This is a genomic window from Acidobacteriota bacterium, from assembly GCA_018268895.1.
Classification (GTDB): domain Bacteria; phylum Acidobacteriota; class Terriglobia; order Terriglobales; family Acidobacteriaceae; genus Edaphobacter.
The window spans coordinates 229,912-281,266 of record JAFDVP010000013.1; the positions used below are offsets into that span (position 1 = coordinate 229,912).

Consider the following 51,355-nt stretch of genomic DNA (forward strand, 5'->3'; position numbering starts at 1 on the left):
CACCAAGCACGTCATGTTGATTCCGGGCAATGTCAGAGAGTGCTACGAGATGGCGCAGGCGGCGTTTGACCTGGCGGAGCAATTGCAAACGCCTGTCTTCGTCATGTCCGATCTCGATCTCGGCATGAACAACTGGATGTCCGACCCCTTTACTTACTCCGGCAAGCCGTTGAACCGGGGCAAAGTGCTGAGCGCGGAGGACCTGAAGAAGCTGGGAGGGTTTGCCCGCTATAAAGATGTGGACGGTGACGGCGTGGGCTATCGCACGCTGCCGGGAACCGACCATCCTCTTGCGGCCTACTTCACGCGCGGCTCGGGTCACAACGAAAAGGCGCAATACACTGAGCGTCCCGACGACTACTTCAACAATATGGAGCGGCTGGCAAAGAAGTTCGAGACGGCGCGCTCGCTCGTTCCGCGGCCCGAGGTCGTCGAGACGGGCAAGGCGAAGGTCGGGTTGATTGCGTTTGGGACCTCCGATTTTGCAACGCGTGAGAGCCGCGATCAGTTACGCAAGGAGTACGGGCTCGAAACCGACTACCTGCGACTGCGCGCCTATCCCTTCACGAGCGAAACCCACGACTTCATCGCCTCGCACGAGCGCGTGTACGTGATTGAGCAGAACCGCGACGCGCAGATGCTGAGCCTGCTGAAGCTGGATGTAAAGGCCGAGGATGTTGTCAGACTGCGCAGCATCCGCCACTTCAACGGGCTGCCGATTGACGCGCGGTCGATCACCGACGATCTTGTCACGCAGGAAGGAATCTAATGGCAACAACTCCAGCTACATCCAATGCGGAGACGTTGAAGCCGGCAGTGAAGACCAACAGGATCGGGCTTCAGGTTCTCGACTACCGGGGCGGCAAGACGACGCTTTGCGCCGGCTGCGGCCATAATGCAATCTCCGAACGTATCATCGATGCCTTCTATGAGATGGGAGTTCAACCGGAACGGCTGATGAAACTCTCGGGCATCGGCTGCTCCTCAAAGAGCCCGGCCTATTTCATGAGCCGGTCGCATTCGTTCAACAGCGTTCACGGGCGCATGCCCTCGATTGCAACCGGCGCTCTGCTGGCCAACCACACCATGAAGGCGCTGGGCGTGAGCGGCGACGGGGACACCGGCTCCATCGGCATCGGGCAGTTTGTCCACATGCTCCGGCGCAATCTCCCGATCATCTACATTATCGAGGACAACGGCGTCTACGGTCTGACGAAGGGGCAGTTCTCCGCGACCGCGGATATCGGGTCAAAGCTGAAGACCGGCGTGATCAACGATCTTCCGGCGATCGACCTATGCGCTCTTGCGATTCAACTGGGAGCTTCCTTTGTGGGGCGGTCCTTCTCGGGCGACAAGAAGCAGTTGCTCGCCATGCTGAAAGCGGCGATCGCGCACAATGGGACGGTCGTGATCGACGTCATCTCGCCATGCGTTACGTTCAACGACCACGAAGGCTCGACGAAGAGCTACAAGTACATGCAGGAGCACGAAGAGGCGATCTCCGAGGTTGGCTTCGTGCCCTACTTTCAGGAGATCGATGTGGAATACGATCCGGGCACGACGATCGACGTGACGATGCACGACGGCAGCCATCTGCGCCTGCGCAAGCTGCATGAAGACTTCGATCCGACGGACAACGTTGGAGTAGTTTCCACACTGATGGCGGCGCATGCAAAGGACGAAGTCCTGACCGGCATCTTTTATGTGAACACAGCGAAGCCCACGTTCACCGAGCTGTTGAACCTGGTCGATGAGCCTCTGGCCACCTTGCCGGATGCGCGTGTGCGGCCGGGCAAAGCTGTGCTCGACGAGGTCATGCAGCGGCTGATGTAGCTGCGTCCCAGACTGCTATCAGCCGCTGTGTTCCGCTTCGGCATCGGGCTCGGGAAAGTCCGTATCGTTCTCCTTCAGCATCTCATCCTGATCACGATGCCCAAGCTGACCGGCCATGGAGTTGTGGGAGCGACGGGTGAAGTCGGGGTGAACAGTATCGTCTTCTACTGCGCCCTTGTGCATGCTTTCGTCCGGACGAGTTAGTTCAGGATGCGCCATGGTGGTTCCTCCTGGGCCGGGAATGAACACTGAAACGTGGATTTGCGACGACTGGAAACAGTGTGACTCTTCCACGGGCACTTTGTCAGATCTCGACTAGAATGTACTGCTATGGCGTTCAAGTTTCAAGGAGTCGATTTCCTCCAATTTGATTCTCTGCTTAGCGAAGATGAACTGCTGGTTCGCGGGAACACGCGCGCCTTTGTCGAGGACAGGATCATCCCGATCATTGAACAGTGCAACCGCGACGGCCGTTTTCCCCGCGACCTGGTGCGCCCCATGGGCGAACTGGGCTTCTACGGGGCAACCCTTGAAGGGTACGGCTGCGCCGGAATGAACAATGTCGAATATGGCCTGCTGATGCAGGAACTTGAGCGCGGGGACTCCGGCCTGCGCAGCTTTGTCAGCGTACAGTCGGCGCTGGTCATGTATCCCATCCATGCCTTCGGCACAGAGCAGCAAAAGGACCACTGGCTGCCGAAGCTGGCTACCGGAGAAAAGCTCGGCTGCTTTGGGCTGACCGAGCCCGATTTCGGCTCGAACCCCGGCGGCATGAGGACGCGCGCCCGCAAAGACGGCGACCAATACGTGCTCAACGGAGAGAAGATGTGGATCACCTCCGGCAGCATCGCCGACGTTGCTGTGATCTGGGCCAAGGTTGAGGAGCCCGGCGTCGCTCCGGAGAACTGGCGCATTCGCGGCTTTCTTGTCGAAACCGGCCGTCCCGGATTTTCCGCGCACGATGTGCACGGCAAGTGGTCACTTCGCGCTTCAGTCACATCAGGTCTGGCCATGCAGGATGTCCGTGTTCCAGCGGAGAACATGCTACCGCAGTCAGATGGACTGAAATCTCCCCTGATGTGTCTCAGCCAGGCGCGCTACGGCATCAGTTGGGGCGCAATCGGCGCGGCCATGGCCTGCTACGACACGGCTTTGCAATATGCAAAGCAACGAAAGCAATTTCGCGATCAACCCATCGCCGGCCATCAGCTTGTGCAGGAAAAGCTGACGTGGATGATTACGGAGATCACCAAGGCGCAGTTGCTGTCGCTGCAACTTGGCCGCCTGAAGGACCAGGGCAAAGCAGCGTTTCAGCACATCTCGATGGCGAAGAAGAACAACGTGTGGATGGCGCTCGAGTGCGCACGTATGGCGCGGGATATCCTCGGCGCGAATGGCATTGCGGACGACTACCCGATCATGCGTCACATGATGAACCTGGAATCGGTGAAGACCTACGAAGGAACCCACGATATCCACACGCTGATCATCGGTCAAAGCGTGACTGGCATTGCCGCTTATTGATCCGGTCGTGGGCAATCACTCACGGGCAGCGGGGGCGCAGCGCTCGGAGAGGCGGCTGATCTATTCTGATGCGCACCTGTCCTGATGCGCACCTGTGGGCCGCGTCGCGCACGCTCCTGGTTGAGGGCGCTTTTTTTGTTTGGGAATGTGAGTTTTTGCATGGCGTCACGCTGCTTCAATGATGGTGTTGACGATCGCATGTCGTCTCTTTATAGTGGTGGCGCGTAATAAGCACAATATATTGCATATTGTGCAATTACAGGAAAGGCGTCAAAGGGTGACGACGGTGCCAAAGAAGTGCGCATGAGAAAGAGCCTGGTTCTGCTGATCGTAGCGCTCGCCGCGGGAATGGCATTTGCGTCGGGACCTTCCTTCGCGCCCGATGTCCGGTTTACCGGTTCCACGACAAAGGGCTGGCATACATTTGGCAATGCTGGATGGAGCGCCGATGCGGGCACGATTACCGGGAAGCCCGGCGATAGTGGCGGAGGCTGGCTGGTGCTGGACGACTCCTATCAGGATCTCAGCTTCTATACGGAGTTCAGTTGTGACGACGGGTGCGAGACCGGTGTGTTGCTGCGCGCGGAGAAGACCGCGGACGGCGGCATGAAGGGGGTCTTTGTCTCGCTCGACGATTCTGTGTTGAACACCTATGCCGTGACGATCGATTCCAGCGGAAAGATTGTGAAGAAGGACAAGTTGCCACGCGGAGGTCTGCTTGCCCGCGTGACACCTCCGCCTCCCCCCTCGCAGACGCAGAACGAGAACAGGCCGAGACCGCAGAGGCCCAGCGTCGAACTCCCGCTGAAGCCGGCGGATACCTCGCTGCGGCCGCATGCGTGGAACTCGGTAGAGATATTTTTCGACACGAACACAGTCCGGTCGTTTCTCAACAATGGTCACCAGCAGGGCGCAGTCGGTGAAGATGGCGGTTACGGGCCTGTGGCGCTGTATGCAGGCGGCAAAGGCGCGGTCCATTTTCGCGGCATCGCCTATATGGACATGTCTCTGAAGGTGCGCGACGAGGAGAAGGTCGGCGCGGGATTTCGCAAGCAGAGGCTGAGCGACTTTTACTACTCGTGGGGAACGGCTGCCGCCGATTTCAATCGCGATGGTGTGCTCGATGTCGTCTCCGGACCGTATATCTACTATGGCCCCGACTATCGGAAGTCGCGCGAGATCTACGTTGCGCTGGCCTCGAATCCGACGACCGAGTTCGCGACGGACTCGACGATGGAGTTCGCTGCCGACTTCAACGGCGATGGCTGGCCCGATGTGCTGACGGTGATGTTCGGCGGCGACTCAGGCATGCAGCTCTACATTAACCCGAAGGGTGAGAAGCGTCGCTGGCAGAAGTATGTTGTTGGCGGAGGGGTACAGAGCGAGATCGCGATCCTGCGCGACATCGACGGCGATGGCAAGCCGGAGCTGGTCTACTCCGGCAACGGGCGCGTGCGATATGCGAAGCCCGATCCCGCCAATCCAACAGGGAAGTGGATCGTGCACGATATCTCCGAAAGCGGCTATGGAGCGGGGCACGGCATCGGCGCGGGGGACATCAACGGCGATGGCCGCATCGATATTGTCGACCCGTATGGCTGGTGGGAGCAGCCGGCCGCAGGCGCGGACTCAGGTCTGTGGACCTATCATCCCGCCGCCTTCGCGCAGTTTGGACGAGGGATGATGGGCGGCAGCGTGATGGCTGTCTATGACGTGAACGGGGATGGACTGAACGACGTGGTGACCTCGCTCAACGCGCATGGATGGGGGCTTGCCTGGTACGAGCAGAAGAAGGACGCCGTGGGCAAGATCAGCTTCACCGAACACATGGTCATGGACGACCGCTCGACCAAGAACGCCGGAGGGGTTACGTTTTCGGAGCTTCACGGCACATCGTTTGCTGATGTCGATGGGGACGGGATCCCAGATTTCATCGCGGGCAAACGCTACTTCTCCCATCTGGATACCAATCTCGATCCCGACCCGAGAGGAGCGCCGGTCCTGTACTGGTACAAGACGGTCCGAAACAGTAAGGCGCCTGGCGGGGCTGAACTGCTTCCCCAGTTGATCGATACGCATAGCGGTGTTGGATCGGATGTGCTCGCTGTGGATCTGAACCATGACGGAGCGATCGACATTGTGACGTCCACGCGGTTCGGCACCTTTATTTACTGGGGGACTCCGGGACGCGCCGCAGCCGCCAGGAAGAAGTAGACGTTGCGCAACGGGTAAGGGAGATTTGCCCATCAACCTGCACAAGCAGATCCGGTCATCCGATCGGAAGAACCATCTGGGGCTGCGGGAGTTTACCGGAGGCATCGCGGGCGTGGCAGGATCTCGCGGCTACGCCTGCACACGCTTTTCCACACGCCGGTCTTCGACGGGCGCTACCTGCCTGAGACGAAGCAAGCGAACGGCATCATCGCCAGCTTCTTTTTAGAACATCGCGGTTTTCTCAAAAAAACAAACGTTTGTTTCTGGATTCGGACGAGAGGTGTAACCATGCGTTTTCTTCCTCAAAAAAAATATCGTCACATGGCGAAACAAGCCCTTGACGGCTGTCCGCGCGTGTTGCTAGGATTCGCTCGACTCATAATGCAAAGTTAATTGCATAATACGCAACATGAAGCAAAGCCAAAACAGGGTTGGTTTATGGCTTAGGAGGCATCGAAGATGAACGCTAACTGGAAAAAATATCGAGTGCTCTGGGCAGTCCTGCTGGTCTGTCTCGTCCAGACCGCTTTTGCTCAGGTCCGCTCCGGCACCATCACCGGCACCATTACGGATTCATCGGGCGCGGTCGTCCCCGGTGCCGATGTGACCGCCAGAGATGAGGCGACCAACGTCGAGTACAACGGCAAGACCACACAAGCTGGACAATTCACCATTCCGTATCTTGCGGCGGGTACCTATACCGTTACCATCTCCAAGGGCGGATTTCAGAAGTTTTCTGCCACCGGCGTACCGCTTGCAGCCTCTCAGACGGTGAGGGTTGATGGCACGTTGAGCATCGGAACGGCGACGGAACAGGTCGAGGTTCAAGCCTCGGGCGCGCAGATACAGACCGAAAGCAGCACAATTTCGTCAGCGATCAGCGCCCAGGTAATCGACGCGATTCCGAACATCACCCAGAACCCGCTTTATTTCGCCACGCTGCAAAACGGCGTTCAACCCCGCAACCAGAACGCGAGCAGTCAGAACACGAACTCTTTCGGCATCGGAGTCGCCGGCCGTGCACAGTACTCCTCCATCGGTGTCAATGGTGGCCGCGCGTTCGAGAATGACATTCAGGTCGACGGTCTTCCCAACACCGGCTTTGGCTTCAACGAGGCGGCGGTTGTCCCGAACCAGGAAGGCATCCAGGAAGTCCGCGTTATCAGCAACAACTTCACCGCCGATTACGGACGCGGCATGTCGGTGCTGGCGATCAACACCAAGTCGGGAGGAAATCAGTTCCACGGTCAGGCCTCGTACCTGATTCGAAATGAAGCTCTCAACGCGAATACGCCGGGAAACAAGATTCAGACTCCGCTGGTCCGCAGGCCTGCATTCAAGGTGAACGACATGGGCGGCGCGCTGTCCGGTCCGATCCTCCGGGACAAGCTGTTCTTTTCGTCCAGCTTTCACTACCAGCGATTCAACTCGGGACAGACCAACCTCTTGACGGTGCCGACTGCGCTTGAGCGCGTGGGCGACTTCAGCCAGACGTTCATCAACGACGCCGGCAACCCGGTTCCTGCGCAGTTATTCGATCCCTACAACGTGACCCAGCTCGCTCCCGACGTCTATCAGAGGAACATTATCCCTGGCGCGAAGATTGCGAACCCGAATCCCGCGGCGCTGTTGATGTACAGCTTCTATCCGCAGCCCAACCGGACGCCCGACGACAAGTACAACACCAACAACTACACCTCCTATGTCATCAATACGGTGCGCAAGCAGACGTTGAACACCCGCATCGATTACAAGCTGGGCAAGCACTCCATCTACTCCAGCGGCGGATACGACTTCGGTACGATCACGCAGCCGCGCCCCTTCGGCACCGCGCCGTTCAACGACGCTCCCTCTCAGACCAAGGACAGCAACTTCTACGCCCAGCTTGGCGACACGATGGTGGTGAACCCGACGCTCTATGTCGACGTCCGGTACGGTGTCACCAGGATCAACACCTTCAGCCTTGGCGGCAATCAGTCCGGTTTCACGAAATACAATGACTTCGGCATTGCACCGGCAACCCAGGCGCTCTTCGCCGCAGTGGGATCGGCCCCCGTGGTGAATCCCAACGGCTTCGGCGGCGGATCGGGCGGCGGAAGCAACTGGGCCGGCCTCTCTTCGGGGCAGTTCGCCAACAAGCGCGAGAGCCAGATCGCCCACGCGATCAACGGCAGCGTCACCAAGGTGTCAGGTAACTGGACGTACAAGGCCGGCGCGGAGTATCGCGTGATGCTGGCCAACTTCACCGACTTCGAAGAAGGCTCGGCGAACCTCGGGGGCTGCTGCGCGGGCGATCCCGGCGGCAACTACTCCTTCCAGTTCGTCAACGCATCAGGCGGTTCCATAGCATCCAGAAACGCCACCGCCTCGCAGCGAGGCATCAATGCCGCGGCGATGCTGCTGGGCCAGGGTGTCTGGTTTGTTCGTCCGGGCGCGAACCTCAAGCCCGCCTACGCGGCAAAGTACTTCGCCGTGTACACCCAGAACGACTGGAAGCCGAAGTCCAACCTGACCTTCAACCTTGGACTTCGCTGGGACGTGCAGCCCGGAATTACCGAGCGCTACAACCGGATGACCGCCGTCGACCTGACGAAGAAGAACCCCTTCGGCACGCAAGGCGTCTTCGCCTTCCCGGGAGTCAACGGCTATAGCCGCGGCCTCTGGGATACGGAGTACCACGATTTCCAGCCGCGCGTAGGCGTGGCCTGGCAGGTCTATCCGGGAACGGTGATCCGCGGCGGGTTCGGCATCACCTATCTGCCCACCAACAGCGGTTACTTCTCCAGCTCCAACGACTACGGTGGCGCTCCGTTTGCCGCCGGCAACCAGGCCCTTCCGTATGGCAGCACGCCGAACGGCGTTCCGGTCACGCGGTCCAGCGATGCGGCGCCTATCGTTGCCGCGGTGGGAGCGAACCAGGCAGCTCCGCAGATCTATGGCACGGGGACAACCTACTTCGACCGGCACCTGAAGAACCAGGTCGCCAAGCAGGGGAATCTCTTCGTCGAGCAGGCCTTCGGCAAGGGGCAGCAGTGGATCATGTCCGTTGGCTGGAGCGGCTCGTTCTCCAACAACCTCACCACGCGCAGTCAGCCCATTCAGAACGTTCAGAGTCTCGACCCTGCCGTGTTGAGCTCGTGGCGTTCGCAGTACATTGCCAACAATGGAGCGAACCCCGCCACCGCTCAGGTCAACAACCCGTTCCAGGGCGGCAGCACCCTGATCCCCTTCCAGGGAGGCCTGTCGGGACGGACCATCCAGCAACAGATTCCCCTGATGCCGTATCCGCTGCTGTGGGGCGCTACGCTCGACGGCTCGCGCGGTTATGGCAGCTATAACTCGCTGCAGGCCAGGGTTACCCACTCCTTCTCGTCGGGGTTGAACCTTGCGCTGAACTATACCTGGAGCAAGGAGCTGGACTACGTTACGACTCCCATCGAAGACGGCCAGGGTGTCAACTCCGGCGGTACGGTTGGAACGCCGGACCTCGTCAACAATGGCCTCAATCGCAACTACGGCCTGGCGGACGTGCCTCATCGCTTTGTCGCAACGGTGGTCTACACCTCACCGTTCGGCAAGAACGGTAAGCATGCCCTGGTCAATCCGGTGGCGCGGTTTGCGCTCGGCGGATGGAGCCTCGGTTCGGTCGTCAGCATGCAGGGCGGTATGCCTGTGGTCGTCAGCATGAACAACGGCGCTTTCACCTCTCGGGTGGATCGCGTTCCTGGCGTGCCGATCCAGGTGCCGACTGCGCTCCAGAAGCGATACGACGGAGCAACGCCCGTCACGCTTCCCTGCGGCAAGACGGTCACTCCTGGCAAGTATCAACTGCTGAAGTACAATGCCTGCGCCTTCTCAGGGCGTACGGTAACAGGACAGAACGGTAATCCTTTGCAGGACATCTACTGGATCGGCAACCATGCACAGACCAACGGAGATATGCGCGGGTTGGCTCGCTACAACGTAGACCTCAGCCTGCGTCGTGCCTTCCCAATCTACGAGCGGTACCGCTTCGAGATCTCCGGAGAAGCAACCAACGTCCTCAACAATACTCAATGGAACGGCTCGTTTGTCGGGAACCTTGGTTCGACAACCCTGGCGACCGATCTGTCCAAAGGAAGAATCCAGGGACTGGGCGACAACACCAGCTTTGGCACGCTCAACACCAACGCCTTCGACCCGCGTCAGATACAGCTTCATGCGAGGTTCATCTTCTAACTCCAACCTTTGGTGCGGCCGGCGAAGATGCCAGGCCGCGCCAAAGCGATGTTTTGAAGCGCGCTGCGCCGGATTGCCGGCCGCGTTCGTCTCATAGAAACGTATTGAAGAATCGAATCTCCGCGGGAAGCGATCGTGGACGAGGAACTACCAGAGGCTCTCTGATGAAATTTCGTGATCGTGGTCTGAAGCTTGTCGCTGGCGGTGCAGGGGTTGCGGCACTGTCTGTCTTTGCGATCTATGGTGCCGTGGGCAAGAGCGGTAGCGGGAAGCCCGCCAACGTCGATTGGGCAACCTACGAGGCGAACCAGGGGGGCAACCATTATTCGCCGCTGACGCAGATCAATCGCTCCAACGTGAAAGATCTGAAGGTGGCCTGGACCTACGATATCGGCGAGTCGATCTCGATCAGCAACCCGCTGATCATCGACGGAGTGATGTACCTCAGCGGTAAGAATGGCGGAGCCATCTCCGCGCTCGACGCCGCGACCGGCAAGGAGATATGGGCCTCGGAGCCGAAGATGGTAAGCGGCCGCCAGCGCGGCCTGACCTACTGGGAGAGTACGGATCACAGCAAGCGTCGCATCGTCTTCTACCGCGCCAACCATATCCGGCAGATCGACGCCGCGACCGGCAAGCTCGACCCAGACTACGACGTCGACCTGAAGCCGGGCCTCGAGCGCGACCCCGAGGTCATCTTCAATGTGCAGAACGTCTCACCACCGCGCGTGTGGCACGATACGCTGCTCGTTGGCTCGAGCCCAGGCGAGGAGTATGGGTCGCCCGTCGGAGATATCCGCGCCTTCGACCTTAACACAGGAAAACTCGTCTGGCAGTTTCATACGATTCCGACACCGGAGGAACCCGCGGCAAAGACCTGGGGGCCCAATCCACGCGCCTTCAATGGGGGAGCGAACGCGTGGACCGGGACCTCCGTGGATGAAAAGCGCGGCATCTTCTACGCTGGCACGGGCTCCAGCACGTACGACTTCTGGGGCGTCGATCGGCCCGGAGACAACCTCTACGCAGACTGCCTGCTCGCCATCGACATCCGCACCGGCAAGCTGCTCTGGCACTTTCAGGACGTCCATCACGATCTCTGGGACTACGATCTGGCCTCCACGCCGGTCCTCTTCACCGCGAAGAGCAAAGGCAAGGCAGTGGACGCGGTGGCCATCGCCGGAAAGACCGGCTTTCTCTTCGCCTTCGATCGTGTGACCGGCAAGCCTCTCTTTCCGATTGAGGAGCGCCCCGTACCGCAGGGGGAACATATGGAAGGAGAGCGCCTTTCACCAACGCAGCCTTTCCCCACGGTACTGAAGCCCTTTGTACGCCAGACCTTTACTGTCGACGACATCGACCCGGCGATCCCGGAGCCCGAGCGTTCACAGATACAAGAGCGGTTCCGAACCCTGCGCTGGGAGGGCATCTTCACACCTCCTTCCACCAAGCCCACGCTCGAAGCGCCGGGAAGCAACGGCGCAGCGAACTTCGGCACCACCTCCGCCGATCCGGTGCGCGGTCGCGTCTATGTGGCTGGCGTCGACATCCCCGCCGTGATCCAGTTGGCGAAGTCCAAGCCGCAGTTCGGCGCTGGCAACAATCCGATGGAGCGCGGACGCTCGCTCTACCAGAAGAACTGCGCCGTCTGCCATGGGGTCGACCGCACGGGGCACCCGCCGACGTTTCCTTCGCTCATCGGCGTCAATAACCGTCTGAACAATGAACAGCTGGTCGACATGATTCATGCGGGCAAGTCGCCGATGCCGGGTTTCCCGAACATCACCGGCCAGTCGATGACGGACCTGTTGACCTACGTCAACAACGGATTCATCTCCAGTGACGCTCCTCCGCGCAAGGTGATGAAGGGTCTGGCCGAGGGCGAGCCGCGCTGGCGCACCGACTATGGCTACTGGTACACGAAGGCGGGCAACGGCGTGATGCGTCCACCATGGACGACCCTGTCAGCGTATGACATGAATACCGGGGAACAGCTATGGCAGGTCCCGGTCGACAGCGATCCGAACTATCCCATTAAGGGCATCAAGACCGGAACGGGCGATACGAACAAGGTCGGGATCGCCATCACCGGAAGCGGTCTGCTCTTCGTCCCTGAAGACCGCCTGAAGAAGCTGATCGCGCTCGACGCGGATACGGGCAAGACGCTGTGGGAAGGCGATCTTCCGGAGAACGCTGTCGGCGTCCCCTCCGTCTACGCCGTGAACGGCCGAGAGTACGTCGTCGTTCCCGCGGCAAGCGGAGTCGCGCGTCCCAAGGGCAACGCAAGGCAGGGTATGCCTGAGGCGGCCCCAGCGCCACAGGTGCACAATCAGTTCGTTGTATTCAGTCTGCCGGAGAAAAAGAAATAGCCTCTTCGGAACTGACTTGCAGAAAGCCTCGAGTTCATCTCGAGGCTTTTCTTTGTACGGACTGCGGAAATCTGTCAGACATTGTCGGGAAAATCGATGTCGTCGAAGAATTTGTAATTGCTCAGGCTGGCGGGGGGAGCGAAGAAACATGCCACCTTCATCTCGACATCGGAGAGGTTCTGAAGCATATGGATCTCTCCTTTGGGGAACAATACCGCGCTTCCGGCTTTGACTGACGCAATCTCACCGTTGACCATGACGCGCCCATGTCCTGTGAGAATGTAGATCACCTCTTCGCCCTCCGGATGCGAGTGGGCCGGACGAACTTTATGGCCAGGTTCGATACGGATTACCGCCATCGTGCAGTATTGCGAACCGGTATTCTCGGCAGTCACGACCCATCGAAGTCTTCGCCCCGGAAGGTCCAGCTCTTCAACCGCCGCTTCGTCGATCACCTTTACTGCCATTCGCATCCTCCATCTCTCAGGCAAGCTCGCTTTGGACTCTGGCGGCAATCGCAACCGGGCTAAGGCCAAAGACCTCAATCAACTCTTCGTAGGTTGCGGAGTGAATAAATTGCTTCTCCCCCTCTGCGTCAAGAGTATTGATTGTTTTGACATGGCCTAGTTTGTCGAGACTCAATTTGTCGCCATGCCGGTACAGGACCTTCAGGAAGTTCTGCCAGAGATAGCCATTGTTTTGTTCGGCGAAGAACATAGGCAGTTCGGTCTCATACAGTTGGACCAGCAGCTCCTTGTCCACGGATGGCATGTCGACAACCATGACATTGATGCCATTCTTTGCACAAAGATCGCCTGCGGCAAGCGCTTCATGTACGCCGCGGCCACTGCTGATGAGAATGGCACGATCGCTCTCACTCTGCCGCAACACGTAGCCTTTTCCGTATTCAAACTCATAGTCGTTGTTGTAAAGCACGGCGGAGCCGGTGCGCATCACCCTGACATAGAGGAGGCCCTTATTGCCCTCCATCGTCCATCGCATGATAGAGAGCATCTGCTGCGGGCAGGAGACATCGATGATCTTCAGATGCGCAACCCCGTCGAAGGTCGTGGCGTCGTCGTTTCCCATATGGGTTGCGCCATTTGTCCGCGTCTCGAAGTTTGCTGCTGTTGCAAGGAACGTTACATCGAGGCCATGCCCTTCGCTCAGCCAGCCGTCGGCTGATTCCATTGCCTCGATCCGCTCCTGATGGCCGACTGCAATACGCCGCAGCACCTGCCAGTTGAAAAACGGGCAGAACGTGCTGCACCACGCGTTGTATCCGAGAGCGGCGAAGGCCTCAGCGATGAGCATCATGTTCGCCTCCGCAACGCCGGCGTTGAGGGCGCGCGTCTGATCGACCGCGGCCACACCCGCTTCCAGGCCGCTGGTCGACGCCAGATCGGAGTCGATGGACATCACTCGCGGATCGCGTGCAAAAACTTTCATTCCGGCAGTAATGATTTCAGCCGCACTGTAGCTCTTGCCGCGATCGAGTTTGGGAAGACCTGCTGCGTTGTAGCGAATCTGCTTGTCCCTTGCAGGCACGCGCTTCGTGAGAACTGGGCCGATGAACTGGCCCAGGAAGTCGCGGCTCTTCGATTCACTCGCATGGAGATGCATGCGCTCTGCTTCACTCAAAAAGAGGTCGCGCATCTCCTGTGCGTCGGGCATATCCGTCAAGCGATCGAGAAAAGCGATGAATTCAGCAACCCGATTCATTCGCTGCTGTTGCTGCAGCTCCAGCTCCTGGGCAAACAACGCGTCAGGCACTGTGACCTTATGTTTGTTGAGAAAGTCGGAGAACGCGCCAAACCCCTTCTTCGAATTGCAGAGGATCGCCGTTGGCTTGCCGTTGCGGGGGTTGTAACGGAAGCTGTGCAAGGCCTCGAAGACGCCGTCGTACCGCGTGGCATCGACATTGAATGTGTTCCAGCCGAACGACCGGAAGACCTCTTCAAGAGGGGGCATCGGGTAGAGCATTCGGTCGTGAATGTCCAGTTGACCGTTGTTTCTATCCACAAGAAGACAGAGATTATCCAGGCCGTGTTGGGAGGCATACATAATGACTTCCCAACACGATCCCTCTTGAAGCTCTCCATCGCCGACCATGCAGTAGGAGTCAAATTGCGGGCTGCTCTTACCTGCGATTGCGAACCCCTGCGCGACACCGATCCCTTGTCCCATGGGACCAGTTGCGATGTGGACTCCAGGCAGGATAGGGCCTGGGTGACCGTTCAGAAGGCTCGTGTGCGAGCGCGAGTTCCGCAGGATCGACTCGGGGATATATCCCAGTTCGGCGTAGATCGAGGCCATAGCTGCGACGGCGTGTCCCTTGCTAAGGGTAAAGATGTCTTGTCCGCGTCGCGTCGGGTCTTCGATATCCAGCCGGATAAAACCGCCGTAAAAGAGGGTGACGAGCGGCAGGATGGCCGAAAAAGCTCCTCCAGAATGAAGCCCTTTGTCGACGGCATCGCGGCTTTGTGCCAGCGTGAGGATGCGAATGTCGGAGTCTTTAATGGCAAGCAGCTTCAGCAGGCCTTCCCGGATGATGGCGTCGCGATGCAGGGATACGCCACGACTGGACACCCTCGACTCGGTAACAGAGAATGCTTGCGTGCTCATGCAGTAGGTCCTTTTCGTTGAGGTCAGTATTATTGCATAATACGCATTTATATTTGCGTAATATGAGCAACAGTATAGGGGCGGTCACGCACGACCGTCAAGCAGAGAAGGGGGACGTTGATGTAAGAACGCCAGACGCTTGTTCGCTAAATGGAAGACAGGAGAAGTATGCGCGTAGTCGTTATTGGCGGCACTGGACACATTGGGACGTATCTCACGCCCCGGCTGGTTGAGGATGGCCACACGGTGCTCTGCGTGAGCCGCGGCCTTAAAACTCCCTATCGCGATCATCCGACATGGAAGACTGTCGAGAACGTTTTCGTGGACCGGGCGGCGGAGGAATCTGCGGGAACCTTCGGGGAACGTATCGCGTCGCTCGATGCAGACGTTGTGATCGACCTGACCTGTTACAAGCCTGAAAGCGCGGAACTGCTGACGGAAGCGCTGCTGGACCGCGTCAAACATTTTCTTCATTGCGGGACAATCTGGGTACACGGGCACAGCAGCGAAGTCCCAACGCTGGAAGATGCACCGCGCTCACCCTTCGGCGAGTACGGTATAAGGAAAGCCACGATTGAAGCGTATCTGCTTCGCATGGCGCGAGAGAATCATTTTCCGGCCACTGTTCTTCATCCGGGGCATCTTGTAGGAGTTGGATGGAACCCCATCAATCCTCAAGGCCACTTCAATCCTGAAGTGTTTTCCGATCTCGCACATGGCAAACAACTGTCGCTGCCGCATCTTGGAATGGAGACAGTGCACCACGTACACGCCGACGATGTTGCCCTGGCATTCCAGTGCGCAGTAGCACAACGAAGCTCCGCGATCGGGGAGAGCTTTCACGTCGTCTCGCCCGCTGCGTTGACACTTCGCGGATTTGCGGAGCAGATGGCCCACTGGTTCGGCCGTCCCGCAACGTTGGCCTTTCTGCCATGGGAGGAATGGAAGAGAACCGTTGCAGAGAAAGATGCGGCGGCTACCTGGGACCACATCGCCCATTCGCCGAACTGCAGCATCGCGAAGGCGCGAGCGTTGCTTGGCTACCGGCCCAGGTATACCTCGCTTCAGGCGGTTCAGGAAGCCGTAACGGATATGAAACGGCGTGGCGTCATGGATGGCGAATAGGAGCCACAGACAACGCCACGCTTCAAGAAGCTAGCGGCTCTCATTCCAATGCACCATCGGCAGTCCAGGCACCGGGGCGCGGAAGTAGGGAATGCTGTGAGCACGCAACGATCCGATGTAAACCGTTTGAAGGTCAGGTCCACCAAAGGTGACGCTGGCCATCCACGGTGCGATGCCGCGGCCGGTAGCGAATAGAACCTCTTCAGTTACAGCGCCTGCACGAAATTGATCTTCGAGCGCCGTTACTCTGGCGGGATCGCCTTCGTCGAGAAGAACTCTCAGGTCGCCTTGTGGTGTGAGCACAAAGAGCTTGTCTGAATAGACGCACGTCCCCCACAGGTTGCCGATGCTGTCGAAGGCAATGCCGTCGGGCCAGGCTCCGGTGCCCAGGCTGCTGGGGCCGAAGATCTCCCGCTCGCCGAGAGAGCCATCTTCATGCACACGGAGCCGGCTGATGCATCCGCCGGTCGTCTCTACGACGTACATGTACTCCTCTTTCGCGTCCATTCGAATCTCGTTGGTGAAGTGAAAGCCCTCGGCGACGATGTGGAACTTACCGTCAATGTATCGTGCGATATAACCATCCGGCAGGTCGGGCCGCAGCGCGTGCATCCAGTTCTTGATTCTGGTTGAAATGGTGATCCAGATACGCCCCCTGGAATCGCGCAGGACAAAATTTACTTTGCCGATCGCTTCTCCATCGATGCTGTCGGCGAGCACCTTCGATTCGCCCGAGCGAGTCATGATCTCGAGGCGGTCCGTGCCGAAGTTCGAGATCAGGATGTCTCCATTTGGAGCAAACGCCAGCCCGTTGGGGAGTGTGCCGGTCAGATACCGCGTCGCCTCGCTATCTGCCTCTGCGAAGTGAGCGGAGATTTTCTGCGTGACGATCTCCTGCGTTCCATCGTGACGCATACGGACGACGCCTCCGCGTGAATCCGCCGACCACAAGGTCCCATCCTTCTCCGCGAGGATACATTCGGGCCTTTGCAGGCCATGACCGATATATTGCAGCTTGGATTTATCGATTCCAAAATCCAGAACAGGGTTTTCCATCCGCGCTCCTATTGTTGCTTATTATGCAAAATAGTTTGCTTGATAAGCTCGACCAAAGGCAAGCAAGGAGGGAGGGCTTTTCGCAAACACTCCAGCGCAGCAGCGCAATGTGCTTCGTGCTTTTGGGAGGAGAATCTCGTCAGGCGGTTTCGTCGGCAGCATCGTCAGCATTGCTGAGAAGCTCGCCGATCTTCGTTGCGCACTGTACGACCCGTTTGGAATACGCGGGGAAATGTTCCTTGAGGAAACGCGAGGCCGGCGCCGAGATTCCAATCGACCCAACGATGATGCTGTCATTCAGGCGGATCGGTGCGGCAACGCAACGCATGCCTTCCATGAATTCCGCTTCGTCGAGTGCATATCCCCGCTGCCGGATTCCAGAGCACTCCTTTACGAGCGCGGGAAAAGTTTTAATCGTTGTCTTGGTGAATGATTGCAACGAGCCGCTGCCAAAGATCGACTTCAACTCCTGCTCATTGGCATCCGCAAGCAGGGCCTTGCCATGAGCCGTGGCGTGGAGGGGCACCAATTCACCGGTCTGTCCGGCGACGACAATGACATGGCGCGCATGCACGGAGTCGATGAACAAGGCATTCTTTCCTTCGCGAATGGCAAGATGCGCCGTCTCATTGAGACCGTTGGCAAGTGCCTTCAGCTCGTTGTGGGCCACCCGGACGAGCATATTGCTCCAGTCATACTGTCGAGAGAGCGTCCAGATGGCCGAACCTAAGATGTAGTCTTTCCGGCCTGCGGGGCTGGAGAGAAAACCGCGACGACGCAAAGTCTGGGCAAGACGGAAGGCGCTGCTCCGGTCTACATTCAGAAGCTCGGCGAGTTCGCCAAGGTTCACAGGCTGCTTGGATGTCGCCACCGCCTGAAGAATCGTCAGGCCACGGTCAAGGCTCTGAATGAAGGGAAGCTGCGCTGCTTTTTTTGCCATTTACTCTTTGCGCTCACGCTCTGAATTCGACTCCTATGGTCCGGAGGTAATCCCTGCTTTCTCTTGCCAGAGTGGCCGGAGGGGTAGGAGATGGGGTCCTGGAATCGTTGTCTAGCTCGACCATTACCATACCACTAATCTTTCTGCCCTCCATCATCTTCAAGATGGCCCGGACGTCGACGGTGCCCTGCCCGAGGGGACAATAACCCGCGAGGCGCTCGTCCTTCCCGTTGTAGTCCTTCAGGTGCATATGCTGCACGATTGGCAGGAAGTCCTTAACGACCTTCACGGCATCCTGACCGCCCTTCGTAAGTTGCCCCACGTCGGGACCAAACTTCAGGTGCCGCGTATCGACCGATTCGAGCACAGCGTAGGTCTCATCCCTCGACTCGATGCAGGTGCCGGTGTGCTGATGCAAAACCGGCGTCAGCCCTTCCTGCTCGACCACGAGCGCAAGCTCGTTCAGTGCGCTGACAATCGTTGTCCTGTTCGCGGGAAAGTCGTACGTCTTTCGATCGACCGGATTTGGGCCAACGACAAATATCCTGCCGTTGCACTGCTTGATCAGCTTGCACCAGTTTTTTGCTCTGGCGATCTCATCGGCTTTCCGTGACGGCTCGGTCAGATTCATCGTGCAATAGCCCGAGATAAGCGGTAGCCGATTTTTTTCGAGAACGGCTTCGAGGCCTCCCTTGCTCTGCCAATGGGAAAGCACGTCGCCAAAGGTCTCGAACCCATAAAAGCCCAGCGACGAGACCGACTGAATCGCCAGATCAACCTGATCGTTCCTCCAGGTGATTCCGGTATAGCCCACATGGGTTCGCAGTTTTCTGGGCGGGGCGGCAAGGCCGGATTGCGCGACTTGCATTGCGGCGACGGCGGCGAGCGAGGCCAATACATCACGACGGGTAAACATTCGACTCAAGAAAGGCCTCCTCGATGAATTGCGCAAAACGCATAAAAAATTGCATATGTCGCAATAACCTTGCTACAGCGATTTATCCATTGTCAAGGGGAGCTCTTGATTTCCCAGCGGCTTAACGAAGGTCTTCCGCGTCGCCAGGGAATCGGAAAAGCAGGCTTGACCAATTCTCATGCTGCCGATAAGATTCTTCAAGATTGCACATTGTGCAATAAGAATCTCGTTTCACGCAATATGCGTGATTGCGCTGGAATCGAGATTTACATGGCAATCGCAAAGGAGCCGCCTTGCCGAACTACACAAGTTTTGGACTCAATGACAAGGTTGCAATCGCGACGGGGGCCTCTCAAGGCATTGGACGCGCAATTGCCTTGGGGTTGGCACAGGCGGGCGCCCATTTGGTTCTCGCAAAGTATCCTGGCCCTCGAATGCACGAAATTGAAGAAGTGCAGCGAGAGATTGAAGCTCTTGGGCGCAGGGCGCTGATCGTTGTGACCGATGTCAACAAGGTGGAAGATTGCCGTTCCCTCATCGATAAGACGATAGACGCCTTCGGCCGGGTCGATATTCTCGTGAACAACGCCAGTTGGACAGGGACCGGCGATGCGATCGATGTCACGGAAGAAGAGTACGACAGGACCTTCGACGCCAGCGTCAAGAGTGTGTTCTTCGCCTCTCAGGCAGCGGCGCGCGTCATGCTTCAACAGGCGGGAGGTGGACGAATCATTCATATTGGTTCGAACTTTGGCGAAGTCGCCTTCAAGAAACGGGCTGTCTATGCAGCTGCGAAGGCCGCCGTCCATCATATGGCGAAGGCGCTTTCGCTGGAGTGGGCCGATAGAGGAGTGGTGGTCAATACGGTAGCGCCGTGCATCACCGAAACGGAATCGCGCAAAAACATTCTTGAGCGGCCGGGGTATAAAGAGTGGGCCACCCAGGAGATGATCCCCCGTGGACGATGGAATCAACCCGAAGACATTGTCGGCGCCGTTCTGTTTCTGTCGAGTGACCTGGCATCTATGATCGTTGGCCACACGCTGATGGTCGATGGTGGCTGGACGATTCACTGAGGCTGGCCCGTGACGCTCGCTGGACGTATCTCAAGCAAAACGAAGAGCCTAAAGGACAAGAGATGAAGCTGAAAAACAGGATCGCCGTTGTTACGGGAGCAGGCCAGGGCATCGGACGGGGAATCGCCGAGATCTTCGCGAACGAAGGGGCGGATATCGTCGTCAACGATCTGGAGGCGGATTCCAGAACGGCAGAAGTGAAAAAGGCGATTGAATCGAAGGGTGTCCGCTGCGAGGTCATCGCCGGCGACGTGACGAAGCGGGACGATGTAGAGAACCTGTTCGATCAAACATGGAGTCTGCTGGGGCCGGCGGACATCCTGGTGAACAACGCCGGCATCGAGACGATCGTTCCTTTTACCGAGCTTACCGATGAGCAGTGGGAGGCCGTGACCAATACCAACCTCAAAAGTGTGTGGATGTGCGCACAAACGTTTTGCAAGCGCCTGATTGCAGAACATCGCAAGGGCGCGATCGTCAACATTGGGTCAATCCAGGCGGCGCGCGTTCTTCCTGGCCGGACGCACTATGCGCCCAGCAAGCTGGCCATCGAAGCTCTCACGCGGAATATCTCCGCAGAAGTTGGACCTAACGGAATCCGTGTCAATTGTATTCATCCAGGCTTGATCGACACACCGATGATTCAGTGGGTTCTGCAGAGTCCAGAGATACTTCCTCAGGTAACCGGCCAGATCTCCCTTGGACGACCTGGCCTGCCCTGTGAAGTTGGGGCCGTTGCAGCGTTTCTGGTCTCCGATGAATCAGCCTACGTCACCGGTCAGTCTCTCTATGTCGATGGTGGATGGGTAGGAAAATAATGGCAAGCGCAAGACCCGCTGATTCATCTGGGGCTCTGGTGAGCATCTATAGATTCGGGAGCGGAATTGCCTCGGCATGATTTGTAGATGCGGAGCACGAGATCAAGCGCGCGGTACCCATCCTCACCCGAGCACAAGGGCTCTCTGCCCGTGCGACATGCCTCGGCGAAGTCAAGGAACTGCCGCTCGAATGGGACTACTGAGATGGCCATCGGGTCCGATGCTCCTGAAGCGCTCTTCGTCTCCACGGGCGCGGATTCGCCTGCATCATCGTGAACGGCCCACGTCGTGAGCTTGTCGCCGGTGAGGATGGCGGTGCCTTTTGTGCCGTGAATCTCGACGCGCTCCGGGTAGCCTGGCCAGATCGCCGTTGAAGCCTGGATGACGCCGGTTGCGCCGTTCTCATAACGGAGCAGGGCACTGACGACGTCCTCCGACTCGATGCGGTGCAGCGCTCCAAGCTGCCATTCGGCGGAGACTCGCGCGACGGGGCCGATCAGATAGAGGAGCAGATCGACCTGATGGATTCCCTGGTTGATGAGCGCGCCGCCGCCTTCAACCTTCCAACTGCCCTTGATGGGGCGGCTGTAATACTCCGCTGAGCGGTGCCACTTCACGTAAGCGTCGGCTTGCAGGATGCGGCCGAGGCGTCCTTGCTGAATGGCGCGCTTCAAAAAGATTGTCGAGTCGTCGAAGCGGCGCTGGCTGACGACGCCGAGTTGAATGCCGGCGTCCGCCGCAACGGAGATCATCGTCCGCGCGGTTGCCAGGTCGATCGCCATCGGCTTCTGCACGAGGAGGTGTTTGCGGTTTTCTGCGCACAACTCCGCAACGGGGAGGCGGAAGTCGGGGAAGGTGCACAGGTCGACGTAGTCGATCCTGGGATGACGGCACAACTCTTCTACGGTCGCGACGTACTCCGCTCCATGCTCCGCGGCAAAGGCCTGCCCTTTGCTTGCGGTGTGGTTGGTGCAGGCGACGATCTCAAAGCCTATATTTCTATAGGCAAGCGCATGCTTCGCAGAGATAGCGCCGGTTCCAACGATTCCTACGCGCAAGCTGAAGGGCCCTCCGAGGGGGATGGTTAAACTTTGACGCCGATCTTCTGCTCGAGATAGTTTTTGCTGATAACGGCCGACTCCTTCGGCGTTCCCGATTTGTCAGGGACGCGGTCGAGCTCGACGATGGCCCATCCGTTGAACGCGACCTGGTCGAGCGCGGCAAAGACGCCGGGAAGATCGACGCGTCCGCGTCCAAGCTCGACGAACTCGAACGGATACATCGCCTTTGGCGTGTTTGCAGGAATATCGCGAACGTCCTTGAGGTGCATGAACAGAAGCCTGTCATGGTACTTGCGGATCATCTGAACCGGGTCGCCTCCTCCTGCGACTGCGTGCGCGGTATCGAGCTCGAGCTTGACGTACTTCGGGTCGGAGTTCTCAAGGATGATGTCGAGGTTTTCGGGCTTCTGGCTCAGCGTATTGAGGTGGTTGTGATAGCCGAGCGGGATGCCGATATCGGCTGTGCGTTTGCCAAGCTCCGTAAGCAATTTGCCGAGGCGCTTGCACTCGTCGGGGGTGGCGGTGCGCGTGTAGCTGGTGAGTTTGTCCAGTATCTGGAGATAGCGTCCGCCTGAGTCCTTCACGAACTGCGCATGGGCAAGATGCGTTGCAAGCTGGGGGGGCTCGGGACCATCGAGCGAGAGGTCGCCGCTGGAGAGCGCAGTGAAGGTGAGCTTGCGCCGGGCGAGAAGCTCTTTGAGCTCGGCGGGCTTGAATTCGGTGAGGGCATTGGCGCGCAACTGGATGCCTTTGTAGCCGACGGCGGAGATGTCGTCGATCGACTGGCGTATCTCGTTGCCCCAGGTGATGGCGGCATAGCCGAACTGGATGCGGCTCTTGCGGGGGGCCGCGAATGAGGGCAACGATGCAGCGGCGGCAGCAGCGGTAAGGCCTGCCACAAAGGTCCGTCTCGACAGGTTGGGGTTCATCGGTGCGATCTCCTTTGGATTCAACCACGATATCAAAGCTGCGAATGAATTGAGTGCTATGGAGCAGTGGAGGTTGCATGGAGACGCTAATCGCTCAAGACGCCGGTTGAATTCTGACTCTTCGTGACGGATGATCGTATTCGTTGACCGGTGAGCCGAATGGGGCGGCTCTTTCGTCTGATAGCAGATGGAGGTGCAGATGCGCGGTCTCCAGATGGCGGCGATAGTGATGGCGGTTCCGGGAGTGATCCTCGGGGCGGTCCTTGCCCAGGAGGCGTTTCGCGAGTATCCCTCTGTCGAATATGGGCGGAACATTCCGCTTCCTCTGGACTGGCAGAGACCGGGGGAGTGGACGTTTGCACGGTTGATGTTTCCTCCGGGGCCTTTGGATGGATATCGTGGGCGGTTCGATGGCCCGTGGCAGGAAGGGTTGTCGCTGTGGACGCAGGATTATCCACGCGCCGACCGCGCCATGGCCAATGCGGTGCGGCGCTTAACCAGGGTGGATGCGCGCTCGGTGGAACAGGCTGTGAATCCCGACGACGGCGACGAGATCTACAACTGGCCGTGGCTCTATGCGGTGCAGGTGGGAGAGTGGGGGCTTACGGAGAAACAGGCGCAAAAGCTGCGCGACTACCTGCTGCGGGGAGGCTTCTTTATGGCCGACGACTGCCACGGCACCGAGGAGCAGGCCTACTTCGAAAAGACGATGAAGATGGTCTTTCCGGACCGCGAGCTGGTGGATATCCCGAACGACGATCCGATCTTCCATACGGTCTTCAACCTGGACAACCGCTTTCAGATACCGGGGGCGGAGCATCTGCGCACGGGGCATAAGAAGGATGGCTATGTCGCCCATTGGAAGGGAATCTACGACGACAAGGGCCGCATCATGGTGGCTTTCTCGTTGAACTCCGACCTGGGGGACTCGTGGGAGTTTCTGGACGACCCGCGTTACCCGGCGAAGTACTCGGTGCTGGGGACGGAGATCGGGGTGAATTATGTGGTGTATGCGATGACGCACTGAGGTGGCGCCGTGGCAGGTTGTAATCGAGCGATTCGATTTATAGGTGGTTGGATGGCGCCTGTATTTCATCCCACCCTTCGCTACCGCGAAGGATGGGGCACCCGGCTTGCTGTGGAGCAACGTGTGGCGAAAACAAGCAACAGCAAGGACAAATACGGGGATTCTTCGCTTCGCTCAGAATGACGACGTGAGACACGAGATGACGACGTGGGGTGGCACTGGATGATCAGGTGTAGCGGAAGAGGGCTTTGAAGCCGTAGTCCATGTGCTGCTGGATGTGGCAGTGGAAGAGGGAGAGGCCCGGCTGGTCGGCGGTGAAGTCGACGGTCGCTCGTCCGTAGTAGGGGACGACGACGGTGTCCTTAATAATGCCTGCGGTTTTTTTGCCGTTGATCTCGACCAGCTCCCACAGGTGGCGATGCAGGTGCATGGGGTGGGCGTCGTCGGAGCGGTTGCGCATGATGAGCCGGTAGCGGACTCCTCGTTCGAGGACGAACTCACGGTCGTGCGGGTAGGGTTTGCCGTTGACGAGCCACGAGTTGAACTTGCCTGCGCCTCCGGGAAGCTTCTCAAAGACGGTTTCGATGGTTCTTTGGGGCTCGGGCGATTTGATTGCGGGGTTGCCGAAGATGGTGTAGTCCCAGGGTGCTTTGGGTGGGTCGATCCACTGCGGCTGGCGGTGCTGTCCGGCGTACTCGACGACGATGCCGAGGCCGGATTCGCGGACCATCTTTTCGGTTGAGCCGAGTATCCAGACGCCGGGTTGCGTCATCTCGACGACGACGTCGGCGCGTTCGCCGGTGCCGAGGAAGAGTGAATCGACCATCTGCGGCGTGGGTACGGGGTTGCCGTCGAGGGCGATGACCTTCATCCTGTGGCCGGCGAAGGCGATGCGGCGGTTTTCGATGGCGCTGGCGTTGAGGAAGTGGATGAGCAGGTGCTGGCCCTCGCGCACGCGGATCGGTTCGCCCGCGCCGAGGGCCTTGTCGTTGATGGAGTAGGTCATCGATCCGACTTCGAGGCCGTTGGGGTCGGTGTTCAAGGTCGCCGGCTTTTCGGGGGTGGGGCCGTTGTGCGAGTCGTCATCGTCGTCTTCCATGGTGGCGGTGAAGAAGGGCTCCCAGTCGCGCAGGGCGAGGAAGAGCTCCTGGTCGTAGCGGCCGGGGTCGTGGGCGGGTTCGACGTAGACGAAGCCGAACTGGCCGGTGAAGGCGCCCTTGTGGAGGTCGTCCATGGCCATGGCGTGGGAGTGATACCAGCGGCTGCCGGCCGGGCCGGGGGTGAGCTGGTAGCGGTGGCGGCCGTGCGGTGCGACGAGGGGCGAGCCTTCTTCTTCGGTGCCGTCGACCTCGGGCGGGATGAGCATGCCGTGCCAGTGGACGAGCTCGGGGGTGTCGGTGTCGTTGATGACCTCGACGGTGACGGGTTTGCCGTCGCGCATACGCAGGACAGGGCCTGGGGCGGTGCCGTTGTAGCCGATGGTGGAGATGATATGCGAGCGGTCGAGCTCGACGGTGACGGGGGCGATGCGGAGGGTGTAGTCGGCTTTGCCGGCCGCTGTCGGCGCTGGCGACTGGGCGAGCAAGGGGACGCGAGAGATTCCAGACCGGGCGGCGGCAAGAGCGCCAATTTTGAGCAGATCGCGCCGTTTCATCGAGATCACTCCGTCAGGTGGCAGAAAACAAAGTTCATTTGCTACAAAACGATGCCTTGCTACGTCTACTGTCTATTAGACAGGGTAAGCAGGCGTTCCGGTACTCTTCATGTTGCTCCATTGCAGCCGGAGGTTTCGATGAAGCTCTCGCAAGCCGCAGCCGTATCGGTGGTCCTGGCGATCTGCTGCGCTGGATTACGAGGGTATCAGCGGGTTGCCGACTTTGGCTTTGGCAATGACGATTCTCCGACAAATATCAAGGCGGAGTTTTACTGGTCGCGGCTGGCATTTGCGACGAACCTGCAAGGGATGAACAGCTTTGGGGGGCGCGGGTACTGGTGGAGAAATGCGTGGTCGCGCGACTACCCGAAGGCCGACCGCCAGTTCCTGATTGCGATGCACCGGCTGACGCGCATCGACGGACGCCCGATGGAGCAGGTGGTGACGCTCGACTCCGACGAGATCTTCAACTATCCGTGGATTTATGCCGTCCAGGTGCAGATGTGGTCGTTCACCGATAAGGAGGCGCAGAGGCTGCGCGAGTACCTGCTGAAGGGTGGCTTCCTGATGGTGGATGACTTTCATGGGACGGAAGACTGGGAGAACTTCATGAACGGGATGCGGCAGGTGCTTCCGGACCATCCCGTGGAGGACCTGAAGAGCGGCGACGAGATCTTTCATACGCTGTACGACGTTGACGACAAGATGCAGATTCCGGGCGAGCAGTGGATTCGCACCGGGCGCACGTATGAGAAGGACGGCTATCAGCCGAAGTGGCGTGCGATTCGCGACGACAAGGGGCGCATCATGGTGGCGATCTGCCACAACATGCACCTGGGCGACGCGTGGGAGTGGGCAGACGATCCGAACTACCCGGAGCCGTTTGCTTCGATGGCGTTTCGCGTGGGGCTGGATTACATCATCTATGGCATGACGCATTAGATCGTTTTGGCACGGGAAATTTTCGTCCAGGTTTGTGCAGGCATGTTTGAGCTGTTGTTAAAATATCCGGGGCCGGTGTTTAGCAGGGGGCACTTTGTCCTTCTGTCGGCGTGGCCTGCGTGGCTGCTGGTTGTGCTGATTGCGATTGCGGCGGGAGCACTGGCGCTGCTTACGTACCGGCGGATTGCCGATGCGGCGCCGAAGCTGAGGAACTGGCGCGTATGGGTGCTGTGGGCGATGCAGTCTGCGTTTGTGGCGCTGGTGCTGCTGCTGCTATGGCAGCCGGCGATGATGGTGGCGGCGCTGACCTCGCAGCAGAACATTATTGCCGTGGTGGTGGACTCGTCGAAGAGCATGGCGATCGCCGATGAGAACGGAAAGACGCGAGAGGCGGCGGCGATCGATGTGCTTCAGAATGGCGTGTTGGCCGGGATACAGAAACGCTTCCAGACGCGTTTGTATCGCATGGGCGGCGGCCTGACGAAGATCGACGGGCTAGGCGGAGTTCAGCCGACGGATGGCGCGACGAACATCAACGGCGGATTGAAAAAACTGGCGGAGGACACGGCCGACCTGCCCGTGGGGGCCGTGCTGCTGCTGAGCGATGGCAGCCAGAATATGGCTGAGGCTGGAGGGTCGGGAATTGCGCTGGAGACGCTGAGCGCTCTCGGGAACCGGCGGCTGCCGGTGCATACGGTCGGCTTCGGGCGGACGGAGATTGCGCACGATGTGGAGATGGAGGGTGTGAGCGTAGCCGTGAATGCGGTGGTGAACTCGCGCATGCAGGCGGCCCTCAGTTTTGAGCAGCACGGCTACGCGGGGCAGACGGCGAAGGTCACGGTGAGGGACGGAGACAAAACGATTGCGACGCGCGAGGTGAATCTGGCCCCGGATGGCGTGATGCAGACGGAGCCGGTCTTCTTCTCCGCAGGAGAGGCGGGGGCGAGGAGTCTTCAGTTTGCGATTGAGCCGATCGCGGGGGAAGAGAACGCTAGCAACAATGCGATGACGCGCCCTGTGCTGGTGAGCGATGCGAAGCGGAGGATTCTGTACGTCGAGGGCGAACCGCGGTGGGAGTTCAAGTTTATTCGCAGGGCGGAGGATGACGACCCGACGATACAACTGGTCTCGATGCTGCGGACGAGCGAGAACAAGATCTACAGGCAGGGGATCAAAGACCCGAGCGAGCTTGCGGATGGGTTTCCTTCGCGCGCGGAGGACCTGTTTGGGTATGCCGGCATCATTGTGGGGTCGGTGGATGCGGACTACTTTACGCCGCTGCAGCGGGAGCTTCTGCGCGAGTACGCAGACAGGCGCGGAGGAGGCGTGCTGTTCCTGGGTGGACACACGTCTTTGAGCGACGGGGGCTGGGGGGCTTCAAGCGTAAGCGAGATGTTTCCGACGTTCCTGCCGCCGGGGCGCAACAGCTTTCATCGTAATGCGGCGACGGTGGAACTGACGCCGGAGGGTGTGGATTCGGCGATCACGCGGCTGCTGGATGATCCGGTGAAGAACGCGGAGCGATGGAAGAAGCTGACGTATCTGGCGGACTATCAGGATGCCGGGTCGCCCAAGCCCGGTGCAGTTGTGCTGGTGGAGATGAATGCGGGGAGGCGCAAGCTGCCGCTTTTGATCACGCAGAGGTATGGTCATGGGCGCACGGCGATTCTGGCGACGGGCGGGACGTGGCGGTGGCAGATGAGCGAGCCTCTGGGCGATCGCTCGCACGATCTCTTCTGGCAGCAACTGCTACGGTGGCTGGTGGCGGACTCGTCGGGCCCAGTAACGGCGTCCGCTTCGGCGCACACGTTGATGGACGACGGAAATATACGGCTGAGTGCTAGTGTGCGCAATGCGCAGTTTCAGCCGGCGGTGAACGCGCATGTGACGGCGCACATGATGGGGCCGGGAGGAGTGGATGCGCTGATCGAGCTCCAGCCTTCGCAGAATACTGCGGGTGAATACTCGGCGGCGTGGACAGCGGAGCGGCCGGGGGGCTACCTTGCCGAGGTGGTTGCGCAGGATGCGGGCGGGCAGAAGCAGGAGCTTGGACGCGATACGCTGGCGTTTCGGCGCGAGGACGGTGTTGCTGAGGAGTTTCACACGGAGCAGAACCGCGAGTTGCTGCAACAGCTTTCGTCGCAGACGGGAGGGCGCTACTGGAGGCCGGAGAATGTGAAGGACCTGCCGGAGAATATCTCCTACTCCGAGGCGGGAGTGGCCGTGCGCACGACGAATGAGTTGTGGAACATGCCTGTGGTCTTTCTGCTGCTGGCAGGGTTGCTGGCCTCCGAGTGGCTGCTGCGACGAAGGTGGGGGATCGTATGAGAGCTGCGCGGACATGGATGAGGTGCGGAGCCGTTATGTGCATGTTCTGCGCGGCCCTGTGCATCGCTGTGTCCTCTGCGCGGGCCGATACGTACTACGTCGTCGTTGCGGGGCTGGGAGGCGAGCCCGACTACGAGCAGAGGTTTGCCGCAGCGGCGAAGGACCTGGACAAGGTCTTCAAGGAGGCGAGCGCGAATGTTCCGGTTCGTGTGTTGTCGGGGCAAGCAGCAACGGCGGCAAAGTTCAAAGAGGCAATGGCGGCGGTGGCGCGCGATGCCAAGGCGGGCGACGATTTCGTTCTGGTGCTGATCGGGCATGGTTCTTTCGATGGCGCGGAGTATAAGTTCAACCTGGTTGGCCCCGATGTTACGGGCGAAGAGATTGCCGAGATGTGCAATCGCATTCAATCGCGAAGGCAGCTTGTTGTGGACACGACGAGCGCGAGCGGCGGCGCAATGCGCGCTCTGGAGAGACCGGGGCGCGGCGTGATTACGGCGACGAAGTCGGGCACGGAGAAGAATGCGACCGTGTTTGCAAGGTACTGGGTGGAGGCGTTGCAGGACCCGGCGGCGGACACGGACAAGAGCGATTCGATCAGCGCGCTGGAGGCGTTCACCTATGCGGCGAAGAAGACGGCGGCGTTCTATGACTCGCAGAAGCGGCTGGCGACGGAGCACGCGGTCTTCAACGATACGGGCGCCGGCGAGGCTGTGCGCGAGGCCGATGCGCGGCAGGGCGCGCTGATGTCGAGCTTCACGCTGCTTCGGCTGGGCAAGAGCCAGCAGGCGGCCAACGATCCTGCGAAGCGTCAACTGCTGTTGCAGAAGGAAGAGATCGAACAGAAGATTGACGGGCTGAAGTATCAGAAGGCAGCGATGGAGCCCGGGGACTATAAGAAGCAGTTGACGGAGCTGCTGCTTGAGCTGGCGAAGGTGCAGCAGGAGCTGGACAAATGAGGCGCGCTCTCGATCTTGCGGCGCTGTTGCTGGTGTCGACGGCTGCGCTCGCCGCTGTGCCGGGCGATTGCTGGCTGCTGCGCAAGTATGGTCAGGAAGACAAGGCGCGCGCCTGCTTCGAGCAACTGACGCGAAGCGGGAACGCGGCTACTCGTGCAGAGGGGTTCTGGGGGCTTGAGGAGTGGGACCAGGCCAACGAGCAGTTTCGGCTGGCGACGCAGTCTGCGAACAGCCAAGCGGAAGACAAGGTTCGCTGGGGAATGCTGCTCCATGAGCGCTTCAACAATAAAGATGCGGCGGACCTGTTTCGCGAGGCGCTGGCAAAGGAGCCTGCGAATGCGGACGCGTATGTCGGGCTGGCGATCGTTTCGGCGGAGAGCTTCGATGGGAAGGCCACGGTATACCTCAACAAGGCGATCGCTCTTGATGCGAAGCGCGCGGATGCGCACGAGCTGTTGGCAGGTATCGCCCTGGAAAACGATGACCGTCAGATGGCGGCGAGCGAAGCCGACAAGGCGATTGCGCTGGAGAGCGATGCGCTGGATGCGATGGCGGTCCACGCGGCGCTTGAGGTGATCGATGAGCGCACTGCGGATGCGTGGCTGGCGAAGATCGCAGCGATTAACCCGCACTACGGCACGGCTTACGCGCACATTGCGCATCACCTGGAGATGCACTACAGGCACGAGGATGCGGTGAGCTATTACCGCAAGGCGGTGGAGGCAGAGCCGCGCCTGTGGTCGGCGCATTCAGCGTTGGGTATTGGATTGATGCGGCTTGGGCAGCAGGAGGAGGCGCAGAAAGAACTGGAGCTGAGCTACAACAACGGCTATCGCGATGCCGCGACGGTGAACAGTCTGCGGCTGCTGGATAGCTATAAGAACTACGTCACGCTGCGCGATGACACGACGGTGTTGAAGCTGAAGAAGACTGAGGCCGATCTGTTGCGGCCTTATCTGCAGGACGAGCTGCATACGATTCTGAAGACGTATGACGCGAAGTATGCGATGAAGCTGCCTGCTCCGGTGCAAGTGGAGGTGTATCCCGATCATGAGGATTTTGCCGTGAGGACGATGGGGATGCCGGGGCTGGGAGCGTTGGGCGTGACGTTTGGCGAGGTCATCGCGATGGACAGCCCTTCGGCACGCAGACCCGGCGACTTCAACTGGGGCGCAACGTTGTGGCATGAGATGAGCCATGTGTATGTGCTGACGGCGACGAAGAACCATGTTCCGCGATGGTTTACGGAGGGCCTGGCGGTCCACGAGGAGGGGGAGCGTTCGGCGGAGTGGAGCAACCGGGCGACGCCGGAGGTGCTGATCGCCATCAGAGACAAGAAGCTGTTGCCGGTGCTGAAGCTGGACCGCGGCTTTGTGTATCCGGAGTATCCGTCGCAGGTGGTGGTGTCGTATTTTCAGGCCGGGAGCATCTGCGACTTTATCAAGTTGAAGTGGGGCGAGGCGAAACTGCTGGCGATGGTGCGCTCGTATGCGCAGCTACAGACGACGGCGTATGTGGTGGAGCACGACCTTGGGATGCCGCCGGAGGAGTTCGACAAGCAATATATTGCCTGGATCGAGAAGCGCTATGGAAGCGAGGCGCAGCACTTCGACGAATGGCGCGTCAAGATGAAGACGGTTGCGATGGCGGCGCGAGAGAAAGATGCGGAATCGGTGATTGCGCAAGGGCCTGCGGCGATCGCGCTCTACCCGGAGTATGTGGGTGAGGGAAGCGTGTATGAGCTGATGGCGGATGCGTTCAAGGCGAAGAATGAAGCGAGCGCGGAGGAGCGTTTGCTCGCCGCATACGAACATGCGGGAGGGCAGGAGCCGTCGGCGTTGAAACGGCTGGCGGCGCTGGAGGAGACGCGCGGAGATAAGGCTGCCGCCGCGGCGACGCTGGAGGGGGTGAACTATATCTACCCGGTCAACGATGAGGAGCTTCATCACCGTCTTGGCGATCTGCTGTATGCGCAGCAGAGGTTTGATGGCGCGGCACGCGAGTACGCGGCGGCGGTTGCGTCGCGCCCGGTGGACAAGGCAGGTGCGGAGTATCGTCTGGCGCAGGCTTATTTTGCAGCGGGCCGCAGAGGCGAGGCCGAAGAGAGCGTGCTGGCTGCGCTGGAGATTGCTCCGGGATACGTGCCGGCGCAGAAGCTGTTGCTGGAGTTGCACCAGGCTGCGGGGAAATAAGATGGGAAATTATTTGAGGGGATAAACATGGCTACTTTTGCCGGTCTCGATGCAGATGCCACAGAGCTTCAACAACGCGTTGAACGATTTCATGCGGTGCGCGAGGGCATCGCGAAACAGGTGCGCGAGGTGATTGTGGGCCAGGAGGAGGTGCTGGAGCAGGTGCTGATTGCTCTGTTCGTCGGCGGTCACTGCCTGATGACGGGCATGCCGGGTACGGCGAAGACGCTGATGGTGCGCACGATCGCCGAGGCGCTGGGGCTGGAGTTCCGGCGCATCCAGTTCACGCCGGACCTGATGCCTTCCGATGTGACGGGCACGGACATCATTGAAGAAGACATGACGACGGGGCATCGCAAGTGGACGTTTGTGCGTGGCCCGATCTTCGGCAACATCATTCTTGCCGATGAGATCAATCGTACGCCGCCGAAGACGCAGGCCGCGCTGCTGGAAGCCATGCAGGAGCGCTCGTGCACGGTGCGGGGACATGTTTATGCGCTGCCTGCGCCGTTCTTCGTGCTGGCGACGCAGAACCCGATTGAGCTGGAGGGCACGTATCCTTTGCCCGAAGCACAGCTCGACCGCTTCATCTTCAACGCGATACTGGAGTATTTGACGGTTGATGAAGAGTTGAAGGTGCTTGACCTTACGACGACTACGCGCACGGCGGTGGTCCAGCCGGTGACCTCGGCGGAGGAGTTGCTGGACTTTCAACAACTGGTAAGGATGGTGCCGATTGCGGATTCGCTGGCGAGGTATGTGGTGAACCTGGTGCGCGCGACGCGTCCCAAGAGCGAGAGCGCGCCGGAGTTTGTAAAGAAGTATGTGAACTACGGCGGCAGCGTGCGCGCGGCGCAGTTCATTGTGTTGGCCGCGAAGGCGAGGGCGCTGACGCGAAAGCGGTATCACGTGACGTATGACGACATTACGGCGCTGGCGACTCCGGTGCTGCGTCATCGCATTCTTCTGAACTTCCATGCGGAGTCGGAGCGTATCGACACGGATGAGATCATGCGACGGCTGCTGGCGCATATGTCGCCGCCCAGGGAGGGATGATGCAGCGGTTTCTCGATCCCGCGGTGCTGGCGAGCATCTCGTCGCTGGACCTGATTGCGAAGACGGTGGTGGACGGCTTTGTGTCGGGCCTGCACCGGTCGCCGGACTTCGGCTTCAGCCAGGAGTTTGCGGAGTATCGCCCGTACACGCAGGGAGACGACCTGCGCCATGTGGACTGGAACCTCTTTGCGCGAACGGAGCGCTGCTACCTGAAGCGGTACAGAGGAGAGACGAACAGCCAGCTGATGATTCTGCTGGATGCGAGCAACTCGATGCAGTTCGGTTCGCGGCAGCCGGCGAAGGCGGACTATGCGAGGTATCTTGCGGCGTCGCTGTTCTACATGGCGGTGCGCAACCAGCGCGATGCTGCGGGCGTGATTGTGTTCGACGATGAGGTGCGCGATTACGTGCAGCCGTCGACGCGGCAGGGGCAGCTCGCGCGCCTGTTTGCTTCGCTGGAGCGGGCAGAGCCGCGCGCGCGAACGGACCTGGCGAAGCCGCTGACGCACTTCCAGTCCCTGCTGCATCGTCGCGGAATTGTGATCGTAATCTCGGATTTTTACGAAGCGCCTGAGGCGATTGTGCGGGCCGTTGAGCCGCTGCGGTTTCACGGCAACGATGTTGTGTTGTTCCATGTGCTCGACCCGCAGGAACTGCGCCCGCAGATGAAAGGCCCGGCGATCCTTGTCGACCTTGAATCGAACGAGAAGATTGAGGTGGTTCCGGAGTATGTGAACTCGACGTACCGAGAGAGACTGCAAGACCATATCGAACAACTAAGCACGCGGGCGCGCGCGGCGGGAATGGAATACCAGCTTCTGGCGACGGACCAGCCTCTTGATGCAGTTTTGCGCGAGTATCTTTCGCTGCGGCGGACGGGACGATGAGGGCGGGGCGATGAGGACAGGGCGATGATGGGCTTTCTGGCGCCGTGGTTTCTGGCAGGGCTTGCGGGCCTTGGGATACCGGTGTTTGTGCATCTGTTGCGCAAACATATTACTGTGCCACGTCCGGTGAGCTCGCTGATGTTCTTTGAGCGCGGAACGCAGAGCTCGACGAAGCATCACAGGTTGAGATATCTGCTGCTGTTTGCGCTGCGGTTTGCATTGCTGCTGCTGGTGGTATTGGCGTTTGCGAATCCATTTGTGCGGCGTTCGGCGAAGGGCGCGAATGGGCATCTGCTGATGATCGTGCTCGACAACTCGTTCAGTATGCGCGCGGGCACCCGGTTTGCCGATGCGAAACAACAAGCGTTGGCGCTGCTTGCGGCGAGGCCGCGTTCGCAGCGCGCGCAGGTGATTGCGTTGGGAGGGCAGGTGCAGGTATTGACGCAGCCGATCGCCGATGCGGAGCAGTTGCGCGCGGCGCTTGAAAGCGTTCAGGTCGGCGACGGTTATGGGAGCTTTGGCGAACTCGCGAAGACGGTCCGCGCACTCAGCGAGACAGAGGCCGAGCCGATCGACCTGCATCTGTTCAGCGACATGCAGCGCAGCGCGATGCCCGCGAACTTTGCGGATGCTGTGTTTCCGCAGACGGTGGAGTTGACACTGCAAAAGGTTGCGAAAGATGCGGCCCCCAACTGGACGGTTGCGAGCGTTACTGCGCCAACGGATCTTACGGACACAAAGGACGCAACAAAATCGCGGGTGCAGGCTGTTGTCGCAGGTGCGGGTACGGACGATGCGATGAAGACGGTATCGCTGGTGGTGAATGGAAGGGAGGCGGCGAAGCGGAGCGTGAAGGTGCCTGCGAATGGACGGGCGACGGTGGAGTTTGCTCCCCTGGATGTTGGTTATGGCTTCAACCGCTGCGAGGTGCGCGTGGATGGCGGCGATGCGCTTCCGGCGGACGACGCGAGTTTCTTTGTTGTGCGGCGGCTCGATCCGCAGCGCGTTTTGTTTGTGCATAACGCGCGCGATGAGCGGTCGCCCTTGTACTTTGGCGCGGCGTTGAATGCGGCGAGTCACGGGGCCTTTGTGGTGCAGGCAGTAGCGGCAGAGCAGGCGACCGACATCGATCCCAAAAAGTTTGCCTTTACGGTGCTGTCGGACACGGCGGCGCTGCCTTCGATCTTTGAACATACGCTGGAGCAGTATGTGACGAGTGGCGGCGATGTGTTGATTGCCGCTGGCGTGGAAGTGGGGCGGCGGGGAAGCGTGCCGCTGTGGGGCGGCAAGCCGGCGAAGCCGCGCAATCTTACGGCTGCGGTTGGCCAGGTGGACTTTACGTATCCCGCTCTGGAGCAGGCGGAGCCGGGACGCGACAACGGAGGCTGGGCTGCGGCGCGGTTCTTCTACGTTGTTCCGGCCGACGCTTCTCATACGCGGGTTGTGGCGCGGCTGAGCGATGGCACACCTCTGTTGCTGGAGAGGCAGATGGGTGAGGGCAGAGTGCTTCTGTTTGCATCAGGGCTTGAGAACCTGACGAACGACCTTCCGCTTCACCCTGTGTTTGTTGCGTTTGTCGATAAGGCGTCGCGATACCTTGCAGGCGGCGAAGAGTTGAGCGGAGCGAAGACGGTGGACTCGTTCGTCGAGCTGCGCTCTTCGGCGGAGACGCCTGGGAGGACGGCGAACGCTGAGGTGATTGATCCGGGCGGGCGGAGGCCGCTCTCTTTGAGCGAGGGGCGAACGGCGCGGGCGTTTCGCCTAACGAAGGCGGGCTACTATCAGATTCGCTTTGCGAATGGCCGCAGCGGTGAGATCGGAGTCAATCCTGACCGACGCGAATCGGACCTGACTCCTATGTCGGCGGAGATGCAGGGGTTATGGACGGGAAGCCACGACGGCGGAAATGCAGTGGAGAAAAAGCAGGTTTCGGGGACGAATGACCGACGCATAGGACTGTGGTGGTACGTTATGCTGCTTGCACTGGCAGTTGCGGTTGCGGAGACGGCTCTCTCCAGCCGCTACCTGGGCGTGCAGCGGGAGGAAGTATGAGCAGGCGGGACGAGCTCAATTCCTACATTGCGCAGACGCGAAGCAGGCTACGCCTACAGGCGTGGACAGCAGGCTTCCTTGTGCTGGCGGGCACGGCATTGCTGACCACGATCGTTCTTGTTCTGATCCTCAACCACTATGCGTTTCCTGCTGTAGGAGTGAAGGGCGCGCGCGTGGCGCTGTTTGTTCTGCTGGGAGTTACGGCGGCGGCAGGCATCGCCCTTCCGCTGATGCGGCTTACGCCGGAGCGCACGGTTGCGAAGACGGAGCAGGCCCATGCTGAGCTGGAGCAGCGGCTGAGAACGTTCTATGAGCGGCAGCAGCAAGGTGGCGATCCCTTCATCGAACTGCTTGCTGCCGACACGCTGACACATACGCAGGACGCCGCGCCGTCGTCGCTAGCCCCAGGCAGGCGATTGTTTGCGTTTGCGGGAGTTGGGCTGGGGTGTCTTGGCGCGCTGATCTGGATGATCGTGGCCTCGCGCGGCTTTATAGGCTATGGCGCGACGCTGTTGTGGACTGGCGGGCACAAGAACGCCGCTCCTCTTTACAGCCTGGCTGTGGAGCCCGGCGATGTGACTGTGCGACGCAACAGTGACCAGCTGATTACGGCGCACGTTGTGGGGTTGCACCCGGAGAAGGTGCAGTTGTTTGCGCACTATCAGAGCGCGAAGGGGTGGGAGCCGGTTGCGATGCAGATGCTGCCGGATCAGGGAGGGAGCGCGAGCTATCAGTTTGTGCTCGCGGGGTTGCCGGAGAACGTGGAGTACTACGTGACCGCGGGACCGCTGAGTTCGCAACACTACACGGTCCGGGTGGCAGATCTTCCGACGGTGAAGAAGATTCACGTCACCTACCAGTTCCCCAAGTGGACAGGGTTGAAGCCGGCGGAGCAGGAGCAGAGCGGGGATTTGCGGGCGATTGAAGGAACGGATGCCTCGATTGAGGTGGAGATGGACAAGCCGCTCAAGGAGGGCAAGCTGGCGCTGGATGACAACAAGACGATCACGTTGTCGAGCGGAGAGGGGAATACGTACAAGGGCTCGATCCACATGGAGAAGGACGGCGCGTATCACGTTGCAGCGATCGAGCAGGGGCAGCCAGTCCGGCTTTCGGAGGACTACTTTATTGCGACGGACAAGGCGGAGCCTCCGCAGGTGAGCATCAGCCGTCCGGGCGGTGATTATCGCGCTTCGCCGATCGAAGAGGTCAAGGTTGGGGTTGAGGCGGCGGACCAGTTCGGCCTGCGAGAGATGCACCTTCATTACTCGGTGAATGGCGGAGCGGACAAGGACGTGGATCTGTTGAAGTCGCCGGGAGCGAAGAATGCGGATGGCTCGTACACGCTTCGGCTGGAGGAGTTCAAGCTGGTGCCGGGAGACCTGGTGAGTCTGTACGCCACGGCGAAGGACGGTCACGCGGAGGCGCGCACAGACATCAGCTTCGTTCAGGTGGATCCGTTTGAGCGGGAGTTCTCGCAGTCGCAGCAGAGTGGCGGCGGGGGTGGCGGTGGAGGCGGCGGACAGAGCAATCAGACCGACATGTCAAAGCGCGAGAAGGAGCTGATTGCCGCGACGTGGAAGCAGCAGAACGACAAGACGGCGACACAGAAGGACAGCGCGGTGCAGGGGCAGTTCCTTTCGGATGCGCAACAGAAGCTGCGCGACCAGGTGCAGGCGCTTTCGGCGCGCATGCAGAGCCGCGATCTGTCGGAGGCGAACGAAGAGTTCAACGGCTTTGAGAGAGACATGCAGATGGCGGCGGCGGCGATGGGGCCTTCCGCGGACAAGCTGAAGGGGATGCAGTGGAAAGACGCCTTGCCGCTTGAGCAGAAGGCATTGCAGGCGCTGCTGCGCGCAGAGGCTACGTTCCGGCAGATTCAGGTGGCGTTCGGGCAGCAGGGCGGCGGAGGAGGCGGAGCGAACTCGGCGGGGCGCGACCTGGCGAGTTTGTTCGACCTGGAGCTGGATACAGCGAAGAACCAGTACGAGACGGCGCAGAACACTTCTCCCGAGGAGCAGAAGCAGAAGGAGATTGACGACGTGCTGGCGAAGCTGGATGCGCTGGCGAAGCGGCAGGAGGAGCTGGCCAAACAGCAGAACAATCCGCAGCAGAGCTTCCAGGACCGCTGGCAGCAGGAGATGCTGCGCCGCGAGGCGGAGCAGTTGCAGCGCCAGATGGAGCAGATGGCGCAGAACGGCAATGGGCAACAGTCAGGTTCGCCGCAATCTGGTTCGCAACAAAGCGGGTCGCAACAAACTGGCTCGCAGCAATCGGGCAGTCAAAGCTCTGGCGCGTCCGGTTCCAGTCAGAGCGGTTCGCAGCAGCAGCGGAGTGCGTCGGCTGCGAGTGGCTCCTCGGCTTCGGGCAGACAGCAGGACCAGCGCGTGGAGCAGGCGCTGAGCCGATTGCGGCAGGCTGGCGATGCGATGAAGCGCAGCGGGAATCCGCAACAAAGCGCGGACGCAGCGAGACAGGCGGCAGATCGGCTTGAGGAGGCGCGAGGTCTGCTGGGCGCGAGCCGGCAGCAGATGGCCTCGGGGAAACTGGGGTCGTTATCGCAGGAGGCTGACCGGCTGGCGCAGGAGGAGCGGTCGCAGACCGACCGCATCAACGAGTTTGCGAACCGGCAGCAGGGCGCGAATCCTCTGGACCGCGACAGCGTGACGGCGAGGCTGAATGAGAGGAACCGGTTGGCGGAGGACCGTCAGCAGCTTTCCAACGATCTCTCCAGCCTGCAAAGGAACATGCGCGATTCGGCGCGCTCGATGGCGTCGAACAGCCCGTCGGCTGCGGAGAAGCTGCGCCGGGCGCTGTCGGAGATGGATGAATCGGACCTGGACAACCATGTTCAGCGGACAGCGGACTGGCTGCGCAGAGGGATCAATCCCAACTCGAATGGAACAGAGGCGGAGATCGCGCAGGGCTTGCAGAAGTTGAGCGGTCAGCTTCGCGACGCTCAGAAGGATGCCGGACAAGCAGCGCCAGGCGGAAGACGCGATGGCGCGGGCCGTGGCGACCAGACGGCGGCGCTGGACCAGGTGAGGCGTCTGCGCGGGCAACTGGAGGCGATGGCCGGACCTGCCGGAGATCGGCAGGGAGCGAACCGGCAGGGCAATCAGAGAGGCCAGGGTTCCGCGGATGGTAGGGATCCGTCTCAGTCGGCCAACGGACAGATTCAGCGCGGCGGGCAGGGACAGCAGGGGCAGCAGGCGGGGACTCGATCGGGCCAGGGACAGCAGGCAGGGAACCGCACTGGCCAGGCAGGCGACGCGAATGGTGAGATCAGGGCCGGGGGCGGAGGGTATGCCGATGGCACGGTCTGGGGAAATATCAACACGGGCAACAACAGCTATGGCGCCGGATCTTCGCGACCGGCGCCGACGGATGCCTCGGGCAATCCGCGCGATACGGAGCAGACGTACCGGCAGCAGATGCGCGAGTTGGAGCGGTTGCGGCAGATGGTGCAGGGGGACTCAGGCGCATCGAAGGAGGTCAGCGAGCTGACGAAGCAGATGCAGGCGCTCGATCCGTCGCGTTTCCCCGGCAACCCGGCGATGGTGGAGCATCTGCACCGCGAGGCGCTGAGCGCCATTGACCGGCTGGAGTTGCAGTTGAAAAACGGCGGCGCAACAGCAGAGGCTCGGTCGGGCAAGCCGGACACGGTGCCTTCGGGGTATCAGGAGCCAGTGGCGGAGTATTACCGTCGCTTGAGCAAGGCGCGGTGATCGCCGCGGAACCATAGGCGAACGGCCGGCGTCGAGAGGTAGCAGATCAGGCAGAGCGCGAGGAGCGCCTCGATCATGGTGGTCAGGGTACCGAGGTGGACCGGGGTGAGCGGTTGACGGAGGGAGCTCCTGGCGATCCACAGGGACTGAAGGGCGAGGAGAATGGCGACCCAGCGGGCCCAGTTGCGTCCCTGAAGATAGAACCAGAGAAAGACATAGCAGGCAGCGACGATGAGGGTATAGGTAATGATGGAGCTGGTGGAGCGGTCCTGCTGGAGGATCAGAAGATAGTCGAGCGCGGTGGTGGCGCACATCAGGGCAAAGGTGATGGTGACGCCGATGGGGCGGGGCATAGGGTTGCAGTTTATCGCGGCATCCGGCGTCCTTAGGCACTTCAGTTTGTTTTACTTGCACTGAGTCTTTTGGGTGATACGCCTTGAATTTTCCGTGTGGTCTACTACGTGCACGGGAGGTTCGACCCGGCAGCGGCTGCGGTCATTCGAGCGGTGCACTCTCTTGGGTTGGTGTTTGTTCAAATCTACCGGCAAGCGATATTGTGGAGCCACGCCTGAAGACCCGGTTATGAGGGCGTGTGTGGGCCTTCCTCGACTGGAACTATCTGCGTAGCCGCAAGATCGCTACGTTCTAACAACATTCTTACAGGGCTTCATCCCGATGCAGGAGTTTCTGGCATTGCGTGTGAGGGAGACGCTGCTGGAATAGCAGAGAACGGTATGTGTGCGGTGAAAGACGGCAGACCTGAACCGATAGCGATTGTTGGCATGAGCTGCCGTTTCCCCGGCGCGGAGGATCCGGATGCGCTTTGGAGGATGGTTGCCGAACGCCGGGAGGGCGTGTCGGATTATCCGGGGGGGCGGACGCCGGAGCTCGATGCGTTTTACCGGAGGGTCGGCATGGCGGATGGGCCGGCGTCGATCCGCGGCGGGTTCCTGCCGGAGATCGACAAGTTCGACGTGGGGTTCTTTGAGATGTCGCCGCGCGAGGCGGAGTGGCTGGATCCGCAGCAACGGCTGCTGCTGGAGGCAAGCTGGGAGGCGCTGGAGGACGCGGGTATTCCGCTCGACCGGCTTTCGGAAGAGAAGACGGGAGTCTTTGTCGGAGTCTGGGTAAACGAGTACGAGCACCACGCGAAGGCGAACGCTCCTGTATCCGAACTCTTTGTGATTACGGGCGGCGCGCTGTTTGGAGCCTCGAGCCGCTTGTCGTATCAGTTCGACCTGCGCGGTCCTGATGTTTCAGCGAACGCGGCATGCGGCTCATCGCTGGTGGCGGTGCATCTGGCAACGCAGTCGCTGCGCGCGGGGGAGTGCTCGGTTGCGCTGGCGGCCGGGGTGAATGTGCAGGTGCGGTATGAGTGCACGCAGGCATTCAGCCGAGCGAAGATGCTTTCTCCCGATGGACGCTGCAAGTTTGGGGCGGCTACTGCGGACGGGTTTGTTCGTAGCGATGGCGTGGGGACACTGGTGCTCAAGCGGCTTTCGGACGCGGAGCGCAACGGCGACAGGATCCATGCGCTGATTCTGGGGACGGGGATGGCCAACGATGGCCGGGGCAGTGGGCTGCTCATGACGCCCAGCGCCAGCGGCCAATGTGACGCGATGCTTGCCGCGGTCCGTAATGCCGGTGTTGACGCGAAGACCGTGGATTATGTGGAAGCGCATGGCACGGGAACGCGGGCGGGCGACCCCATCGAGCTGGCGGCGATCTCGGAGGTGTTCGGGCGGCCTGAGGACGGAGTGAACCCGTGCCGTACCGGGTCGGTGAAGACGAACATCGGTCATACGGAGTCGGCGGCGGGGGTGTCGGGCATCATTCGCGCGGTCGAGGCGATGAAGCATGAGCAGTTTCCGGTGAGCCTTCATGCGGAGGAGTTGAATCCCGCTCTTGCCTGGGATGGGCTTGGCGTCAGGCTGGTGCGGGAGGAAGCGCGGTGGGAGAGGCAAGGACATCCGCGTCGCGCATCGGTGAATGGCCTGGGGCTGACGGGGACGAATGCACACATCATTCTTGAAGAAGCCCCCTCTGCCAGGGTCGTTTCGGGTAGCCAAAGTAATGAAGATTATCTGCTTGTTATTTCAGGTGGATGCAAGAAATCTCTAAAGCAAAAAATGAGGCAATATCGCGATGCAATCGCTGGATTGCCGGCTGGGGATGAGGAGCGCGGGCGACTTTATGACTTCTGCTATACGGCCTCGGCCCGGCGAACGCATCTTGCGTACCGAAGCGCGGTTGTGGGGGACAGCGCGGCTGGGTTGCAGAGACAGCTCGAGCTACTGATGGATGAGCAGGATGCCACCGCAGGCTTGACCGGGGTTGTGGAAGATGGCCGCCGGCGGAAGATCGCGTTTGTCTTTCCCGGTCAGGGGTCGCAGTGGGCGGGCATGGGGCGGGAGCTGCTTCGCAGCGTTCCTGCCTTTCGCGAGGCGATGACCCGGCTGGATGCAGCGATTCAGCCGGAGGCGGGCTGGTCGGTGCTGAAGCAGTTGGAAGACCCGGCCTTCGATGAGCGGCTGGCGCGGATCGATGTGATTCAGCCGACTCTGTTTGCGATGGAGGTGGCCCTGGCGGAGCTTTGGCGCTCGTGGGGTGTGGTTCCGCAGGCGGTGATTGGGCACAGCATGGGAGAGGTTGCGGCGGCGTGCGTTGCCGGGGTGCTGACCTATATAGGTGCTGCGGCGATTATCTGCCGGCGAAGCAGGTTGCTGATGCGGGTTGCGGGCGCGGGGGCGATGGTGGTGGTCGACCTGCCGCACGAAGAGGCGCAGCAGGAGATTGCGGGGGCAGAGGACAAGGTATCGGTGGCGGTCTCCAACAGCCCGCGGTCGACGGTGCTGGCGGGAGATCCGGCGGCGCTGGACGAGATTGTGCAGAGGCTGGAGGCCAGAGACGTCTTTTGCCGCTGGGTGCGCGTGGATGTCGCTTCGCACAGTCCGCAGATGGACCCGCTGAAGGCGGAGCTGCTGGCTGCGCTTGGAGAGGTGCAGCCGCAGGCGGGGAGCGTGCCGGTGTGCTCGACCGTGCTCGCAGGCATGGTTGAAGGGGCGGCGCTGGATGCGCGGTACTGGGTCTCGAACCTGCGCGAGCCTGTGCTGTTTGCGCGTGGAGTGGAGGAGCTACTGCGGCAGGGGTTCGACACGCTGATTGAGATGAGTCCTCATCCGATCCTTGTGCCGTTTGTGGAGCAGACGTCGGAGGCTGCGGGAAGGAAGGCGCTGGCGGTGGGATCGCTGCGCCGGGAAGAGCCGGAGATGGCGACGTTGATGGTCGCGGCGGGACGCCTCTACGTGAATGGCGCGAAGCTGGATTGGGACGCGATCTATCCGGCGGGCAATCTTGTGAAGCTGCCGTTGTATCCGTGGCAGCGTGAACGCTTCTGGATTGAGTCGCGCGGCGCGAAGGCGAATGGCTTTATGTCGACTGCGGGGCATCCGCTGATGGGAGAGCCGGTGCCGACGGCCACGGGCGAGTACCTGTGGACGGCGACGATCGGGCTGGAGGCCCATGCGTGGTTGAAGGACCATGCGGTGAGCGGGACAGTCCTGCTGCCGGGCAGCGCGTATGTTGAGATGGCTGCGGCGGCCGGGAAGCTGATCTTCGGCGATACATCTGGTGAACTGCAGCGCCTGACGCTGAAGGAGGCGGCGACGCTGACGGAGAGCAAGCGGCTGGAGATGCAGGCCGTCGCCAGCCGGGAGTCGCATGAGGCTTATGCGATCCGCTTCTTCTGCCGTGAAGAGGGGAGCGAGTCGTGGATGGATGCGGCGGAGTGTCTTGTGCGCAAGGCTGCCGCATCGTCTTCGGTAGTGGGCCTGCGAGCGTGGGAGGACGCGGAGTTTTCGCCGCAGATGATGACGGGGCGGCAACATGCGGAGAAGCTGGCGAAGGCGGGCTATGATTTTGGCCCTGCGTTCCGGCAGATTGACTGGGTCACAGTAGCTGGTGAGACAGCGCTTGCGCGGATTACGCCGCCTGCGGAGATGGGACGCGAGGGATATCGGCTGCATCCGGCGACGGTGGATGCGGCGTTGCAGGTCGTCGCCCGGCTGCTGATTGAGAACAGCGGCAGCGCGGAGACCCTGCTGCCGGTCTCCATTGCCAGCGTGGCCTGGGGGGAACAGGAGATCCGGGGCGAAGCGCTTTATGCTAAAGCGCGGCTGAATGCCGCCCCCTTATCGGGAGACGTTCAGCTCTTCGACGGTCATGGCCGAGAGCTGCTTGCGATCAAGGGGCTGGCGTTTCATCGGTTCGGTGTGGATGCCGTATCGGGTGTGGAGGATGAGCTTTTCAGGCTTGCGTGGGAGCCGGTGCCGTTGCCTGGCGAGGGCATCAAGAGCGCAACGCGATTGAAGTGGCTGCTGGTTGGAGGAGAGCCGCGCGAAGCCAAGCAGCTTGCGGATGCGTTCGCCGCGCGCGGAGCGAGTTCGATTGCGTTGCCGGTGAGCGAGTTTTTAGCCGGGGAAGAAGAGTTCTCGTGCCAGGGTGTGGTGTGGCTGGAGCCTTCCATGCCTGGGCTTTCCTCTGTGTTGTCGCAGACGCAGGAAGTGCTTGCCGAGGGCGCTCGTGTTGTGACGAAGGTTGCCGGGATCGAGCAACGGAGCCAGACAGACGTGCGGCTGTGGATGACGACAGTCGAGACACAGGCGGTTACGGGGAGAGAAAAGATCGATGTTCAGGGAGCGGGGGCGTGGGGGTTCTTCACGTCGGTCAGCAATGAATATCCGTCGCTGCGGGCGAGCAGTATCGACTTGAATGCGAAGTGGCAGGAGAGCGATGTTGAAGGCATCGTGGCGATGCTGCTTGGAGATGTTGAGGACGGGCGTATCGCGTTGCGCGAGGGGAGGTATTATGCGCAACGCCTGGTGCGGATGGATGGTCGCGCGGCGGACTCGCCGGGAGATTCTGTAAGGGAAGGCGAGGGCTTTGAGCTGGGGCAGCGGGTTCCAGGAGACGTGGACAGCTTTGAGCTGGTGTCGTTGCCGTATCGAGCGCCGGGAGCTGGAGAGGTCGAGATTGAGATCGAGGCCGCGGGACTGAACTTCAGAGATGTGCTGAGCGCGATGGCGCTGCATGAGGGGATTCAAGGGGCGCACTTTGGGAGAGAATGTGCCGGTCGTGTGGTGCGGGTTGGACCGGGTGTGGAGCGGCTGAAGGCGGACGATGAGGTTTTGGCCATCACGCCTGCATTCGACCGGGTGGGGATGTTCGCTTCGCGCGTTATTGTTCCGGAGGAGCTGGCATACGCGAAGCCGAAGGGGATGACGTTTGCCGAGGCCGCGGGCATTCCGTGCGTGTTTCTTACGGTGTGGTATGCGCTGGTGAAGCTGGCGCACCTGCAACGCGGAGAGCGGGTGCTGATTCACGCGGCGGCAGGCGGGGTTGGATTGGCTGCGATCCAGGTTGCCCAATGGATTGGAGCAGAGGTGTTTGCGACCGTGGGGTCGGAGGAGAAGCGCGCTTACATCGAATCGCTTGGAGTGAAACACATCATGCACTCGCGCAAGCTCGACTTCGCGCGCGAGGTGATAGAGGCCACGGACGGAGCGGGTGTGGATGTGGTGCTGAACTCGCTTGCGGGACCGGCGATAACGGCAGGTCTGGAGTCGCTGGGCAGATATGGACGGTTTGTCGAGATTGGCAAACGAGACATTCTGGAAAACAGCAGGATCGGACTGAGCCCGTTTGATCGCAATCTGTCGCTGTTTGCGGTCGACCTGGCGCAGTCGGTGGAAGACCGCCGCGGCATGATGAGTGAGATGTTCGGAGAGTTGATGCAGCTCTTTGAGCAGGGTGTATTGTCGGTTTTGCCGACGGAGGAGTTTTCGATCAACGCTGCGAGCGAGGCCTTTCGGCACATGGCCAAGGGTGGCCATATCGGAAAGATTGTTCTCGGGGTGCAGGGCAGAGCGGTGAGCGTTCGCCGGGACCGCAGCCGGCTGAACGCGGAGGCGACCTATCTTGTGACGGGCGGCGCAGGCGGTTTGGGGCTGGCGACGGCGGAGGCGCTGATTGGGGGCGGAGCGCGGCACCTGGTGCTGGTATCGCGGCGCGGCGTGACGGCTGAAGTGCGGGCCTCGCTGGAGGCGCTGGAGAAGACGGGCGCGAAGGTGGTTGTTCGTAAGGCCGATGTGAGTAGCGCCGGGGATGTGGATGCGCTGCTGGAGGAGATCCGCGCAACGATGCCTCCGCTGCGAGGGGTGGTGCACGCCGCGGGAGTTCTGGATGACGCGGTGGTGTCGGGCCTGACGCGGGAGAAGTTTGAGGCGGTGATGGCAGGCAAGGTGAGAGGCGCGCTGCTTCTGGATGCACATATTAAAGAGGGTGAGCTGGACTTCCTGGTGTACTACTCGTCGGTTGCCGGAGTGCTGGGGAACCCCGGGCAGGCGAACTACGCGGCGGCGAATGCGATGCTGGACGCGCTTGCGGAGGCGCAGCGCGCGCGCGGCGTTCCGGCAATCAGCATCGACTGGGGAACGTGGGGTGAGGTTGGGCTTGCGGCAGAGAGAGAGAACCGCGGCGCGCGGCTGACGGGGCAGGGACTCGGTCCTCTTTCAACGGCCGAGGGCGTGGCGTTGTTGATGCAGGTTCTTCGCGATGCTCCTGCGCGTGCTGTTGCGATGCGGTTCGATGCTGACGCATGGTGCGGGGTCCACGCGGCGGCGCGAGGGTCGGGAGTCTTTGCGCACCTGCTTCGGCGCGGCGTTGCGGCGCGGAGTGAAGGCGGCGATTTCGCGTCGCGCTTGCACGGCCTGCCGGGCGAAGCGATGCGGGCCGCGCTGGCGCCGTGGCTGCGTCAACAGGTGGCAGCGGTTCTGAGGCTCGATGTGGAACGGGTCCCGTTGGACAAACCGATGCGGTCGCTTGGCCTGGATTCGCTGATGGCGCTGGAGCTGCGTAACCGGCTGGAGCGAGAGCTTCATTTGAAGTTGTCGGCCACGCTGGTGTGGAACTATCCGACGGTCACAGCCGTGACCGCATATTTAGAGGAGCGGCTGACGGCAACGCGCGAGGCGAGCGCTGGGGAGGTGAAGAGCACATCGGGGTCTACCGGCGTTGTTGGAAGAGACGTTGCTCCGCAAACGGCAGAAAGCGCAGACAAGACGGTGAGCGCAGCAGACCTGCTGGAAGCGGAGCTGCTGGGGGCCGAGGGTCTTTTGAATACTTTGGAGAGCGCGAAGTGACGGAGAGTTCACAGGACGAGCTGCTGGAGCGCGCCCGCAAGGTGATCCGCGACCTGCGCGAGAAGTTGAGCGCGGCTGAAGCTCGCAACCAGCCTGAGCCGATTGCAGTGACCGGTCTGGGATTGCGCTTTCCGGGGTGCGGCGACGATCCACAGCGCTTCTGGCAGATGATTGAAGAGGGCCGCGATGCGGTGGTGAAGATTCCGCGCGACCGCTGGGACAGGGAGGCCTACTATGCTCCCGATGCGCCGACACCGGCAAAGATTAATACGCGGCACGCATCGTTCCTTGAAGATGTGCGGCGGTTCGATGCGGCGTTCTTCGACATTACGCCTACGGAAGCTGTCGGGATGGACCCGCAACAGCGGATTTTTCTGGAGACGGCGTGGCATGCGTTTGAAGATGCAGGGCTGACGAAGCAGCATCTGACCGGCAGCGACACGGGTGTCTTTGTGGGCGTGCACAGCCAGAGCATCGACTACCTTGCGATGCAGCAGGCGGAGCCACAGCGGCTGGATGCGTACTCGGGCACGGGCACGGCGCACGACGTGATTGCCGGAAGGCTGGCCTACTGGCTCGACCTGCATGGGCCTGCGGTGGTGGTGAATACGGCGTGCTCTTCGTCGCTGGTTGCGGTGCACCTGGCGTGCCGGAGTCTGCGCGCGGGCGACTGCACGGTTGCGGTCGCGGGCGGCGTCAATCTTCTGCTGACGCCCATGTCGACGGTGACTGCTTCGCAGTTGCAGTTGCTGTCTCCCGATGGGCGCTGCAAGACATTTGATTCGCGAGCCGATGGCATGGGACGTGGAGAGGGATGCGGCGTGGTGGTGCTGAAAAAGCTGAGCGATGCGCGGCGCGATGGCGACCGCGTCCATGCGGTGCTGCGCGGCTCGGCGGTGAACCAGGACGGAAGGACGAATGGACTGACGGCCCCGAACGGCCTCGCGCAGCAGCGTGTTCTGCGGCGCGCCGTGGAAGATGCGGGTGTGGACGCGGGAGCGATTGGTTATGTAGAGGCGCATGGAACGGGGACTCCGCTGGGCGACCCGATCGAGATCGAGGCGCTCGGCGAGGTCTTTGGGCGGGCGAAGAAGAGAACATCTGCATTGACGCTGGGAGCGGTGAAGGCGAACGTTGGCCATCTGGAAGGGGCAGCTGGTATAGCGGGGCTGATCAAAGCGGTGATGGTGCTGAAGCATCGCTGGCTGCCGCCGGTGGCCAACCTGGAAAGGTTCAACACGCACCTTGTTCTGGAAGGTTCGGGCATCGAGATTCCGAAGCAGGGGCGCGTGTGGGAGGCCTCCGCACCGAGGATCGCAGGCGTGAGCTCGTTTGGATGGAGCGGCACGAATGCGCATGTGGTTCTCGAAGAGGCGGTGGAGACTGCTGCGGCGGATGGCGGACGGATGGCGGAGAGGCCGGTGCTGATCTCGGCACAGTCGGCAGAGGCGCTGAAGGTACTGGCTGCTGCCTATGCGGAGCTGCTGGATGCGGCGGATGCTGCGATGTTTGCGCGCGTGAGCTATACGAGCGCTGTGCGGCGAACGCACCATGCTTTCAGGCTTGCGGTCGCTGGCGGCGATGGCCGGTCGGCGGCTCGGGATCTTCGACGGCGCATTGCAGAAGGTGTGGGTTCAGCACAGGTGGCAGGCGGTGGGGCTGCATCGCTTGGCGAGAGTCTGCGGTCGTGGGAGTCGGGAGCCGAAGTCGCGTGGGAGAGGCTGGTGCCGCTTGCGGGCATCGCGGACCTGCCTCTGTATCCGTTTCAGGGGAGAGAGTACTGGCTGGATACAAAGGCAGTGTCTGCCGAAGAAGAGGCGGCAGACAGGCCACCTGACGATTGGTTCTATAAGACAGAGTGGATTGAGAGGCCGCTAAGCGACGCAGCGAATGGATTGAGCGCAGTCGTTCTGATTCATTCGCCATCGAGCGACATGGCGCGAGTGATGGACGTCTTCGAGCGGCGCGGGATTCGAGTGCTCGATGTGCTCTGCGGAGGCGGGGCCTGCGAACGACTGGCGGGCAACAGGTTTGTGACAGGTGAGGATGCTGGCCAGGGACTTGCGCGGGTGTTTGAAGTATTGGCGAAAGAAGGGATCGCAGGGTACGAAGCGCTGTACTTCTCTGAAGAGGAGAGCGCGGAGCGTCTGATGGAGGATGCGCTGGCCGTGTCGATGGCTTTCGTCAGGCAGGAGTCGCCTTCGAGATTGTGGTTTGTGACTCGTGGCGCGGATGGTCCGGATGGTTTGGGGCGCTGCGGTCGCACGAGGATGCAGTCGGCGGTGCGAGGCTTCAGCCGCGTCTTTGGACTTGAGTATCCTGAGCGGTCTGGCGGACTGATTGACGTCGATTGGAGCGAGGAGGCTGGTGTTGCAGCGCTTTGCGATGAGTTGGAGACGTCCTCAGGTGAAGACCGCGTGGCGTTGTGGGATGGCCGGCGCTGGGTTGCTCGTCTTCGCCGCGACCGGCCTGCATTGCTGAAGAGCCGGTTGTCCCTGCGGCAGGACTGCGCGTATCTGGTTACAGGAGCGTTTGGCGAGTTGGGCGTTGAGATCGCGTCATGGCTTGTAGAACGCGGTGCGCGTCATCTGGTCCTGCTTGGTCGAAGACGAGTGGAAGAGGTTGGGAATGCGAGGCTGCTGCGGCGGATGGAGGAGTGGCGTAAGCGGGGAGTGGCCGTTGTTGCGGAGGCCTGCGATGTTGCGGTTGAGTCGCAGGTGCAGCAGGTGTTGGACGGCATTGCCGGTACCGGACGCCGATTGGCTGGTGCGATTCACGCCGCTGCGCGGTTGGTGGTGCGCCCGATTTCCGAATTCGGTCGCGATGACGTCCATGAGGTATTTCATGCGAAGGTTGAGGGCGCGAGGGTGCTGGACCGGCTGACGCGCTCGCTCGATCTGGATTTCTTCGTTGTGTTCAGCTCTGCGGCGACGACGATTGGGCTGCGCAATGGGGCGTTGTATGCGGCTGCCAACGGCTGTCTCGACGAGATTGTTCGAGAGCGGCGAGAGGGGAAGCAGGCCGGTCTCTGCATCGAGTGGGGATCGTGGGAGTATGCGCGTGAGGAGACGCAGCGCGCGTTGATTGGCCAGTCCGGGTTCGAGGAGATGCAGCCGGCGCGAGCGATGAGGGCGCTGGAGTCGCTGCTGCAGGAAGGCCGCGGCGATGGATTGATTGCCGCCATCGACTGGAAGGCGCTTGGACCGGCGCTGGAGATGCGCACCAGCCAGGCGTTGGTGGAGGATCTGCTGGTCGAGCGCGATGCGGCAGAGGAAAGCGTAGCGGCGCCAGGCGCAGCGCTGTCTGCCGAGGGGTTGACAGGAATCTCGAAGGAAGAGCGCAGCGATCGCGTGTGCGACTTCGTTGCAGCGGAGGTGCGCCGGATCTTTGGGATGGTGCCGGAGGAGTTTCTCGACGAATCGCGCGGGCTGTTTCAGATGGGAATGGATTCGCTGATGAGCGTGAGGCTGAAGCGGGCGTTGGAGGCCGGAACGGGGCTTCGTCTTCCGGGAACGCTCACGCTGCTGTATCCCAATGTTTCAGCTATCGCGGCGTACCTGGAGGAGAAACTCGTGCCGTTGGCTTCAACGAAGGATGTGACAGATACGTCGGCGGCGCAGGAGAAGAGTGCGGGCTCTGAGGATGTCTCCGGCATGGATGACGAAGAGACGAGTGCGGCGATTGCAGCGGAGATTGCAGCGCTGCAACAGAAGCTGGGGGTCCGGTAGATATGGCGGATGGAACGGGAGCCATCTCGGCTGACAAGCAGACGTTGCTTGCGCTGCGAGCGCTGCGCCAGCGTGTTGAAGAGCTGGAAGCGGCGGAGCGGGAGCCGATTGCAATTATCGGGATGGCCTGCCGGTTTCCCGGCGGCGCAGACACTCCGGAGGATTTCTGGAGGCTGTTACAGGAGAGGCGCGACGCAGTGAGTGAGATTCCTCGCGAACGGCTCGACCTCGAATCGGTTTACGATCCGAAGCCGCAGACACCGGGAAAGACCTATAGCAAATGGGCGGGTGTGCTTGAGGCGCCGGGCAGCTTCGATGCGGAGTTCTTTGGGATCTCTCCGCGCGAGGCGGTGAGCATGGACCCGCAGCACCGCATGTTGCTTGAGGCAAGCTGGGAGGCGCTGGAGGATGCGGGCATCGCGCCGAAGACGCTTGCGGGCGGGCAGGTAGGTGTCTTTGTCGGCGTGACGACGTCGGAGTATGCGCAACTCCAACAGAGGATCACGGCGCGAGAGAAGCTGACGGCGTACGTGCTTCAAGGCTCGGCGCTGAATGCAGCGGCGGGGCGGCTCGCGTATTTTTATGGGTTGAATGGGCCGTGCATGGCGATCGATACGGCCTGCTCATCGTCGCTGGTGGCGATCGACCGGGCGTGCAAGAGCCTGCAACAACGCGAGACATCGCTTGCGATCGCGGCAGGCGTGAACCTGCTGGCTGTTCCCGATGGGCTCGTGATTGCATCGCAGTGGGGGATGCTGTCGCCTACAGGGAAGGTGAGTGCCTTTTCGTCATCTGCGGATGGGTTTGTACGAGGCGAGGGGTGTGGAGTTTTGTTGTTGAAGCGCCGCGTGGAGGCTTTGCGGGATGGGGACCGTGTGTTGGGGTGGTTGTTGTCGAGCGCG

The 51,355-nt window shown here is 60.8% G+C and carries 31 protein-coding genes (1 of these 31 cut by a window edge); 21 read left to right on the forward strand and 10 right to left on the reverse strand.

The features are described 5' to 3' along the window. Together JSS95_16950 and JSS95_16955 are read left to right on the forward strand one after the other, a co-directional pair. On the forward strand, positions 1 to 769 hold the end of the coding sequence (locus JSS95_16950) for a 2-oxoacid:acceptor oxidoreductase subunit alpha (protein MBS1801501.1). Its footprint begins 1,100 nt before the window's first position; only the last 769 of its 1,869 coding nucleotides appear in the window; the start codon falls outside the window, past its left edge; the stop codon is at positions 767 to 769. Then, positions 769 to 1,833, forward strand: a complete 1,065-nt coding sequence (locus tag JSS95_16955) for a 2-oxoacid:ferredoxin oxidoreductase subunit beta (GenBank protein ID MBS1801502.1) — start codon at positions 769 to 771, stop codon at positions 1,831 to 1,833. The genes JSS95_16950 and JSS95_16955 overlap by 1 nt, the downstream gene beginning before the upstream one ends. A gap of 18 nt (positions 1,834 to 1,851) precedes the next feature. On the opposite strand, the gene JSS95_16960 is transcribed toward JSS95_16955, so the two are convergent. Continuing rightward, positions 1,852 to 2,052, reverse strand: a complete 201-nt coding sequence (locus JSS95_16960) for a hypothetical protein (GenBank protein MBS1801503.1) — start codon at positions 2,050 to 2,052, stop codon at positions 1,852 to 1,854. A 111-nt stretch (positions 2,053 to 2,163) separates the two neighbouring features. Here JSS95_16960 and JSS95_16965 point away from each other — a divergent pair, with 111 nt between their 5' ends. From JSS95_16965 to JSS95_16980, 4 genes are all read left to right on the forward strand, one after another. Next, positions 2,164 to 3,357, forward strand: a complete 1,194-nt coding sequence (locus JSS95_16965; GenBank protein ID MBS1801504.1) for an acyl-CoA dehydrogenase family protein — start codon at positions 2,164 to 2,166, stop codon at positions 3,355 to 3,357. A gap of 303 nt (positions 3,358 to 3,660) precedes the next feature. Continuing rightward, positions 3,661 to 5,571, forward strand: coding sequence for a VCBS repeat-containing protein (locus JSS95_16970; GenBank protein MBS1801505.1), 1,911 nt, complete (start codon positions 3,661 to 3,663; stop codon positions 5,569 to 5,571). 459 nt (positions 5,572 to 6,030) lie between these two features. Continuing rightward, positions 6,031 to 9,789, forward strand: a complete 3,759-nt coding sequence (locus JSS95_16975; GenBank protein MBS1801506.1) for a TonB-dependent receptor — start codon at positions 6,031 to 6,033, stop codon at positions 9,787 to 9,789. 164 nt (positions 9,790 to 9,953) lie between these two features. Beyond that, the gene (locus tag JSS95_16980; protein MBS1801507.1) at positions 9,954 to 12,158 is read left to right on the forward strand and encodes a PQQ-binding-like beta-propeller repeat protein; all 2,205 of its coding nucleotides are present in this window, start codon (positions 9,954 to 9,956) and stop codon (positions 12,156 to 12,158) included. A gap of 74 nt (positions 12,159 to 12,232) precedes the next feature. Here JSS95_16980 and JSS95_16985 read toward each other — a convergent pair whose 3' ends face one another. Beyond that, positions 12,233 to 12,625 carry a cupin domain-containing protein gene (locus JSS95_16985; GenBank protein ID MBS1801508.1) on the reverse strand — a complete coding sequence of 131 codons (393 nt, stop codon included), beginning with the start codon at positions 12,623 to 12,625 and terminating at the stop codon, positions 12,233 to 12,235. Between the two features lie 16 nt (positions 12,626 to 12,641). Further along, entirely contained in the window at positions 12,642 to 14,783 is a 2,142-nt protein-coding gene (locus tag JSS95_16990) for a transketolase (GenBank protein MBS1801509.1), read from the reverse strand. Positions 14,784 to 14,951: 168 nt separating this feature from the next. Between JSS95_16990 and JSS95_16995 the strand changes: the two genes are divergently transcribed. Continuing rightward, positions 14,952 to 15,908 carry an NAD-dependent epimerase/dehydratase family protein gene (locus tag JSS95_16995; protein ID MBS1801510.1) on the forward strand — a complete coding sequence of 319 codons (957 nt, stop codon included), beginning with the start codon at positions 14,952 to 14,954 and terminating at the stop codon, positions 15,906 to 15,908. Between the two features lie 30 nt (positions 15,909 to 15,938). On the opposite strand, the gene JSS95_17000 is transcribed toward JSS95_16995, so the two are convergent. The 3 genes from JSS95_17000 to JSS95_17010 all read right to left on the reverse strand — a co-directional run bounded on the left by JSS95_17000 (position 15,939) and on the right by JSS95_17010 (position 18,829). Then, positions 15,939 to 16,964 carry an SMP-30/gluconolactonase/LRE family protein gene (locus tag JSS95_17000; GenBank protein MBS1801511.1) on the reverse strand — a complete coding sequence of 342 codons (1,026 nt, stop codon included), beginning with the start codon at positions 16,962 to 16,964 and terminating at the stop codon, positions 15,939 to 15,941. A gap of 139 nt (positions 16,965 to 17,103) precedes the next feature. Beyond that, positions 17,104 to 17,904 carry an IclR family transcriptional regulator gene (locus JSS95_17005; GenBank protein ID MBS1801512.1) on the reverse strand — a complete coding sequence of 267 codons (801 nt, stop codon included), beginning with the start codon at positions 17,902 to 17,904 and terminating at the stop codon, positions 17,104 to 17,106. 13 nt (positions 17,905 to 17,917) lie between these two features. Then, entirely contained in the window at positions 17,918 to 18,829 is a 912-nt protein-coding gene (locus JSS95_17010) for a TIM barrel protein (protein ID MBS1801513.1), read from the reverse strand. Between the two features lie 284 nt (positions 18,830 to 19,113). On the opposite strand from JSS95_17010, the gene JSS95_17015 reads away from it, so the two are divergent. Continuing rightward, positions 19,114 to 19,896 (forward strand): SDR family oxidoreductase, encoded by a 783-nt coding sequence (locus JSS95_17015; protein ID MBS1801514.1) that lies wholly within the window; start codon positions 19,114 to 19,116, stop codon positions 19,894 to 19,896. Positions 19,897 to 19,958: 62 nt separating this feature from the next. After that, positions 19,959 to 20,714, forward strand: a complete 756-nt coding sequence (locus JSS95_17020; GenBank protein ID MBS1801515.1) for an SDR family oxidoreductase — start codon at positions 19,959 to 19,961, stop codon at positions 20,712 to 20,714. A gap of 23 nt (positions 20,715 to 20,737) precedes the next feature. On the opposite strand, the gene JSS95_17025 is transcribed toward JSS95_17020, so the two are convergent. Then, the gene (locus JSS95_17025; GenBank protein ID MBS1801516.1) at positions 20,738 to 21,772 is read right to left on the reverse strand and encodes a Gfo/Idh/MocA family oxidoreductase; all 1,035 of its coding nucleotides are present in this window, start codon (positions 21,770 to 21,772) and stop codon (positions 20,738 to 20,740) included. 26 nt (positions 21,773 to 21,798) lie between these two features. Further along, complete coding sequence (locus tag JSS95_17030) at positions 21,799 to 22,704, reverse strand: TIM barrel protein (protein ID MBS1801517.1); 906 nt, start codon at positions 22,702 to 22,704, stop codon at positions 21,799 to 21,801. A 199-nt stretch (positions 22,705 to 22,903) separates the two neighbouring features. On the opposite strand from JSS95_17030, the gene JSS95_17035 reads away from it, so the two are divergent. Next, entirely contained in the window at positions 22,904 to 23,731 is an 828-nt protein-coding gene (locus JSS95_17035; protein ID MBS1801518.1) for a DUF4159 domain-containing protein, read from the forward strand. A 226-nt stretch (positions 23,732 to 23,957) separates the two neighbouring features. Here the strand turns inward: JSS95_17035 and JSS95_17040 are convergent, their stop codons facing one another. After that, positions 23,958 to 25,385 carry a multicopper oxidase domain-containing protein gene (locus tag JSS95_17040; GenBank protein ID MBS1801519.1) on the reverse strand — a complete coding sequence of 476 codons (1,428 nt, stop codon included), beginning with the start codon at positions 25,383 to 25,385 and terminating at the stop codon, positions 23,958 to 23,960. 138 nt (positions 25,386 to 25,523) lie between these two features. On the opposite strand from JSS95_17040, the gene JSS95_17045 reads away from it, so the two are divergent. Genes JSS95_17045 through JSS95_17080 form a run of 8 tightly spaced genes read left to right on the forward strand, consistent with a single transcriptional unit; the run spans position 25,524 to position 39,526 of the window. Further along, a complete protein-coding gene (locus JSS95_17045) occupies positions 25,524 to 26,327 on the forward strand; it encodes a DUF4159 domain-containing protein (protein ID MBS1801520.1) in 804 nt (267 codons plus the stop codon). 42 nt (positions 26,328 to 26,369) lie between these two features. Beyond that, a complete protein-coding gene (locus tag JSS95_17050) occupies positions 26,370 to 28,655 on the forward strand; it encodes a hypothetical protein (GenBank protein MBS1801521.1) in 2,286 nt (761 codons plus the stop codon). 35 nt (positions 28,656 to 28,690) lie between these two features. Next, positions 28,691 to 29,611: a hypothetical protein gene (locus JSS95_17055; GenBank protein MBS1801522.1), complete on the forward strand. Its 921-nt coding sequence runs from the start codon at positions 28,691 to 28,693 to the stop codon at positions 29,609 to 29,611. After that, the gene (locus JSS95_17060) at positions 29,608 to 31,803 is read left to right on the forward strand and encodes a tetratricopeptide repeat protein (GenBank protein MBS1801523.1); all 2,196 of its coding nucleotides are present in this window, start codon (positions 29,608 to 29,610) and stop codon (positions 31,801 to 31,803) included. Before JSS95_17055 ends, JSS95_17060 begins: the two co-directional genes overlap by 4 nt. 27 nt (positions 31,804 to 31,830) lie before the next feature. Further along, positions 31,831 to 32,859 (forward strand): AAA family ATPase, encoded by a 1,029-nt coding sequence (locus JSS95_17065; protein ID MBS1801524.1) that lies wholly within the window; start codon positions 31,831 to 31,833, stop codon positions 32,857 to 32,859. Continuing rightward, positions 32,856 to 33,746 (forward strand): DUF58 domain-containing protein, encoded by an 891-nt coding sequence (locus JSS95_17070; protein ID MBS1801525.1) that lies wholly within the window; start codon positions 32,856 to 32,858, stop codon positions 33,744 to 33,746. The genes JSS95_17065 and JSS95_17070 overlap by 4 nt, the downstream gene beginning before the upstream one ends. Before the next feature lie 27 nt (positions 33,747 to 33,773). Beyond that, positions 33,774 to 35,798 (forward strand): BatA and WFA domain-containing protein, encoded by a 2,025-nt coding sequence (locus tag JSS95_17075; GenBank protein MBS1801526.1) that lies wholly within the window; start codon positions 33,774 to 33,776, stop codon positions 35,796 to 35,798. Then, positions 35,795 to 39,526 carry a hypothetical protein gene (locus JSS95_17080; protein MBS1801527.1) on the forward strand — a complete coding sequence of 1,244 codons (3,732 nt, stop codon included), beginning with the start codon at positions 35,795 to 35,797 and terminating at the stop codon, positions 39,524 to 39,526. The genes JSS95_17075 and JSS95_17080 overlap by 4 nt, the downstream gene beginning before the upstream one ends. Here JSS95_17080 and JSS95_17085 read toward each other — a convergent pair. Beyond that, positions 39,499 to 39,879, reverse strand: coding sequence for a hypothetical protein (locus tag JSS95_17085; protein MBS1801528.1), 381 nt, complete (start codon positions 39,877 to 39,879; stop codon positions 39,499 to 39,501). The two genes, JSS95_17080 and JSS95_17085, sit on opposite strands and share 28 nt — an antisense overlap. Positions 39,880 to 40,260: 381 nt before the next feature. On the opposite strand from JSS95_17085, the gene JSS95_17090 reads away from it, so the two are divergent. The 3 genes from JSS95_17090 to JSS95_17100 form a co-directional block, all read left to right on the forward strand. After that, positions 40,261 to 46,725 (forward strand): type I polyketide synthase, encoded by a 6,465-nt coding sequence (locus JSS95_17090; GenBank protein ID MBS1801529.1) that lies wholly within the window; start codon positions 40,261 to 40,263, stop codon positions 46,723 to 46,725. Beyond that, complete coding sequence (locus JSS95_17095; protein MBS1801530.1) at positions 46,722 to 50,453, forward strand: SDR family NAD(P)-dependent oxidoreductase; 3,732 nt, start codon at positions 46,722 to 46,724, stop codon at positions 50,451 to 50,453. The genes JSS95_17090 and JSS95_17095 overlap by 4 nt, the downstream gene beginning before the upstream one ends. Positions 50,454 to 50,455: 2 nt before the next feature. Then, the coding region (locus JSS95_17100; GenBank protein ID MBS1801531.1) for a polyketide synthase at positions 50,456 to 51,355 on the forward strand (900 nt) is incomplete at its 3' end.

Coding starts and splice junctions, on each gene's coding strand:
- JSS95_16955 (MBS1801502.1), top strand. CDS start 769: ATGGCAACAACTCCAGCTACATCCAATGCGGAGACGTTGAAGCCGGCA.
- JSS95_16960 (MBS1801503.1), bottom strand. CDS start 2,052: ATGGCGCATCCTGAACTAACTCGTCCGGACGAAAGCATGCACAAGGGC.
- JSS95_16965 (MBS1801504.1), top strand. CDS start 2,164: ATGGCGTTCAAGTTTCAAGGAGTCGATTTCCTCCAATTTGATTCTCTG.
- JSS95_16970 (MBS1801505.1), top strand. CDS start 3,661: ATGAGAAAGAGCCTGGTTCTGCTGATCGTAGCGCTCGCCGCGGGAATG.
- JSS95_16975 (MBS1801506.1), top strand. CDS start 6,031: ATGAACGCTAACTGGAAAAAATATCGAGTGCTCTGGGCAGTCCTGCTG.
- JSS95_16980 (MBS1801507.1), top strand. CDS start 9,954: ATGAAATTTCGTGATCGTGGTCTGAAGCTTGTCGCTGGCGGTGCAGGG.
- JSS95_16985 (MBS1801508.1), bottom strand. CDS start 12,625: ATGGCAGTAAAGGTGATCGACGAAGCGGCGGTTGAAGAGCTGGACCTT.
- JSS95_16990 (MBS1801509.1), bottom strand. CDS start 14,783: ATGAGCACGCAAGCATTCTCTGTTACCGAGTCGAGGGTGTCCAGTCGT.
- JSS95_16995 (MBS1801510.1), top strand. CDS start 14,952: ATGCGCGTAGTCGTTATTGGCGGCACTGGACACATTGGGACGTATCTC.
- JSS95_17000 (MBS1801511.1), bottom strand. CDS start 16,964: ATGGAAAACCCTGTTCTGGATTTTGGAATCGATAAATCCAAGCTGCAA.
- JSS95_17005 (MBS1801512.1), bottom strand. CDS start 17,904: ATGGCAAAAAAAGCAGCGCAGCTTCCCTTCATTCAGAGCCTTGACCGT.
- JSS95_17020 (MBS1801515.1), top strand. CDS start 19,959: ATGAAGCTGAAAAACAGGATCGCCGTTGTTACGGGAGCAGGCCAGGGC.
- JSS95_17030 (MBS1801517.1), bottom strand. CDS start 22,704: ATGAACCCCAACCTGTCGAGACGGACCTTTGTGGCAGGCCTTACCGCT.
- JSS95_17035 (MBS1801518.1), top strand. CDS start 22,904: ATGCGCGGTCTCCAGATGGCGGCGATAGTGATGGCGGTTCCGGGAGTG.
- JSS95_17040 (MBS1801519.1), bottom strand. CDS start 25,385: ATGAAACGGCGCGATCTGCTCAAAATTGGCGCTCTTGCCGCCGCCCGG.
- JSS95_17045 (MBS1801520.1), top strand. CDS start 25,524: ATGAAGCTCTCGCAAGCCGCAGCCGTATCGGTGGTCCTGGCGATCTGC.
- JSS95_17050 (MBS1801521.1), top strand. CDS start 26,370: ATGTTTGAGCTGTTGTTAAAATATCCGGGGCCGGTGTTTAGCAGGGGG.
- JSS95_17055 (MBS1801522.1), top strand. CDS start 28,691: ATGTGCATGTTCTGCGCGGCCCTGTGCATCGCTGTGTCCTCTGCGCGG.
- JSS95_17060 (MBS1801523.1), top strand. CDS start 29,608: ATGAGGCGCGCTCTCGATCTTGCGGCGCTGTTGCTGGTGTCGACGGCT.
- JSS95_17065 (MBS1801524.1), top strand. CDS start 31,831: ATGGCTACTTTTGCCGGTCTCGATGCAGATGCCACAGAGCTTCAACAA.
- JSS95_17070 (MBS1801525.1), top strand. CDS start 32,856: ATGATGCAGCGGTTTCTCGATCCCGCGGTGCTGGCGAGCATCTCGTCG.
- JSS95_17075 (MBS1801526.1), top strand. CDS start 33,774: ATGGGCTTTCTGGCGCCGTGGTTTCTGGCAGGGCTTGCGGGCCTTGGG.
- JSS95_17080 (MBS1801527.1), top strand. CDS start 35,795: ATGAGCAGGCGGGACGAGCTCAATTCCTACATTGCGCAGACGCGAAGC.
- JSS95_17085 (MBS1801528.1), bottom strand. CDS start 39,879: ATGCCCCGCCCCATCGGCGTCACCATCACCTTTGCCCTGATGTGCGCC.
- JSS95_17090 (MBS1801529.1), top strand. CDS start 40,261: ATGTGTGCGGTGAAAGACGGCAGACCTGAACCGATAGCGATTGTTGGC.